The organism is Candidatus Omnitrophota bacterium, assembly GCA_018830005.1.
Lineage (GTDB): Bacteria > Omnitrophota > Gorgyraeia > JAHJTE01 > JAHJTE01 > JAHJTE01.
In genome coordinates, this window is record JAHJTE010000002.1 from 285,815 (window position 1) to 343,485 (window position 57,671).

52 protein-coding genes (2 of these 52 running past the window's edge) are annotated in these 57,671 nt (G+C 34.6%); all 52 read right to left on the minus strand.

Annotated features, from left to right (window positions below; translation table 11 throughout):
- Window positions 1-498 carry the beginning of a glycosyltransferase family 39 protein gene (locus KJ593_06040; GenBank protein MBU2541441.1) on the minus strand. The gene continues 753 nt to the left of window position 1, outside the view, so the window shows 498 of its 1,251 coding nt (coding positions 1-498); the start codon lies at window positions 496-498; its stop codon lies beyond the left edge, outside the window.
- A 3-nt stretch (window positions 499-501) separates the two neighbouring features.
- On the minus strand, window positions 502-1,731 hold the full coding sequence (locus KJ593_06045) for a DegT/DnrJ/EryC1/StrS family aminotransferase (GenBank protein ID MBU2541442.1): 1,230 nt from the start codon (window positions 1,729-1,731) through the stop codon (window positions 502-504).
- Between the two features lie 10 nt (window positions 1,732-1,741).
- Window positions 1,742-2,740 carry a GDP-mannose 4,6-dehydratase gene (locus KJ593_06050; GenBank protein MBU2541443.1) on the minus strand — a complete coding sequence of 333 codons (999 nt, stop codon included), beginning with the start codon at window positions 2,738-2,740 and terminating at the stop codon, window positions 1,742-1,744.
- A gap of 27 nt (window positions 2,741-2,767) precedes the next feature.
- The gene (locus KJ593_06055) at window positions 2,768-3,514 is read right to left on the minus strand and encodes a glycosyltransferase (protein MBU2541444.1); all 747 of its coding nucleotides are present in this window, start codon (window positions 3,512-3,514) and stop codon (window positions 2,768-2,770) included.
- A complete protein-coding gene (locus KJ593_06060) occupies window positions 3,501-3,815 on the minus strand; it encodes a hypothetical protein (GenBank protein MBU2541445.1) in 315 nt (104 codons plus the stop codon). Before KJ593_06060 ends, KJ593_06055 begins: the two co-directional genes overlap by 14 nt.
- Before the next feature lie 50 nt (window positions 3,816-3,865).
- Entirely contained in the window at window positions 3,866-5,287 is a 1,422-nt protein-coding gene (locus KJ593_06065) for a B12-binding domain-containing radical SAM protein (protein ID MBU2541446.1), read from the minus strand.
- Between the two features lie 15 nt (window positions 5,288-5,302).
- Window positions 5,303-7,171, minus strand: a complete 1,869-nt coding sequence (locus KJ593_06070; GenBank protein ID MBU2541447.1) for a YdcF family protein — start codon at window positions 7,169-7,171, stop codon at window positions 5,303-5,305.
- A gap of 14 nt (window positions 7,172-7,185) precedes the next feature.
- Complete coding sequence (locus KJ593_06075) at window positions 7,186-8,241, minus strand: SGNH/GDSL hydrolase family protein (GenBank protein ID MBU2541448.1); 1,056 nt, start codon at window positions 8,239-8,241, stop codon at window positions 7,186-7,188.
- Window positions 8,242-8,348: 107 nt separating this feature from the next.
- On the minus strand, window positions 8,349-9,272 hold the full coding sequence (locus KJ593_06080; GenBank protein MBU2541449.1) for a glycosyltransferase: 924 nt from the start codon (window positions 9,270-9,272) through the stop codon (window positions 8,349-8,351).
- 32 nt (window positions 9,273-9,304) lie between these two features.
- The gene (locus KJ593_06085) at window positions 9,305-10,204 is read right to left on the minus strand and encodes an NAD(P)-dependent oxidoreductase (GenBank protein ID MBU2541450.1); all 900 of its coding nucleotides are present in this window, start codon (window positions 10,202-10,204) and stop codon (window positions 9,305-9,307) included.
- Window positions 10,183-11,181: a GDP-mannose 4,6-dehydratase gene (locus KJ593_06090; protein MBU2541451.1), complete on the minus strand. Its 999-nt coding sequence runs from the start codon at window positions 11,179-11,181 to the stop codon at window positions 10,183-10,185. The genes KJ593_06085 and KJ593_06090 overlap by 22 nt, the downstream gene beginning before the upstream one ends.
- Before the next feature lie 2 nt (window positions 11,182-11,183).
- A complete protein-coding gene (locus KJ593_06095) occupies window positions 11,184-11,912 on the minus strand; it encodes a nucleotidyltransferase family protein (protein MBU2541452.1) in 729 nt (242 codons plus the stop codon).
- A gap of 23 nt (window positions 11,913-11,935) precedes the next feature.
- Window positions 11,936-13,429 carry a B12-binding domain-containing radical SAM protein gene (locus KJ593_06100; protein ID MBU2541453.1) on the minus strand — a complete coding sequence of 498 codons (1,494 nt, stop codon included), beginning with the start codon at window positions 13,427-13,429 and terminating at the stop codon, window positions 11,936-11,938.
- Window positions 13,426-14,718 carry an oligosaccharide flippase family protein gene (locus KJ593_06105; GenBank protein ID MBU2541454.1) on the minus strand — a complete coding sequence of 431 codons (1,293 nt, stop codon included), beginning with the start codon at window positions 14,716-14,718 and terminating at the stop codon, window positions 13,426-13,428. Before KJ593_06105 ends, KJ593_06100 begins: the two co-directional genes overlap by 4 nt.
- Window positions 14,719-14,773: 55 nt before the next feature.
- The gene (locus KJ593_06110) at window positions 14,774-15,805 is read right to left on the minus strand and encodes an SPASM domain-containing protein (GenBank protein ID MBU2541455.1); all 1,032 of its coding nucleotides are present in this window, start codon (window positions 15,803-15,805) and stop codon (window positions 14,774-14,776) included.
- Window positions 15,806-15,915: 110 nt separating this feature from the next.
- Window positions 15,916-16,623 (minus strand): hypothetical protein, encoded by a 708-nt coding sequence (locus tag KJ593_06115; protein MBU2541456.1) that lies wholly within the window; start codon window positions 16,621-16,623, stop codon window positions 15,916-15,918.
- Window positions 16,624-18,522 carry an asparagine synthase (glutamine-hydrolyzing) gene (gene asnB / locus KJ593_06120; GenBank protein MBU2541457.1) on the minus strand — a complete coding sequence of 633 codons (1,899 nt, stop codon included), beginning with the start codon at window positions 18,520-18,522 and terminating at the stop codon, window positions 16,624-16,626.
- A 12-nt stretch (window positions 18,523-18,534) separates the two neighbouring features.
- Window positions 18,535-19,995, minus strand: coding sequence for a B12-binding domain-containing radical SAM protein (locus tag KJ593_06125; protein ID MBU2541458.1), 1,461 nt, complete (start codon window positions 19,993-19,995; stop codon window positions 18,535-18,537).
- Window positions 19,996-21,258, minus strand: coding sequence for a glycosyltransferase family 4 protein (locus tag KJ593_06130; GenBank protein ID MBU2541459.1), 1,263 nt, complete (start codon window positions 21,256-21,258; stop codon window positions 19,996-19,998).
- Between the two features lie 2 nt (window positions 21,259-21,260).
- Complete coding sequence (locus KJ593_06135) at window positions 21,261-22,121, minus strand: class I SAM-dependent methyltransferase (protein MBU2541460.1); 861 nt, start codon at window positions 22,119-22,121, stop codon at window positions 21,261-21,263.
- Window positions 22,122-22,149: 28 nt separating this feature from the next.
- Window positions 22,150-23,238 (minus strand): glycosyltransferase family 4 protein, encoded by a 1,089-nt coding sequence (locus KJ593_06140; protein ID MBU2541461.1) that lies wholly within the window; start codon window positions 23,236-23,238, stop codon window positions 22,150-22,152.
- Between the two features lie 63 nt (window positions 23,239-23,301).
- On the minus strand, window positions 23,302-24,645 hold the full coding sequence (locus KJ593_06145) for a glycosyltransferase family 39 protein (protein ID MBU2541462.1): 1,344 nt from the start codon (window positions 24,643-24,645) through the stop codon (window positions 23,302-23,304).
- Between the two features lie 35 nt (window positions 24,646-24,680).
- Window positions 24,681-26,351, minus strand: coding sequence for a glycosyltransferase family 39 protein (locus KJ593_06150; GenBank protein ID MBU2541463.1), 1,671 nt, complete (start codon window positions 26,349-26,351; stop codon window positions 24,681-24,683).
- 6 nt (window positions 26,352-26,357) lie between these two features.
- The gene (locus KJ593_06155; GenBank protein MBU2541464.1) at window positions 26,358-27,671 is read right to left on the minus strand and encodes a glycosyltransferase family 39 protein; all 1,314 of its coding nucleotides are present in this window, start codon (window positions 27,669-27,671) and stop codon (window positions 26,358-26,360) included.
- 37 nt (window positions 27,672-27,708) lie between these two features.
- Window positions 27,709-29,112, minus strand: coding sequence for a B12-binding domain-containing radical SAM protein (locus KJ593_06160; GenBank protein MBU2541465.1), 1,404 nt, complete (start codon window positions 29,110-29,112; stop codon window positions 27,709-27,711).
- 24 nt (window positions 29,113-29,136) lie between these two features.
- Window positions 29,137-29,865: a glycosyltransferase family 2 protein gene (locus tag KJ593_06165; protein MBU2541466.1), complete on the minus strand. Its 729-nt coding sequence runs from the start codon at window positions 29,863-29,865 to the stop codon at window positions 29,137-29,139.
- Window positions 29,855-30,463, minus strand: a complete 609-nt coding sequence (locus KJ593_06170) for an acetyltransferase (protein MBU2541467.1) — start codon at window positions 30,461-30,463, stop codon at window positions 29,855-29,857. The genes KJ593_06165 and KJ593_06170 overlap by 11 nt, the downstream gene beginning before the upstream one ends.
- Window positions 30,463-31,470 (minus strand): Gfo/Idh/MocA family oxidoreductase, encoded by a 1,008-nt coding sequence (locus tag KJ593_06175; GenBank protein ID MBU2541468.1) that lies wholly within the window; start codon window positions 31,468-31,470, stop codon window positions 30,463-30,465. Before KJ593_06175 ends, KJ593_06170 begins: the two co-directional genes overlap by 1 nt.
- Before the next feature lie 45 nt (window positions 31,471-31,515).
- Window positions 31,516-32,469 (minus strand): class I SAM-dependent methyltransferase, encoded by a 954-nt coding sequence (locus tag KJ593_06180; protein ID MBU2541469.1) that lies wholly within the window; start codon window positions 32,467-32,469, stop codon window positions 31,516-31,518.
- Window positions 32,462-33,598 (minus strand): glycosyltransferase, encoded by a 1,137-nt coding sequence (locus KJ593_06185; GenBank protein ID MBU2541470.1) that lies wholly within the window; start codon window positions 33,596-33,598, stop codon window positions 32,462-32,464. Before KJ593_06185 ends, KJ593_06180 begins: the two co-directional genes overlap by 8 nt.
- Window positions 33,599-33,618: 20 nt before the next feature.
- Window positions 33,619-35,094, minus strand: coding sequence for a flippase (locus tag KJ593_06190; GenBank protein ID MBU2541471.1), 1,476 nt, complete (start codon window positions 35,092-35,094; stop codon window positions 33,619-33,621).
- Window positions 35,084-35,878, minus strand: a complete 795-nt coding sequence (locus tag KJ593_06195) for a glycosyltransferase family 2 protein (protein ID MBU2541472.1) — start codon at window positions 35,876-35,878, stop codon at window positions 35,084-35,086. Before KJ593_06195 ends, KJ593_06190 begins: the two co-directional genes overlap by 11 nt.
- A gap of 1 nt (window position 35,879) precedes the next feature.
- Window positions 35,880-36,779 carry an NAD-dependent epimerase/dehydratase family protein gene (locus tag KJ593_06200; GenBank protein ID MBU2541473.1) on the minus strand — a complete coding sequence of 300 codons (900 nt, stop codon included), beginning with the start codon at window positions 36,777-36,779 and terminating at the stop codon, window positions 35,880-35,882.
- Between the two features lie 27 nt (window positions 36,780-36,806).
- A complete protein-coding gene (locus KJ593_06205) occupies window positions 36,807-38,648 on the minus strand; it encodes a CDP-glycerol glycerophosphotransferase family protein (GenBank protein ID MBU2541474.1) in 1,842 nt (613 codons plus the stop codon).
- Window positions 38,649-38,665: 17 nt separating this feature from the next.
- Window positions 38,666-39,721 (minus strand): pseudaminic acid synthase, encoded by a 1,056-nt coding sequence (gene pseI, locus KJ593_06210; GenBank protein ID MBU2541475.1) that lies wholly within the window; start codon window positions 39,719-39,721, stop codon window positions 38,666-38,668.
- Window position 39,722: 1 nt separating this feature from the next.
- On the minus strand, window positions 39,723-40,679 hold the full coding sequence (locus KJ593_06215) for an ATP-grasp domain-containing protein (GenBank protein ID MBU2541476.1): 957 nt from the start codon (window positions 40,677-40,679) through the stop codon (window positions 39,723-39,725).
- 2 nt (window positions 40,680-40,681) lie between these two features.
- On the minus strand, window positions 40,682-41,374 hold the full coding sequence (locus KJ593_06220; protein ID MBU2541477.1) for a metallophosphatase family protein: 693 nt from the start codon (window positions 41,372-41,374) through the stop codon (window positions 40,682-40,684).
- Between the two features lie 9 nt (window positions 41,375-41,383).
- Window positions 41,384-42,103 (minus strand): SDR family NAD(P)-dependent oxidoreductase, encoded by a 720-nt coding sequence (locus KJ593_06225; GenBank protein ID MBU2541478.1) that lies wholly within the window; start codon window positions 42,101-42,103, stop codon window positions 41,384-41,386.
- 7 nt (window positions 42,104-42,110) lie between these two features.
- Window positions 42,111-43,058 (minus strand): UDP-2,4-diacetamido-2,4,6-trideoxy-beta-L-altropyranose hydrolase, encoded by a 948-nt coding sequence (locus tag KJ593_06230; GenBank protein MBU2541479.1) that lies wholly within the window; start codon window positions 43,056-43,058, stop codon window positions 42,111-42,113.
- Window positions 43,055-43,783, minus strand: coding sequence for an acylneuraminate cytidylyltransferase family protein (locus tag KJ593_06235; GenBank protein MBU2541480.1), 729 nt, complete (start codon window positions 43,781-43,783; stop codon window positions 43,055-43,057). Before KJ593_06235 ends, KJ593_06230 begins: the two co-directional genes overlap by 4 nt.
- Before the next feature lies 1 nt (window position 43,784).
- Window positions 43,785-45,164, minus strand: coding sequence for a B12-binding domain-containing radical SAM protein (locus tag KJ593_06240; protein ID MBU2541481.1), 1,380 nt, complete (start codon window positions 45,162-45,164; stop codon window positions 43,785-43,787).
- The gene (locus KJ593_06245) at window positions 45,115-47,196 is read right to left on the minus strand and encodes a radical SAM protein (protein ID MBU2541482.1); all 2,082 of its coding nucleotides are present in this window, start codon (window positions 47,194-47,196) and stop codon (window positions 45,115-45,117) included. The genes KJ593_06240 and KJ593_06245 overlap by 50 nt, the downstream gene beginning before the upstream one ends.
- Window positions 47,197-47,205: 9 nt before the next feature.
- On the minus strand, window positions 47,206-47,862 hold the full coding sequence (locus KJ593_06250) for a methyltransferase domain-containing protein (protein MBU2541483.1): 657 nt from the start codon (window positions 47,860-47,862) through the stop codon (window positions 47,206-47,208).
- Window positions 47,855-49,000, minus strand: coding sequence for an N-acetyl sugar amidotransferase (locus tag KJ593_06255; protein MBU2541484.1), 1,146 nt, complete (start codon window positions 48,998-49,000; stop codon window positions 47,855-47,857). The genes KJ593_06250 and KJ593_06255 overlap by 8 nt, the downstream gene beginning before the upstream one ends.
- A gap of 28 nt (window positions 49,001-49,028) precedes the next feature.
- Window positions 49,029-50,207, minus strand: coding sequence for a UDP-4-amino-4,6-dideoxy-N-acetyl-beta-L-altrosamine transaminase (gene pseC, locus KJ593_06260; GenBank protein MBU2541485.1), 1,179 nt, complete (start codon window positions 50,205-50,207; stop codon window positions 49,029-49,031).
- Window positions 50,200-51,180: a UDP-N-acetylglucosamine 4,6-dehydratase (inverting) gene (pseB, locus tag KJ593_06265; protein ID MBU2541486.1), complete on the minus strand. Its 981-nt coding sequence runs from the start codon at window positions 51,178-51,180 to the stop codon at window positions 50,200-50,202. The genes pseC and pseB overlap by 8 nt, the downstream gene beginning before the upstream one ends.
- A gap of 21 nt (window positions 51,181-51,201) precedes the next feature.
- Window positions 51,202-53,529, minus strand: a complete 2,328-nt coding sequence (locus KJ593_06270) for a hypothetical protein (GenBank protein ID MBU2541487.1) — start codon at window positions 53,527-53,529, stop codon at window positions 51,202-51,204.
- A gap of 4 nt (window positions 53,530-53,533) precedes the next feature.
- Window positions 53,534-54,487 (minus strand): GDP-L-fucose synthase, encoded by a 954-nt coding sequence (locus tag KJ593_06275; GenBank protein ID MBU2541488.1) that lies wholly within the window; start codon window positions 54,485-54,487, stop codon window positions 53,534-53,536.
- 32 nt (window positions 54,488-54,519) lie between these two features.
- Window positions 54,520-55,722, minus strand: a complete 1,203-nt coding sequence (locus KJ593_06280; GenBank protein ID MBU2541489.1) for a DegT/DnrJ/EryC1/StrS family aminotransferase — start codon at window positions 55,720-55,722, stop codon at window positions 54,520-54,522.
- Window positions 55,723-55,782: 60 nt separating this feature from the next.
- A complete protein-coding gene (locus KJ593_06285) occupies window positions 55,783-56,493 on the minus strand; it encodes an NTP transferase domain-containing protein (protein ID MBU2541490.1) in 711 nt (236 codons plus the stop codon).
- Window positions 56,490-57,494, minus strand: a complete 1,005-nt coding sequence (locus KJ593_06290; GenBank protein MBU2541491.1) for a kinase — start codon at window positions 57,492-57,494, stop codon at window positions 56,490-56,492. Before KJ593_06290 ends, KJ593_06285 begins: the two co-directional genes overlap by 4 nt.
- A gap of 3 nt (window positions 57,495-57,497) precedes the next feature.
- Window positions 57,498-57,671: the final stretch of a glycosyltransferase family 39 protein gene (locus KJ593_06295; protein MBU2541492.1), read on the minus strand. 1,551 nt of this gene lie beyond the right edge of the window; only the last 174 of its 1,725 coding nucleotides appear in the window; the start codon falls outside the window, past its right edge — the gene reads right to left on this strand; its stop codon occupies window positions 57,498-57,500.

Below are 57,671 nucleotides of genomic sequence, written 5' to 3' on the forward strand. Positions count from 1 at the left end.
AGAGAATCTATCTATACTTTTTCTTTCTAAGATTTTTAAAAATAAAAAGAATTGTAGTGTAAAAAGAAAAGTATCCAATGTTAATGAGTGCAATCTTACAGAATAAAAAATCAAACCGGGATGAAAACCAGCCAAGAACAATGACAATAAAGCTACTCTCTGATCAAAAAGTCTAAAAGATATTCTATATACCAAAAATAGAGTAATTAAAGAAATAATGATTTGCAAAATCTTTAAAGCTAGGTAGCTATGATTAGTAAGCGCATACACAAAACTACATAAAAGCGGATACAAGACCATATATGTTGATCTGTAGGGTGTATTATAAAATGTCCAAAATAATCCTTTGCCTTCTAATATATTATTGGCTATCTCTTCATACTCCCAAGTCATAGGAGCAGAGACTGGCTCAACTACGACTAAAGCAAACAGACGCACAATAAGTGCTATGAAAAAAATACTAATCAAAACTTTTCTATTATTATAATCAAATCTCATTGATCAAATCTTTATTTTATGCTGGCGCTTCTTCTGACAATCCTTGATAGCCCCAACAATATAGTCAATTTCTTTCTTTTTCAGATTCGAAGAAGATGGCAGATACATCCCCTTGCGAGATAGCTCTTCGCTAACTGGAAATCTTTCCCTCCTATATAGTTTAAAATATATTGGCTGTAGATGGATTGGGATAAAAAATGTCCTAGTCTCAATGCCTTTTTTAGCCAGACAATATCTTAGATCATCTCGGGTTAGACCAAAATCATCTTCTATCAAAATAGAATACATCCAAAATACGTTTTTTACCTCTTTCTTTTCTATGGGAAGAGTAATTCCCTTAACATTCTTAAGCAATGAACTATAATACTTAGCGTTTCTAATTCGGGCTTTTAGAAGTTTATCGAAGTTTTCAAGTTGAGCCAAACCAATACTAGCCGCAAGACCAGTTAACCTATAATTATAGCCTAAGTATTTATGCCAAAAATGTCTCTCTTTCGAAAAGGCATGATTTTTCAATATTTGAGCCATCTTAACAATTCTAGCATTGTTCGTTGTCAACATGCCCCCTTCTCCAGTGGTTATTATCTTGTTTGCATAGAAACTAAAGCAACCCACATCCCCGATACCGCCTATTCTTCTGCCTTTATATTTAGCGCCGTGTGCCTCAGCAGCATCCTCAATCAAATAGAGTTTATATCTTTTGGCGATTCTTTTAATCTCATCCATTTGTGCAGGATGACCATAGGTATGAACAATTATAATTGCTTTTGTCCTCTTTGTAATCTTTTCCTCGATTTTAGTCGGGTCGATATTGTAAGTTAGCGGTTCAATATCGACTAATATTGGTTTTGCCTCTAAATAGACAACCGCACTCGCCACCGCTATCATAGCAAAAGTAGGGATAATAACCTCATCACCCTTTTTAATACCCAAAGAAGCTAAGGCTAAATGCAATGCCGCTGTACCACTAGTGCAAGAGGTAGCATACTTAACTCCGCAAAGCTTAGCAAATCTATCTTCGAATTCGCGGATATATTTCTTGCCCGCAGAGGAAATCCAATTTGCCTTAATGCATTCTTTTGCATATTTTAATTCCTTATCACTTAAACAAGGCTCGCAGACCGGGATTATTCCAGACATCTTTTTTGAAGCTAATAACTTAGGATCCTTGCGAGGAATTATATCCTTTATTCTTTTTAAATAATATTGGCTAAGCCTTGCTTCTTTCAGCATTTTTCTCTTATTACTTGCGCCAAATCTTTTCCTCAGCGGCAATCTTAGTTTCCCATATCCACTTATTACCCATCTCCTTAAAGTGTTCTATAGTGCTTGCCAAGCCCTCTTTAAGAGATACCTTCGGCCTCCATCCTGTCAGTTTTTGGATCTTAGAATAATTACATTGTAATCTGCTAACATCTAAAGGCCTTAAGCGAGTCTTCTCGATAACAATCTTTGCTTTCTCATATCCCATTAAACGAGTACAAGTTTTTGCCATCGCTTCAACGCTCCAATCCTTTCCTGTCCCGAGATTTACAACTTCACCCTCAGCTTCTCGACATTTCATCAATGCTATGGCACCCTGTGCAGCATCAAGGACATAGGTCAAATCTCTCCTTGCTGTTATATTACCTAATTTTAATTCAGGGCCCTTAGCTAACTGAGTTATTATTTCAGGGATAATGTAAGGCTGAGTCTCTCTTGGTCCGTAGACATTAAATTGCCTTAAAATAATTACAGGAATACCTTGTTCATGATGTAAGGTATAACATAGTCTGTCGGCAGCTAATTTACTTACAGCATATGTAGAAAGAGGCCTTGTAGGATGATCCTCATCCATGGGGATATATTGAGCTGTTCCGTAAACTTCAGAGGTCGAATACTGTAATATCCTTTTTACTTTAGCATCCCTACAAGCCAACAAGACATTTAATGCACCATTAGCGTTAACCTCAAAGAATTTCTGAGGTCGATAATAACAATGTGGGATATAAGGTTCAGCAGCTAAATTAAAGACATATTCTATTCTTTTCGCTTTCAAAATTCTAGTTAATCCTTTATCTAAAATATCTCCTTTAATAATATCTATGGGACTTCCCAGATCTTGAAGATTGGATATATCTCCACTTAAGAAGTTATCATAAACTATTACCTTGGCCTTCTCTTTCAAAAGCTCTCTGACTATACTTGAGCCAATGAATCCTGCTCCACCAGTTACTAATACATTTCTATTCTTAAAATTCATGACTTAATTATAAAAAATAGTTAAAAATTAATTTTTGCGAAATTTCAATCGTAACGTCAGCAATATATATTTCCAACCTTTACTAATATAGTCCATCATGTTACTGCCTGTTTTTGAAATCCCGCTTCTTCTTGGTGCGCAATAATATGGAATCTCGATAATCTTATAGCCATATTGACGTGCCTTAAAGATAAAATCGATAAAATATTCGCCATAATATCCTTGGAATTTTATTTTTTCAAAAATCTCCCTCCTTGCTACAACAAATCCACTTGTATAGTCTTTAAAAGAACTTCCTAAAAGAAAGGATATAGAAGAATTCATTGCTCGGCTTAAAATCACTGCTATCCAGGAATCAACTGGCCCCCTTATATCCTTACCACCTTTAATGAACCGAGAGCCTACACAGATATCATAACCCTCATGTACCTTATTAATTAATTCAACAAGCTTAAACGGAGGCATTGAAAAATCACAATCCATCCACGCCACAAGATTGCCTTTTGCAGCTTGAATCCCTGTCCATATTGCAGATGCCAATCCTTTCTGATTTACCCTGCGAATTACCTTAACATTATCATTAGCATCAAAATAATTCTGCGCTATCTCCCAAGTCCTATCTGGAGAATCATCATCAACTACAATAAATTCAGGACTAACGCCAATATTATTTTTAATATAAAGTTCTATCTCGCAAATAAGATCAGTTATATTTTCTGCTTCGTTGTAAGTAGGTAAAATTATGGAGATACTTTCATTGTTATTCTTTCCCATCTTCACTCCAATAATAACCGCAATCTTCTCGAGCAACTCCTGACATACTTTTATCTTTAGGGTCTATAGGATAGACCTTGCAGAAAAAAGGCTGCCTCTCATAGACTTGGCATCTTCCACCTTTAAAATGTCTACACCATGACTTATTTAGAAGGCAACAGCGGCCGCATTTTTTGCATTCTCCTTTGCGCATCGATAAAGAATTATTCACATAGCGTGGCCGGAAAAGAACAAGAAAACGGCGTCGAAATCCAGAACGCAAAACAACTAAAAAATTAACTTTTTTATTTGAGTCTACCATAATTAAACAAATGCAACTAAATTTCCAGAATGTATTATTTATAATTGTTTCTATAAATTATATATAGCAAAAAATCCCCTTATCTGCCCTTTTAACTCCGTAAAGGATCTTATGGATACTAACCTTTTCAAAATGTAAGATGATCGAAGGTAGAATGCCCTATTGGCAAAATCTAAAAATTCTTTAAATTCTTCCTTAGTCATGGATTCTGGAGTAAACATTATTGCAGAATGATCTAGGATACTGCAACCTTTGCTAAAATCAAATTCATAGCCTCTCTTTAGGAGTGTCAGGTAAAGCTCTGTTCCAGGCAGAGGAACAAACTTATTAAAATGTGCATAATCGAGCCTTAACTTAATAGCGAAATCTAAAGTGCGCCTTAAGCTCTCCATAGTTTCTCCTGGGGTGCCAACAATAAAATCGGCGCGGACACTCAATCCAGCTCTATGGGCCAACTTAACTGCTCTCTCATTTTGCTCAACAGTATTTCCTTTATTAAGTGCTTTCAACATCCTCGCATCGCCAGATTCCAAACCATATAGAACTTGCCAACAACCAGCCTGCTTCATTGCTTTTAGTAAACCTTCGGAAATCGCAGTTACTTTAGTCAGACAAGTCCAGGGTATCTTAATTTTCTTCTCTTTGAACTTTGCACATATTTCTAAGACCCTTTTCTCATTTAAGGTAAAGGTGTCATCAAAAAATCTTAATTCTCTGGCACCAAATTTAAATATTAACTCTTCTATCTCTGCGATTATATTATCTGGGGTACGCTCTCTATAGCTACTGCCAAATACACCGCGGTCGCAGAAAGTGCATCTTGAAGGACATCCTCTTGTAGTTATTAGTACGCCTAAAGGTAATCTTCTATATGAGGCTGGCGTGGGTTTATAAGCTTCAAGCGGCGGCAATAAGTGCCTAGCTGGAAAAGATAAAGAATCTAAATCTGTTACGAATTCTCTAGGCCTGGTTTCTATTACCTTACCATTTTCTTTATATACAATCCCATTTATGTCTCTAAGATCAGTGAGTCCCTTATTTTGAATTCTCTTTATTAGCTCTAAAAAAGTAACCTCGCCCTCTCTCATAACTCCAACATCAAAATAAGGGCATTCCATCGTCTCTTTTGACATAGCAGTAAGATGAGGCCCGCCTACAACAATTATTGCGTCTGGCAATGACACTTTAATATTCTCAGCCACTTTCTTTACGCTCTCAAAAACCGGAGTTGTACCAGTAATGCCAATTACATCTGGCCTCTCTCGCATCAATAGTCCAATCAATTCTGAATGCGAAATTCTAATACTGCAATCAATTATCTTAACATCATAGCCCTCCTCCTCCAGAGTAGCTGCCAAATAAGCAAGACCCAATGAAGGGATAACATTAACCACTGACTTCATGCTCCTTGTTTTGCCAACCAAATCGTCTGTGGTAATCGGCGGCTCTATAAGGGTAATCTTCATTCCCATTTATCTTGCCTTAAGCTAAATATAGCCTTGAAAATAATAGTAAATTATTCCTAGATACTCATGCAAAATGCCTTTTAGCTGCTGAAGGCTTATCTGTTTTAGAACTTTTTTGCCTTCCTGATTAATGCCATGACTATAGAACAGACTCTTGGTTATTGGTGTATATAGTACTTCTGTGTCTGGTGCATTTTTTCTAAATACCAGTGAAACGCGGCGCATATGATAGGGAGAACTGATTAAAAGAATTTCCTTCCAGTCATTTCTTTCTAGAATCTCTCCTGTAAACAATACATTCTCATATGTATTTTTTGCTTTATCTTCTAAGATTATGCGTCCTTCTGGCATACCCAAGGATACAGCTAAGGCCTTCATGACCTGTGGTTCATGAAATATATAGGTATAACCTGAAGAAAATATCAAATGATTAGCATATCCTTTTCTGTATAATCTGACTGCATGCTGAACCCGCTCTTGATATCCCTGTCCAGCCATTCCTGATTCTCCCACGCCACCAGCAAAAACAACTATAGCGTCAGCCTTCTGGAAGGCATCAGAAATCATCAATGGCCTTGCGCAAAACCAAACTAAAGGAGTGTAAAATATAAATAGATAAGTAAACAAGATAGCAAGGCCTAAACTTAGAGCCCTTTTTCGTGCTGTCTTATAAAATGTAAGCAGGCTCCTCTGCCAATCAACTGAAGTCTTGAGTCCTTTCTTTAAAATATCTTCTAGTAAATTACTCATCTGGGCTATCCTTTGAGTCCAACTATTCTTGCTGGCAGAGGTTATTCGTTTATTTATCTGGCCGCTGTCTTTATTGTTAACTGCTTTGGAAATGCAATTAGCAAATTCCTCACTTGTTTTTCCTACTAAGACTAGCTTATCGAATTCAGCATTGAATTCCTCAATCTCCGGCAAATCTGTTGAAACAACGAACTTACCCATTGCATGATATTCATTCAATTTAGTCGGGTAAACATTTTTAGTATAATCGGCGATTAGGTAAGGAATAATACATACATCAAAATTCTTTATAAGAAAAGGTAGTTTATTGTGATCTTTTTTTCCCAAAAAATAAATATTCTTTAAATGTGTCAATGTCGATATCTTTGTTTGTATGGGTCCGACAAAAACAAACGAATAGTCTGGAAACTCCCAAGCTAAGTCTCTGACCAATTTTTGATCAATCCACTTATGAATCCCTCCTACATAACCTATAATCGGCCTTTTAATACCTTTTAGTTCATCTAAGGAGTAGACATTATCAGAGCGTGCCTTTTCAAACTTTTCAAAATTTACGGCAAAAGGAAATTTATAGACCTTATCGCTATATCTGGAACAATAATTAAAAAGATGAGTTGAGGTTACAAATACTAAATCAGCTTTTCTTAAAAGGGCCTTCTCAGATTTTCTAATTTTTTTAGCCGAAACTGAGCTAACTGTAAAACTGTCAATACAATAATAAATAAGAATTTTCTTATTAAGGTTATCAATTATGTCTAGACTTAAGGGCGTAGGCAAAAATGTCCACACGATGGGACTATTGAAATTCATTATCTTCATCCATTTATCTAAAACAGGCAAAATCAGATGACGGTTAATAAATCTTGCAATTCGAGAATAAGGAAACGGCAAAACTAAAGGTGAATATATATAAAGATTTTCTCTTTCTTGTCTAATTCCCTTTATACCTTTGAACCAGTTTTTAATTCTTTGTCTGATTCTGGAAATATCCTTTATCCCAGGCGGACGTACTCCGGTATTCTCAATAAAAAGAACTTTATTGCCGTTGGCGGCTAAAGTTGACATAATCTCCTGGTGCCCCTGCCAAATGAAATCCCAATCAATGCTTGATATACAAATTATATTCTCACCTTTGAGCATAGGTCTCTATCCTTTTATTTACCTTCCATTATTACTTTTGCAATAAGCTTTGCTAATAACTCATTGCCTTCAGCACTAAGGTGAACAATATCTAAGAATAAATGTGGCTTCTCCTCGATAAGCTTCGCAGCATCAATAAAATCTATATTATTCTCTTTCGCAATTATCTCCATTTGTTTATTGTAATAACGCTGTTTTATCAAAGGGCTGATAGAACTATCGAAAGTATCTCGATACATAATTTCTAATTTATCCAAATCGTTAGGGAAATTAACATCAGATAACATTGGTTCATTAAACAAAATCACCTTTATACCTTTCTCTTTAGCCAACTTAATTATGCGTTCAAGATAATACTTATAATAATGTGGTATACTTTTATTATAAAAAATAAAGAATGGTCTAGAGTCATTGCGTTTTAATGCCGAATATTTTTCGAGTAAAAGTGTATAGAGCATTGACCTATAATATAAGGAACTATGCAGCTTATACCAAAAGTTTTTTATCTGGGGAGTAACAAAAAGTGCGTCATTTATTGATTCAGATATTATAATTATATCGGGTTCATAATTAATAATTTCATTGCTAAATAATTCATAAATATGATACGTTAAAGCGGTGGGCAGGCCGCAATTTATTACCTCATATTTTCTTCCTGAGTTTTTCAACAGTTCATTCAAATAATAAGGGTAGGTTTGGTTATCAACTACGCCCAAACCAAAGGTTGTTGAGCAACCGAGAGCAAAAATTCTCTTAATGTCCTTTGATTTTGTTGTAGAAAATTCATAACCCCTAAATCCTAGGGAATTAATAGTATAAGAAAATGGCAAACTTAGCATTTCATATTTGCCTGGTGTGAACTTATAATAACTACCATAATTTACTTTCCTACTTGTGATTTTGTGTTCCTTTGCCATATAATCTTTTTTAGGCATTTTTGTTATTTCTATAGCATACCTCAAATACTCGCTATTACCAGTTTTGCGCCATACATAAACGCGCAATAAAATCTCTATCATTATAAAGAAAATAAAACAGGCTAAAATTACAAAAACTAATTTCTTAAACACCTCTATCACCCCTTTTCCTTAATTGATCAAGCTATCTTCATTTATGCTTTTTTTAAAAACATGGTAGACCTGCCAGATAAAATCCCAATCAATACTGGACAGGCAAATTATATTTTCGCTCTTTGACATCTTTCTCGCTGATGAAAAAGCTCTGTTAAATTGCTAATAAATCCAGCTATATTGCCTTTAGCCCTGTTAATATATCTACTATCTCTGCCCACTATACCTTTTAGGATATTATTAAGGAAAAGTCCCGAAAGCGCCCAATAGCAAAGCGGAATAGATAACTCTGGATTCTTCTTAACAAAATAAAGCCTGTTCTCGAATTGCATTTTGCCAAACTTAAAGCTTTCATCAATCTTTTCAGATTCAGAATTATGTCTAACCTTCGCATCAGCTACAACAAATAATCTATATTCCTTTCCCGCTCGATAACTGAAATCAACATCCTCAAACAAACCATAGTCAGAAAATCTCTCATCAAACTGCAACTTTTCAAAAAGCCACTTCCTCCATACTGTAGCTCCGCCAAAAAGCCAATTTACTTCTCTAGTCTTATCCAAGGAATAAAATTTTGTCTGAAATCCAGAACGCAAAATCTTGCCTGGTATATCTGTGTTAACTACAAAAACTTTTTCTAACAGTGATGGCTTTCTGCAAATTTGGCTTATAATGTTAAATGATGCCCCAGCTGTATTCTCAGATGTACCCAGCCAAAAATCTAACATTTTCCTAAAACTATCCTTCTCTAATATAATGTCGTCATCAAAAAATATCACTAGCGTAATTTCATCTTTTAACTTCTTTATGCCAATATTTCTTTTAGTTGTTAAAGAGCCTATTGCTTTTATGTAATCAATCTCTAAATCGGGGAATTCTTTTAAAACACCTGTGATTGAGAGAATACTGCCATCAATTATAATAACCTGAGAAGGCTTAATATCCTGTTGAGATATACTCTTTAAAAGTTGATTTAATTTATCCGGCCTATCTTTAGTGGGAATAATAATGGCTAATTTCTCATTATGCATTTTTAACAAAAATTTTTGGCTTACTGAAAGAATTATCGAATACCAAAGTTGTATTTATTGAGCTGCCCAGAAGCTATGATTGAATCCAGGCCTTTTTCAATTGTAATTTGTGGCTTCCAGCCTAAAACCTCTTTTGCCTTTTTAATATCAGCGACAACATAATCTTTTTTTGGACTTTCATGGTTAACTTTATTAATTTGATACTTTTTAACTTTTAATCGCGAAGCAAATAACTTTACAAAATTATTAATGCTTAAGCCAACGCCAGTGCCAATATTTAAAGGTAAAAAGTTATTAAAATCGATCTTACAAGAAAGAATAAAAGCCCTAACTACATCTGATATATAGACAAAATCTCTCACTGCCTGAGGCGATTTTAATAAAATAGAGTTAGTACTTTTAAGTTTCTGAAAAATATATGGTGTGATAAATGACAAGCGCTGCCCCGGTCCATACATATTAAAGATTCTAATGGAAATAACGGGTACCTTAAAACTTTGTGAATAATGTCTGCAAACTTTTTCTGCCAATATTTTACTTATCCCATATAATGTTACTGGATTAGTATCAGAGCTTTCACTAAGCCTAATCTTTCCTAGAGTTGGCTTATAAACTGCTGAGGACGAAGCAAAGATACAGCTTGCGCCAACTCGATAACAATAGTGCATTACTGCCATAGTGCCATTAACATTTACGTCAAAAAGCGAATTTGTTTTATGCTTAGAGTCAATCTTATTAAAACCAGCTAGGTGGAAAACTATATCGCTTTTCTTTTTGAAATTGCTGATATCTCTTATATCATCGTTGTAAAGATAGACTTTTTTACACAACTTTCTTAATTGGGGAATAAGACTTTGCCCCAAGAATCCTTTTCCACCAGTGATTAAGACCCTTTTCTTTCTAAGCTTATTTAAATTATTTTCTTTTGGCATAGTTGAAAAAGTGGTGAATTTTTGTCTTCGAATAAATACTTAAACTTTTGATACCAATTGATAGTCCTTAACAAACCTTCTTCAAATGAAATTTTTTGCCTCCACCCCAATAATTTACTGGCTTTTTTATTGGAAGCTGCCATACGCCAAATCTCCGTAGGTCGATAAGGCATTTTACCTATACATAACTTAGATTTAGAGTCTGCCAACTTATGAATTTTTTTAACAAGTTCCTTTATTGATATTTCCTTACCTGAACCAATATTGATAATTTCTCCTACTGCTTTTTTCACAGAACTAGCCAAAAGAAAACCGTCAATTAAATTTTCAACATAATTAAAGTCTCTCGTCTGAATGCCTTCAGTAGTTACTATATCCTCTCCTTTTAAGCACTTTATTATAATCTCGGCAATTATAGCGCGTGGACTCTGAAAAGGACCAAAGGCATTGAATGGCCTAAGTATTACAATGGGCCTTTTGTATACTAGATATTTCATTCTTGCATATAATTCGCCTGAATACTTACCTACTGCATAAGGAGATATAGGGCTGGGTTTAAGTTCTTCATGAAAAGGTACTGAGCTTTGATGTCCATAAATTTCAGAAGACGAAATGTAGATAAACCTCTTGTAATCTTCGTACGCATCTAAAAGATTGACTGTTCCCTTAGAATTAACATCAATTGCCTCTGAAACGTTATCGAAGCTATCGCCAACATGGTTATAGGCAGCAAAATGATAAATAATATCTGGCTTAATTAACTTTACTTTTTTAAGCGAATCAGGATTTCGTAAATCAGATTCGATAATCTTAACTTTGTCCCAGATATTTACCAAGCGTATATTATCAATTACACAGCCATACTTTGTAAGAACAAATATTTTTGCCCCTTCTTCTAATAATCTTTTAGTTAAATGTGATGCGATGAAGCCTCCTCCACCTGTAATCAAGACCTTCGTGTTTTTTAAAATTTTCATAATCACCTTTCCTGTTGGGTAAAGAATTTTATAAGTTCCCTATGTACCTTTTCTTTCTCATAGAAAGTATTAAAAGTAAGTTGTAGCCCTTTATGTTTGAAGGCATTTAATTTTTTCTTCTGTATTAATTTCTGAAATAAAGCAATTAGACCTTCACCGTCAGGCATAGTCAAAAGCTTTTTTTCTAACTTATTTAATATCTTTTTTTCAATTATCATATGACCAATATAGTAAGAAAAAGTTGGTTTTTCTTCGAAAGAGTCTACGCAATTACTGCTAGCTAACTCAACCAAACCAAATGGACTACGTATATCAGCAACGGTTATAGTAATGCCTGCCTTGCTTTTCCTATGTTGAAACATCATCTTATAAGGATCAATATTAATAAACGTATCACCATAAGTTACTATTGCTCTTTTTTCTATTAGATCTTTGGCTAGATAAATACGTCTTAACATGCTCGTAGATTCTCCAGCATCGGAAATCTCTATCTCAGCATCAAAACGGTGATTTTTGACAAATTCTTCAATTTTCCTGCCTTTATATCCAGTACATAGAATAAAATTACGGAAATCTTTACTGATATAAAATTCTATTATATGCTGCAATATAGATTTATTCCGAAAACGTACTAGAGGTTTCGGTAAATTTGAAGTAGAGTGCTTAAGACGCCTGCCAAAACCACCACATAATATAATAATCTTTGTTTTTCTTGTATCTAATTTCAACATATGCTCTTTAACATAAACAAAACCTATTCTATATAGTCTGACTTTAAACTCTTTAAAATTGAACTAGCGATTGGAATCTTAAGAAGAAAATCTCTTACTTGGCTTATTTGCAAATTAAATAGCTTAACAAACCTATATCCCAAAATCAAGATGCCTAACTTTATTACCATAGACACCTTTTTCTCAAATAGGCAATGGTAAAAAATAATTCTAAATCTGAAGTATCTCAGCTCATCTAAGCTATGCTCTGCTGTATAATATGGCAATTTGCTATTATTTAACCAATACTCTTCATCGAGTATGCCTTGTTTTATTGCTAGATAATATAATTCACTATTAGGAAAAATTAATGTAGGCGAAACAACCACACGTTTAGGCCTAGTCTTTTTTATTAAACTAATGGTCTCATCTATAGTCTCTTTTGTTTCACCGGGATTACCTACCATGAATAAGGCAGCTACCTTAATGCCTATTTTTTTTGCCATCTCAATTGCATATATAAAATCGTCCAGATTTATATTTTTACCTATGGTCTCTAAAATCTTTTTAGAACCGGATTCAACTCCAAATGCCAACATAAGGCAGCCTGAGTCCTTGGCCAATTGAAAAAAATTCTCACTAATCGGCTTTACCCTAACCATGGCTGTCCAAGTTATGGGAAACTTACGTTCTATTATCAATTGGCAAATTTTTTCAGCTCGGGCTAAAGAAGTATTAAAACAGTCATCTACGAAAGTAAAATGAACCACTTTTTTCATTCTGTATAACTGCTCTATTTCATCAACTACATTTTCCGGAGATCTAAAGCGTACTTGCCTTCCCATAAAAATTGCACAAAACTGGCATTTGTTCGGACAACCTCTGGAGCTAATGATGGGCAAAAAACGTGCTTGCTTATTATCATCCGTTATACTAACCATATCGTCGCATTTGCTTTCTACTTTACTAAAATCAAAATTGGAATAGTCTGGCAAAGGTAATAAATCCAAATTCTTAATAACTGCTCTATCTGATGTTCTTACAATTCTCTTGTTTAGTCTAAAAGTTATTCCCTTTACGGTCATCAAATCTACGCCTTGATTAATCCCATCAAATAATTCTATAAGCGTTTCTTCTCCCTCACCTCTTACAATATAATCTATCTGAGGATAATGAGAAAGTATCTGTTCATCTATGCCTTTTGCGCTGGGATGCGGCCCTCCTAACACCACCAATGGACTAGGATCTATATTTTCCTTTGCTAGCTTAGCTAATTTTAAGCTATTTAAATGTTGACCAGTAAAACAAGTTATGCCCACGACATCAAATTGCTTGTCCTGAAAGAATCTTTGTATATCAAACCAACTATTCTCATACATATCCTGCACTGTTACATTATAGTCACAGCGTTTTAACACTGACGCCAACAAAAACAGACCATTCGGAGGAAAAAAAACACTTACATCGCTGATCGCATTGTTGTCTAACTTATTTAATGGCGGCCTGATTAAAATTATATTGGATATCCTTTTCATCATGTTAACCTAAGCCCGAATTTTTGAGTTAAATCAATTAAATCCTGCTTCTTTAAAAACAAAATTTGACTTAATTTTAGCTTTGCCTTTAAATTAAAATAATAGATATTCATAATAGTCTTAATTACAATAGCAACTGAAGCAGAAATAGCAGCACCGTTAATTCCTAATATTGGAATTAAGACAAGGTTTAACCAAATATTAATAATTAAAGATATACCTATGGATAGAATATTAAATACAGGAAACCCTTCACTACCGCAAATATACATAGATATTACAAAAAATAAATTCTGAAAAATTAACGCTGGTAAATAATAAATAAGACAAATATATGATTTAATAAATTCCTCACCCAACAAAAATATAATTAGATGTTTTCCCAATAATAACAAAACTAAAGAGACACAAAGTGAATATGCTATACAAATCCGGCTCAACTTTGCCGTATCTTTTATACTCTTTCCTGAACCATCTGTAGCTCTATTAAAAAGCAAAAAACCACTAATCATAGGGCTAATACTAACCATATTGGCAATTAAGGCTACCACTGAGTAATATCCGACTTCTGAAGTAGTCGAAAGAAACTTAATTATATAAACATCTATTCTAATCGAAAGAATGAATAAAATACTAATTACAAATGTACGCCACCCAGTCTTTATTAATTTTAAAAATAAATCTTTTTCAAGCACAAAATTAAAATAACCAAGTTCTTTAAATACAAAAAGAATTGATATAATAGCGCCAACAACTACAGTAACTAACATACCTAAAATTGCCACCTCTATTGTTTTTTGTAAAAACACAAGTACTATAACATTTGAGATTAAAAGGGATACATATCTAAATATATTAATGAGATTATGCTTATTAATTTTTCCTAATCCCCAAAGCATCCCTTTGCTTGCTTCTTGTATAATGAAAAATGGAATAGTCAGTAGAGTAAAACAAGCTAAATTTTTATTCATAAAAAAATCAAAAGGAAAAGTCCTAAAAAATATCCACCATAACAGCAAAAATACTATTATGCCAAAAATGAAAGTTAGTGTAGTAGAAAATAAAATGTGCAGTTTTTGTTTATACTTATTGGCCAAATATCTATTTGTCTCAAGTAGCGCCCCTCCCCCCAAAAGTACCATCGCCATAGTTAAACTAGTAATAACTAAAGTAAACAACCCCTGACCTTGGGCGCCTGTTGTTCTTACAATCACTATATAATTCAACACCCCAGCCACTATCATAATTAAATTAGCCAAAAATGTTAGAGAAAACTTCTTAGCAAAACTCATAAAATATTACCTTTAATCATGCAGAAATTTATCTTATTTGTTAGTGATTTAATTGTTATTCTGCCTTTCTATTTTCATAAAGTCCGGGTATTTCAAAACTAGAGCATAATTTACAAATAGATATTCCATTTTTATCAGAAGCGACTCTTTTTCTAAAATTACGATACTTTTTACCATTCCATATCGCCCCTAAGTCATCTTTAAGTATATTCCCCATTACGAAATAACCATATACATCTCTACAGCAAGGAACAACATCACCATTGTTTAAAATAGCCGTAGAAATATAAATCCAATTGCATCTATTACCTGAATTCTTCTTTAGTTTTAATTCACCCTTAACAAATGCCTCTTTATCATAATCCCAATATTTCTCATCATTAGGCAGGAATTGCCTTGCCTGTTCCCAAGTACGCACGCAAGCTCTCTGAAGTCGTGCCTCATCTACACCAAGTGATCTAGCCAATTCATGAAATTTTTCTATCTCCAGCTCATTCTGTTTCATAATAATAAGCCCAAGAATTATCTTTGGATAAGTCTTATTTAGAATTTTCTTTTGCTGAACAAGCATCCTGACGTTTTCAAGTATAACTTGAAGATTACTTCCGACTCGATACGTTTCATGGGTCCGCTGAGTTACCCCGCCAATTTGAAAGATAATCTCATCAATACCAGAATCTAACAATTGCACAGTATCTGTACAATTACCGTTCGTACAGCTTGTTATATATAACCCTTTACACTTAGCATACTTAATCATTCTATAAGAATCTTTATTTAAAAAAGGCTCACCCATAAAATAAAAAAATATACTATTAGCGTGGTCTTTAATTTTGTCGATAACAATCTTAAAATTATCGAAGGTCATCCTTCCCTTTGGTCTATTTAAAATTCCGGATCCAGTTTCGCAAACTGGACATCTAAGATTACATAGATTAGTAGGCTCAATGGTTATATGTACTGGCAGACCTAGCGGCATCTTACTTCTAATAAGTGCTGAAAATAAACCTAGGCAGTAATTCTTAAAACCTCTCGGCCTCCTATAGAGGAGACGTCCAGCTTTTATGAGCCTTCTAAAAAAAATCATAATTGAAAAGATAAACCTACTTCTCTCTTTACTCCTAAATTCCCAATACCTTTTCTGCTGTCAGCTAGGCTAAATATTTATTGCCTTCTCTAGTTAAATGAAGGCCGTCTTTATAGTAAATTTAGGATTTTTTTTATTTCGTAAACTAATCGACCTAGGGGAGACTGAATATTTGCCCTATTTAAACCGATATCCTTAACTTCCGGCAAATGCTCTAAATACTGCCGATAATCAAAACCTAAATCACAGTTTGATATATTTTTTATTATCCAATTATCTGTTTTTAGATCTTCCATATTCGCTAAATTGCCTGTCTTATTCGTAAAATAAATACCACGATGTGGATCAAAGGCTGCCCAATTTTGACCCACTTTTGCAAAAGATAGCATTATCTCACCTTTTCCATCTTTAGTCTGCACCTTAGAGCAGAATGCCTTTATCCTAGCGTAATTACAAAGGGTAACAAAAACATATGGCGACTGATCAGCTGCTCCGTAACCACGCACAATAATATTCCAGACATGATCATCTATAACCGGAAGACCTTCGGGAACAGATCTTATATTGCTATGTGTCCACTTAAAAATTTCTAATGCCCTTTCTTCTTCGCCTTGGGTATCCTTAATAATTCTTTTAACTAGTTGCTTGTAGTTAAAATGTCTATCGAAAAAATTCAGGACCTTCAAATAAAGCGGTATTTTTATCTCCTGCCATTGATAATTTATTCCCTCTCGAGTAGTTAGCTGAATATTTGCAAGGATAAGCATGCCGGCAAAAATTAGGATAATGCTAACAACCCTTACTAAAATTTTATTCATTTAATCTATGAACTTCTGATGCCAAAGCTCTAACATCAAAAGTGTCCAGATCTGAAACGTATAGTCTCTATTTCTATCAAGATGGGCCTTTATAAGCATTTTTATCGCATCAGGTTTAAAATAGCCTCTGTCAAAAAATGACTTTGAAAGAAGAGTCTGATTTATGAGTTCTTTTAACTCACTCCGAAACCATTCTCCAATCGGCAGGCCAAAACCCATCTTCCTCCTATGGATATTCTGCTTTGGGACCAAATCCTTAACTGCCTTTTTTAGAATATATTTTTTAACTAATTTTTTCATTTTATATTCGGGAGGTAAGCTAGCTACGAATTCCATAAGCTTATGATCTAGAAACGGTGATCGTGCCTCCAAGGAATTAGCCATACTAGCAATATCAACCTTTACCAAGAGATCATTCGGTAAATATGTATTAGTATCAGTCATTAGAAGCCTATCTAGAAGATTCAAAGTTTTAGAGTTATTAAGATGAGGGTTTAACCAGCATATAGGATTTTTGTTAGAAAATTTATACAGAAACCTCTCTGAATATAAATCTCTCTTCAAGCGCTCATCGAACATACCTATCCAACGTAAATAACGCTCCTGTTGCGGCAGTGGCGCAGCTTCAAAAAACCTTTTAATTCTTCTAAGGCTATTTTTTGGATTAATAGAATCCGGCAATAAGGCTATAGACCTATTAATTATTTTGCTAAGGAATCTTGGCATATCTTGATAGATTTGTGCAATTAGCATTGCTTGATAACGCTCGTAACCTGAAAAAGACTCATCCCCTCCATCTCCATTTAAGGCCACAGTAACATATTGCCTTGTCTGTTGTGAAACATAATAAGTAGGAATACAAGAAGAATCTGCATAGGGTTCTCCGTAGCGCTGGACTAATAATGGTAATATCTCCAAGGCCTTAGGTTTAACTATAAACTCGTGATGTTCTGTCTGGAATCTCTTTGCTATATTTCTGGCAAACTTTAGTTCACTGTAATTATGTTCTTGGAATCCAATGGAGAAAGTCTTAACTTTCTCACTTGTTAACTGACTCATTAAAGCAACTACTGTACTAGAATCTAGACCACCGCTTAAAAAAGCACCCAATGGAACATCGCTATATAGCCTAATCTTAACCGCCTCTTTGAGCAGTCTTAACAACTCTTCTTGGGCTTCAACCTCTGAAATCTTAATTTTCTTTGAATAATCCAATTGCCAATATCGCTTTAAGCTAATTTCTTTGTTTTTTAATACAAGTATATGTGCTGGCGGCAATTTATACACATTCTCATATATTGTCAATGGAGCTGGGATATATCCAAAACTAAGATAATAATGTATTGCTTCCTCATTTATTCTCTTAGGAACTAATCCGCTCTCTAAAAGCGAACTAAATTCAGAAGCAAAGCAGAATAAGCCTTCAGAATGATAATATAGAAGTGGCTTCTGGCCTGTTCTATCTCTAGCTAAAATTAGCTTAGCCTGCTTCTCATCCCACAACGCAAAAGCAAACATACCACGTAAATATTCTATGGCCTCTTCTGCCTTCTCTTCAAACAGATGTACTATTACTTCAATATCAGTATCAGAGCTAAACCTGTGGCCCTTTTTTAATAAGTCTGCTTTTAATTGTTTATAATTATAAATCTCGCCATTACATATAAGCATAAGTGTCTTATCTTCATTGCATATGGGTTGATGCCCGGCAGAACTTAAGTCAATAATTTTCAGTCTCCTGTGACCTAGGCCGACATTAAACTTTGACTGCTTATGAGATAAATAAATCCCTTCATCATCAGGACCTCTATGGCTCATAGAAATACACATCTTATGGAGAGTGTCCCTATCTACTCTTTTCCTGGAATCAGAATCCACTATCCCGCATATACCACACATTGAATATTTCCTCTAACGTTTTTTACGCCTTCCTTTTGAATCCATATAATATCTATTAAATCTATGCAGCAAAAAGATCTCGAAAGGCAAAAAGAAAAATCTATTATGTAGCCTGAATCTAGACAAGTAATAGCATATTTTCTTACCGAGTGTTCTTAATAATGTTGTACTGGGAGCATGATTTAGGAGTTTTCCGTATTTATCTATGCGGTAAAATATACGCGCCGTTTCTTTATTGGCCCAAGGAAGCCATTCCAGTTTCATATCACCATAAAATGTATTATAGCCTCCCCATTCACAAGAATGTTTAGGCGGCTTATGCCCTTGCTTTATTGCCAATTGATACATATCAGTCCCCGGATAAGGAAGAAAGGTCTGAAAAGTTATGATGTTAAAAGGGATTGACTTTGCTATTTCTAATCCTAAATCAATGGTTTGACAGATCTCTTGCCATGTCTCAGTCGGGAAGCCAATTATTGAAGAAGCGCTTACTCCTATTTTTGGATAACGTGAAAACAATCTAAATTTGTCTATAATTTCCTCGCGTGTTATTCGCTTATCAATCAATTTCAACATGCGGTTACTTCCCGACTCCCAGCCCACAAATACCATCCTCACCCCTAACTCATATATGGTATTTAAAATCTCTTCGTTTAAAATATCTAATCTCATCTCAAGACGCACGCATTTTATCCCGTTTTCTTTCAAAAATCTTAATATCTTAATTGCGCGTGGCACATCCACCATAAAATTATCATCAAAAAAAACTATACCATTTATGCCGCTTCTCTGCTTCAAATCCATTATCTCCCCTGCCACATGCTCAAATGAATGAGATCGCCATTTTCTTTTATTGAAGGCGCGATTATAGCAGAAGCCGCAGTTAAAAGGACATCCTCGAGAGCTCATATATCCCATATAGCGCGTATCAGTATAAACTGTATCAATGCATTGCCTTAAGTCAATCAAAGACCAATCTATTCTAAAATCATCAAGATTCTTTATTAACGGCCGGGGCTGATTTATTACAATCTCGTCCTTACTTTTAAAGCCGATACCTTTAACATCGCCTAAATCTGACCCATTTTTTAAATGCTGTGCTAAATCTACAACTGTCTCCTCGCCTTCCCCCATAACTACTATATCAACAAAGGCATCCAGTAGACATTGGCCTGGTATAAGTGATGGATGTATACCACCCCACACAATAGTAAGCGAAGGATTCTCCTGTTTTAATCTTTCTGATGTCTTTACAGCTACTGCAGTGTGTATACCAGTAAAGACCGACAATCCAACAAACAAAGGATTTAACTCTATTATCTTATCGATATTTTCATCTATTTTTTCAGGCAGAATATTGTATATCTTGACATCAAAACCAGCCCTTTTAAGAGCGCTACCAACGTAAAGAAGTCCTAAAGGATAAACAACCTGATCACTCTTAACATTTAATAAAACTATATTATTAGTCATCTAAACTGCCACTTCTGGATACGATCTACTATTTTTTAAAAGTTTATAATAAATCTTCTGGTATTCTTCTAGTCCCAAATCTAGAGCAAAATATTTTTCTGCTACTTTGCGACATCTAGCCTTTATGTCGCTATCCTTTATTAGCTGTCTTAATTGTTGCTGCACTCTTTCATATTCTCTGTTAGAAAAATCCTTAATAATAATCCCTACTCGCCCTGGCTCTAAAATGCCATCGGAGTCTCCAATCCCTGTATTAATAATAACCGGCAATCCACAGGCAAGATACTCGCCAACTTTAGTAGGAGAACAGCCTTTTCTTGAATAACCCGACTTATAAAAGGCTAATCCGACCTGGCCTAAAGATAAATAATCGGGGACTGATTCATAGCTTAGACTTAATACTGAAAATGAGCTATCTTTAAGCCCTTTATTCCTAGCAATCTTACTAAATAATTCCTTTTCTTTTGTCAAGACCAAAAGATATGCCTCTGATATATATTTCTTTACAACGCTAAAGAAATCTATCATCTCATTAGGCATATACCAGGTGCTTATTGACCCACTATAGACCAGGATGAATCTCCCTTTTATCTTCTTAATTATTTCTAAATCTGATGTCTGTTTCTGTCTGAATCTCCTAAGATCTACACAAGTAGGTATGTAACTTACATCTATCTCATTATTTTTCAAATAGCTAAAACTCTTAATCTCATCTTTAGCCGCATGAGTAAGTGATACGATTACATCTGCATTTTTTAAGAAGGCTTTTTCAAAATACTTTGCTGCCTTATAAAGGAGGCCGCCTTTCTTCCAAATACCGGCCTCAACCCTTTCATCTGCCCAGAATCCCCTCATATCAAAAATAAATTTTACTCTGCATATCTTTTTTAAAATTATAGCTATAAAACTTGCTACGTAACTTCTTGCATGGATTATTTTAATTCTATATCTTTTGACAAACCAAAGTGAACTTAATATACCTTTGGAAATATCGAAAAATGTTGCAAGCACTGGAGGACTTTTATGGTAACGCAATCCCTTCCACATCAGCCTAGCGGAATCTAATTCATTTTTGAGCCTAGCTACATTCGGCTTATCTAGTAAATTACTGTGCTTCTCAAAACTAAGCACTAAGAATTTAATGTCCTTCTTTACCAGGGCCTTTAAGTAAGGAATAATCTGTGATTTACCAAGTGGGTCCAAAAGTCCATCGTAGGAAATATACAAAGCCTCTTTACTCTTAATTTGCCCTGGCATTTTCATTATTAAATTTTCTGGCAAATACACTCAATAGACTCTCCTAACTTTGTCAAACTTAAAAACTTATTAATGGTCTTTTTTGAAAAAGACAAAAATTTATTATTCTCAATCGCTTTTCTGATTTTCTGATTCTGTCGATAGATATTGTCCGTATTACCCCTAGATAATCCAAATAATTCAGGCAGCGTAATATGCTTAGCCTCAAATCCTAATAGTCTAAAATTACAATTACCAAGAGTGGATTTTAGTGTATTAGGTGTAAAATAAAGCAAATGTTCTTCGTTTATTAACCTCCATCTTTGATTTAATAAGCGCCTGGTAATTGAATTAAAATTAGGGGTTGTTATTACTAAAACGCCGCCTTTTCTTAATATAGCATTAATTTTGCGTAGGTATTCTTGAGGCTGTGTTAAATGCTCTAGGACCTCAAACATCACTACCGCATCATAGTAGTCATTCTTAATATCCGTATCTAATAAATCAGAACAAATAACGTTTATTTTAAATTTTTTACAGATTTCAGCAGCATAGGGGGCCTTTTCAAGGCCCATAACCTGCCAATCCATATTTTTTGCCACAGATAAAAAATGGCCTTCGCCGCAGCCAATTTCCAAAATCTCATTATTTTTCCTATAGCCTTGAATTCTATTCAATAAGCCAATATAGCGTCTTTCTGTAAGAGGATTATAAAGTTGCAGCTTAGAAAGGTTAATTCTCTCTTTATAATAACTATACTTGTCTAAATTAAATTTATCTAATAAGTTATCTATATAGACTAAACCGCATTTTCTGCATCTGAGCAACTTCAGCTCTCTTTTTTTAAATAATGGTCTTGAGTCTATGCAATTGCAAATAGGACAAGTCATATTTGGGCTTACTAATAAATCCTTATTTTTAGTTATTTCTTTTCCCGTAGACTCCTTCAAGAATCTTTAAAAATTTAGGGGCATTATTTTTCACTGAATACCTTTCTTCGACGACTCTTCTAGCCGCTAATCCCATATTAAGGCGAAGCTTGGAATCTTCAATTAGTAGAGAAATTCTTTCTATCCATTCATGTTCATCGTTACAAAGAAATCCATTAACGCCATCTTCAATAATCTCAGAATTGACGCCAACGGGAGAACAGACTGGCGGAATTCCTAGAGCCATATATTGTAAGGCCTTCAGGCCGCATTTACCTCTACCCCATTCATCATCAGGCAAAGGCATGAGACCAATATCTATCTGGCTTAAATCCTCTATTTCAGAATCTAGTCTCCAATCTTGAGCCTGAATGTTTATGCCCTCAATCTTGAAATCCTTTGAACCAATTACCTTTATAATAATTCCAAATTTTGCATACAGTTTTTTTAAAACTTCTTTCATTAAGCTTAAATGTACAATCGTAGTAAGGCTCCCGCTCCAACCCACACAAATTTTTTCCTTTTTTTGCTTTTTTATGAGCTTATATGCCTCAGTATCAATTACGGTGGGCAATATTGCTACCTCTCTATTGAATTGTAAAGAGTAACTTTGCAAATTTCTATTCCCGACCAAAACTAAACTACTTAATTTGATTATAGTTCTAGTCTTTCGAGGAAATTTCAAAAATTTAATAAGTCTGTTGACATTGCTGCTTGAAGGTAAATATATTGCATCATCGAAATCATAAATAATTCGTCTTCTAAAATAATAAAGAATTTTTTCAAAGATGGGAGGCCCTAAAGGCGTTACCTCGCGATAAATAAATATTAGATCATAGCCTAGCGATTGAATTATATTAAAAATTCTAAAAAAGAACCCGCTAAGTGAATATAAACATTTCTTTAAAAAATTTCCCTCTTTATAGAGAATCTTATGGAAATTCAAAGAAACAAAATTACAGATTCTATAATCTATTCCCTTTTGAGAAAGATAGGCCAAATATTGCTCGAATCTAAATCGTTGACCAGGAATAGTACCAATTGGATTCGGAACCAAAAAAAGAATTTTAAACTTCATTTTTTTCTATCGACTTCTCTTTAATTTTAAAAGCAGAGACGACTGCCACGACAATAAATTAAATCACTCGTGTTCGGAATTTTGTCTTGGGCAAAATGTATTACAAATTCCTATTATTGCGAATAAAATAACTATTGGCGTCAATATATCTCTGAACCTAAAATCCGTCCCTATATTGCCTCCGGCCATCACTAGTAGGCTCCCAGTAATTAAAAAATAGGCTATTAAAACCAGGCTCTTCTCCCGATTGTATCTCAATTGTAAAATCATCCCGATAACAGAAAAAGGTAAGAGAAAATACCAAATCATCATCTGAGGCAAAGCAAAGATACTTAAGCGTAACGATACCCTCCAAGGAAAGGGCTCTAGGAAAAAATGAAATCCGTTTTTTAAAAACGCCTTAGCAATATTGAAATTGCTAATCGAAGTATAATTTGAAAATTTCCGATCATACACATAATCATCAAAGACTCGATAGGTAACCCCTCTAGTGCTAATAACGCCCCTATTATGGGAAACAAAATGAATCTTAAATTTATCTTGGATATTAAACATAGGGGAGATCAACATTATAATTAATATAGCAAAAAAGATATATTTGTATCTTTTTTTAATAAACAGATAGGAAAACATAGCAGCTAAAAATGTTGGAATCAGGAAAATTTTGCGGATAGAAAACTGCAAAAAAATAGAAAATAAAAATAAGATTAAATATCTAATCTTTTTAAATTGTATTAGCCTTAAAAATGACCAAAGAATTACAGCTGTAAGAAATATAAACATTGAGTCTTTTAAATTAGATACAGACCAAATAATCAGACTAGGAAAAAAAGTTATTAATAAGCAGACAATCTTTGCTTCTTTTATGCCAGAAACTTCTTTAGTTAGAAAATAGAAAATAATCCCGGTTGATACACTAAAGATACAATTAGTTAAAGTAAAACTTACCGGGCTAAATCCAAATAAATAGTAGAATAATGCAATTATATGAAGGTGACCACTAAATCCATACTCATTGAATGCTGCATGAGCTATTAAGCGAGAAAGAGGCTGGCCAGAATAAAATTGAGTTAACCACCAGCCACGAACAGTATAAAATGCGCTGTCCCCAATGAAAGCAATTGCCTTCATATTTCCGGAAAAATAAATCCATTTTCCAATAAATGAATAAAGAAAAGTTATTGATAATAATAGAAAAACTCGTATAAGGATCCCTAAAACAAAAATATTTATCAAAAAAGGTCTCTCTTCTTTTGAGGCAAACAAATATAATGCTAATATTATTAATAAAACTACTAATAAACAAAACAGAGAACCCGGAGAAAAGGTCAGCAATAAACCTAGGATTAGGCCTCCGGTTATCATCAATAATATATAATTTCTATTCAATGCCATTGATTGATTCATAATTGACAAAATTTAAATCTTTCTTCTTGCAAATCCTAATCTAATGGGTTAACTTTATATAAATAAAAGTTGTTGTCTTCGTAGACTCTAGTATTGTTAGGACTATATTCTCTTACCAAGGTTACGATTTTTAAATCCTTCAACTTTTTGCTGCCCACAGAGACCTCACCATTTGCCATAATGTATTTAATATTATGTTTGCGCAAAAAAAGGACTGCCTCCTCCTCACTGCTAATCTTCTTGTCCCATCTAATAAGGTTATATTGGGGTTTTTTCATAAGGCTTTGTATTCGAAGCTCTCTAAAAATACTGTCATAATTCTCATCACTGTCCATAGGCCTAAAGGAGATATCAATATCCTTATCCTTGCTTACTACGCCTGGAAAGGTCTGGATCAAATGATTATAACTTGCTCTAGTCATGTTTAGCTGAGGCAGATTGTTATCAGAGGCAATGCAGATATTGCTAAACTCGGAGATGTTTTTTTCAATAAAAGCTCTTGCTTCCTGCAAATACGTAGGCCTCGCAGAAAGATCTCTCAAATGAACATAGTAATTAAAGAACGAAATAACAAAAAACATGATTAAAATTAATACAAATTGCCTCCTTTTATTAAGTAGAAAATCTACACCTGAGGCAAAAATCAATGCTGCCATCGCGATTAATGGATTTAGGTAATATGTCGGAGAGCAAGATTTATGAAGTAGACTAAAATAGATTTCAAATAGCAAAAAAATTGCCAGAAAAGAAAAAGCCATTCTTTTATCCTTCCTGACTAAATTCCAAAACCCGAGAATTAATACAATAAAGCCAAAAAGATTCAGATATAAAGTAGAAATTAAATCCTTTATGCGTGTAATGATAAATAAACTTGGAGAATATCCCTTATAGACATAATTAATCCACACAGTATCAAATATATACAAATTATAAAAATATGTAGTAAATTTTATAATGAAAAATGGATTACAAATGAAAAAACCCAAGAATGTAAAAAGACCTATTTTAAAGGTCTTAGTTATTAAGCCTCTAATATCAGGCCTTTGTTTACGCCATTGCTCAATTAGCAAAGGTACAAAAACGAATCCTAAAAATAAAGCATTGTATTTAGTGGCTGTGGATACCCCCAAGAACAAGGCCGAAAGATAAAGGAATTTCTCATTCCTATCATCCAGATAGTACCTTAATAAAAGATATAAAAAGATACTTGAGTTTAAGAAAAGGAGCGTCTCCGGTCTTGTTGTGGAAAAATCAGCAATGAATCTTGGTATTAATAAAAAGGCAAATGTTGTTATATGGGAGATATTCTTTTCGTAGAATAACCTGCAGATTTTAAAAATAAACAAAGCGCTAAGCCAATAAAAAATATAACTCATCGCCCTTCCTATAAGGAAAAAATAATGAGTATTATTAAAATAAAAACGAATAAAATCTATCCTATCCGAAAAAAGGCCTAGTAATTTACCGATAACAAAAAATATTCCTATTGGAATAAAGGTTAGATAATGATATAAAGGCGGGTGCACAATTTGAGTAGGTGCAAAATTTAAAGTACCGAATTTCATAATATAGGTGAGCGTCATCCTTTCGTCTGCCCATTCTCCAAAAAATCTCTCTATATCCGGAAATCCATGAAGCAATGCTCTTGTGCCCACTAAAAACAATGCTATGTATATGCAACTAATTATCAAATTAGTTTTCTTCATTTATAATTACCAGATTTTAAGCCCTTCCAAAATCGACTTCAGGAACAGCTTTACTTGATATGAGTTAAAATAAATGAGCAAATTCACTAGAAAAAAACTCAGCATTAACAAATATGGAAATATTTTTTTAGAAAAACGGCGCAAGAATTTATCAATTCCGATTGATGCAATTATTATAATAAAAGGCTCTATTGGCAGACGAAATCTAGGTATACCAAAAGTTATTAGAACAAAAAATTGAATATAAATAATGGGTAAATAAATAAGTGCTAGCTCCTCGAATCTCTTAAAACTAGCAAATATACCCAGAATAAAGAAAGGCAAGATAAAGCCATAGGCGAAATTATATACCCCACCAGCAAGGATGGACCAATCAAAAGGAGCCCAAAAAAATAGTATTTTTAATATTTCTAATTTAAATAGTTGACTTGGATTATCTTTAATATGTTTTAAAGCCTGCTTAGCCAAAAAATTACTCCGCTCGACCTCCGTACTAAGAGATTCTGCTTTTTTGGTAATTTCATCATCAGCATTAAAGCCAAAAGTCTTACCATCGCGAGGAACAAACGAACTATATAAACCTAATCCAGTTCTGCTGACAACAGGTACGAATTTATGATGAACCCTCCAGTTTCTTACAGTCCAAGGTGCTATAGTGAGAAAAAATGAAAAAATAAAAATAAGGACGCTTAATGAATATTTTTTGAAATCATCCTCTCTTAAAGCTATCCTCTTGCCTAAAAACAATAAAACAAATAATGGAAATAACAATGTAACTGAACGCGTAAGGGTCGTTAATCCTAATAAAACGCCAGCACAAATTAAATTCTTATGATCCCTTTTCTGGCTTATCTGCCTTAATAAAAACAATGCGCTCAAGGCAAACAGAAAAGTAAAAAGATTTTCTGTTAACAGATGTTCAGTTAATTTAATAAATGTGGGGTTAAAACAGCCAATCAATGCACTTACAATTGCTATTCTTAACCCAAGACTTCTATGGGCGATTAAAAAAATAATAATACAGGTAAACGCCCCTAGGACTGCATGAATAAGTCTTACAGCCAAATAACTATGCCCAAAAAAATAATAAATACAAGATAAAAAATAAGGATATAGAGGCTCTCGCCAAGAAGTCAATTCACCCTCTGGATTAACAAATCCCTTGCCGGCAAGTAAATTCAGCGCGTAGGTATCATAACCAGAGGCATCATTAACTGGAATCTGCCTAGAGTAAAACGCTATTATAAGCCTCGGCAATAAGGCAATGAGAAAAATGCCTATGAGTATTAGAATTATTTTGGTTTTGCCTTTTTGATTCATATACCTATTTAAGTTTCCTTATAAGCGTTTTGTAGAATTAACGGCTTTTGAGAATATCCAACATAGTTAATCCTGCATTCCAAAAATTCTTCATCCGCTCTAAAGAATTGATCTTCCTTAATGTCTTCCATAAGGTGTACGGCCGTAAATAAAAGCTTCTTATTGCCCTATTGTATAATGAATATAGCGTCTCGCTTGAAAGCATATCCGACTCCACAATTGGTTTTTTATATCTGGCAAAATCATCCCAATCTCTAGCAGTACAGCGCAAACCATTTCCTCCTTTTGTCAAATTCCATGCCGCAGAACCAGGCAAAGGAACAAACATCGAAAATTGGGCATAATCTACTTTTAGTCTCTTTGAAAAATCTATTGTCCTCTCTATTGACTCAGGTGTTTCAAAAGGTAAACCTAAGATAAAAAAAGCATTAATTTCTAATTTCATTTTATTTGCCAAATTGACGGTCTGTATTACCTGCTGGAGCTCTATTTTTTTATTACTCTTTTCCAAAACAAGATCATCAGCAGACTCAATCCCAATCTCTATCATTTGACAACCTGCTTCTTTCATTATTTTTAACAGCTCAGGGCTTGCATTATCAACGCGCATCATACATGACCAACGGATATTTAGATTTTTATTAATGATCTCTTCACAAATTTCAATAGTCCGCTTCTTATCAAAAGTAAAGGATTCGTCACAAAATACAAATCTGTTTATTTTATAGCGCGCAATTAAACATTCTAATTCTTCTACAAACTTTGATGAATTCCTAAGCCGACACCGCCTCTGATTTATAACATTCGAGGCACAAAAAGAACAATTATAAGGACAGCCGCGTCCGCTTAATACAGGAAGTGCATTACCTAATGAAAGATATCCGTATTTATATACCAAAAGATGTTCAAAAAGAGGAAATGGCAAGGAATCCAAATCCTCCATTAATGGTCTAGGTTCATTTATCTTAATCTCATCGCTCTCATTCCTATAGCATATGCCCTTTATGCCTGTTAAATCATCAAATTCACATAAATCCAGCATCGTGAATTCACCTTCGCCAATCACAGCTATATCTATAGCCTTATAATTATTAACAGTTTCTGCTGGCAATGCTGAAGGATGAAATCCACCCACTACTATCAAGGTCTGCGGGCTGATCTTCTTTATCTCCTCTGCCATCCTGGCCACAACTGACATGTTTGCAGTCACAACAGTAAAGCCAACTATCCTGGGGGCCTCCTCTTTGATCTTTTTAAATAAACCCTCAAGCCCACCTTCGATAAAAGTAGCATCTATGAGCTCAACGTCCTTATCATGAGACTTCAAGAAACTCCCGATGTAAGCAAGCCCCAGAGATGGTAAGGAAAATCCCATCCGCTTTACATTGATCTTGCCATAAATATCTGAATAAGGTGGATTTATTAATAATACGTCTGCCAACTTAACCTCAGCAATTTAATTCTCTCATTTCTTTATGCCAAATTTTAATAAAATAAGTGGTCTTAATATACTCCACCAACCAAGAATGGGAATCATCTTGGTATAACCGATATTATTATCGTGATAAGTCTTGGTTACGGGTGCTTCGGTTACTTTACAATTGGACTCGATTGCTTTATAGAAAAGATAGGGCTCTAACTCATAATGGTCGAGCCAATCCTGCCAGATATTTATTTGTTTATCATCAAATATAGTTAATCTAAATGCACGAAAACCATTAGTGCCATCAGAAATCGGGAATCCTGCAATAATTTGGAATAAAAGTGCATATATATGCGTTGTGATCCTACGGAACAAGGGGATGTTGACTCTTTTGCCGCCCGCCATATAACGCGAACCCTGAACGAAATCAAAATGGTCATAGACTATAGGAGAAAGTAAACGATTAATCTGGCCAGGATCATCCTGATTGTCTCCGCCTAGCACTATAGCAATATCATACTTATGATTTAATGCATAGTCGATGCCGGTTCTAATAGCACTGCCTACACCTTTTTTAAAATCATGGGATATAACAACTGCTCCATTATCTTTAGCCTCTTTACTGGTATTATCCTTAGAGCCATCATCAATTACTAATATCTCGTCAATCCTTACCGGGCTTTCTTTTCTTATCCGAGAGACAACTAAGCCAATTTTATTTTCTTCGTTTAAAGCCGGTATTATAGCTATAAGCTTTTTATCAATATTCATAAGGTCTGTCTACTATTGCCATCTTACATTTTATTTCACTTATCTTTTTTACTACCCTTGCCGGAGATCCATAAGCTAAAGAACGAGACGGAATATCTTTGGTGACTACGCTACCTGCGCCAATTAAAGAATATTCACCGATTTTAATATGCGGCAATAAAGTAACATTCGCCCCAATCTTAGCTCCTTTTTTAATAGTAGGGCCTTTCATACATTTAGTGCAAACCGGACATAGATCATTAGTAATGGTGACACCCGGTCCAATAAAGCAATCATCTTCAATAGTCGTAAATTGCGCAACATAAACATTACTATGAATCTTTACATTAGAGCCGATAACACATCCATAATCTATGACTGAATTGCTCCATATACATACATTGTTACCTATCTTATTTTGCTCACGCACTATTGTATTATGACCCGTTTCAAAGTTATCCCCAATTCTAGAACCCGAATAAATTACTGTGCCGGAACGAAATTTTGGATTATCTCCTACAATTAAGGCTTTATCCTTCACCTTGCGCCCAGAAAAATAGCCTAAAATTACTCCTTCATCGATCTTTTTGTTTTTTCCAACTTTGATTTCTTTTTTCATTATATTTTTTGAACTCGACTTTTGTTTTTAATTGATAGTTGAATAGCCTCTAAAATTTTTGTTATTTTATCTCCAAATACAGCATCAGCGAATGGTCTCCTATTCTTAATCATACAATCTAGGAAGTTAAAATTCTGATTTTTTAATGGCTCAGACAATTTAATTAAAGGGCTCACAACTTCTCCCTCTATGGGCAATAACTGAAATTCACCATAATCTGAATAAAATGGTTCTTTGATAACCCCTTTATTAAATATTCTAATTGGCTCAGAAGTATTCAAATCATCCCATATTGCCATTTTCTTATCGCCAACACAAGTAATCCTCCTTACCTTTCTTGGATCTAACCAGCTAACGTGGATATTAACCAGAATATTACCAGGATAATGAAGAGTAATAAAAGCTGTGTCTGCGATCTTTTTTCTTAAGAAGAACCCGGCACTTGCAGAAACACTTCTTGGCCAGGCTTCCAACAAAAATGAGGCAATTGAAATATCATGCGAGGCCAAATCATATATTACGTCTACATCATCCCTAATCGGCCCTAAATTTGTTCTGGTAAAATGTAAATATAGAATTTTCCCTAGTTCTCTCTTTTTTATATACTCCTTTAAACCGATAATTCCGTTATTGTATAAAAAAACATAGCCAACCATTAAGACTCTTTTCTTTTTTCTTGCCAAGGAAAGTAATTCCTTGCTTTGTTTGCTTTTAACTGCAAGGGGTTTCTCGCATAAAACATGTTTGCCGCTAAGCAGGGCCAATTTAACTAAGTGGTAATGCGATGCTGTAGGAGTGGCTATAATTATTCCTTCTATCTGCTTATCATTCAATAGGTCACGATAATCTGAGGTAGTAACCAAATCTGGATCTATTCGCTCCAACGCCTTTAATCTTTTCTGATCCTTATCGCAACAAATCCCTATCCTTGCCTTATCAGACATATTAAAGACTCTGATATGATTATTCCCCCAATGCCCACAACCAATAATTCCTATTCTAATCATTTTAATCCTTTCAATACTCCATTAGATAAGAGTATCCTTATTAGCTCATTTTTTACAAACTATAATTGCCCTATCTCCAAACTCAAACATCTTGAACAGGAGGCTATTGGAGATAATGCTGGAAAAATTTTTGATATAGTATCCAATTCTATTTTTTAGAGTGTGGTTTTTATCTACAGACAATGGTTTTGCCTGAACTTCTGACACTTTATAATAGATAATCTCAAATCCCAAATTTTTTAGAAATTTTTTTATAGCTGTTGAATTGAATTCCCACAAATGTGCGGGAGGATTATTGCTATATCTATTTTTCTTAAATAACATATTAAACTTTAAAAAAAGATCAAAAAGCGATTTATTGTAAAGCAATGGTTGATTTATTATTAATATCCCGTCCTCTTTTAGCAATGTTTTTAAAACCTCCAAACTTTTCCTAATATTAAGCATATGCTCTAACACATCACCTGCATGAATTATGTCAAAATAATCAGGCTCATAATCTACATCTTCCAAGGTCCCGCAGACAACATCTAAACCTAGGACAACTCTAGCATGCTCAGCCATTTTCTTATTCGGCTCGACTCCAAAGGTTTTAAAGCCTGATTTTCTAGCGTTCATTAGAAAATGACCTCCAGCACATCCAACGTCCAAAAGTCTTCCGTCCTGCTTATATTTTTTAATAATTTTGATTATTTTTTCGTCAGCCTCAGTATAATCTGCCATGGCTTCCAAGTAAGGCTTCTTTCCAGAAACTGTTACATAATAGCTATCAAAATAATCATCTGTATTGTAGATATTATCTAAAGTCAGTTTTTCCGGAAGTGGATTTAAAAACATGAATCCACACTTACGGCATCTGACTATATCGTATTTTTTATTGCCATAAAAATGGCCGCCATATATTGTTTTATTAAAATTCCTGCTACCACAAACAATACAAAGAGCAGTCTCTTGGCTAAGGCTGCTTTGCAATTTCAATCTAGTGTCGGCATTAGGCATTAGTGAGTCTTTCCTCGTAAAAAGTCTGCAATTTCCTAACAAGTCCTTTGGCATTAAATAATTCAAATGCCTTCTTTCTGGCATTTTCTCCTAAATGTCTTCTTAATTTTTCATCTCTTACAAGTTCAGAAATCGCATCGGCCAAAATTTTAGGATTCTGCTTTTGCACTAAAATTGCTTCCTTCCTATCAGATACAATTTCTTTTAAGGAGTCGATATCTGAGGCAATGATCGGCAGGCCTACGGCCATGGCCTCAACAAGCGCAATACCAAAGCCTTCATAGAGAGAAGGAAAAACAAAGATATCAGACGCAGCCATTATCTCTGCTATATCTCTTCTGTCTTCTAAAAACATCACTCTCTCTTTAAGGGATGAATCAGTTACTTTATTTTTAAGCTCCTCTTCTAAATTTCCCTTGCCAATTATGATTAGTTTAAGACGAGGATTATCTTTACTTGCTAAATTAAACGCCTCAAGAAGATAAAGTTGACCTTTCTGAGGATGAAGCCTGCCAACATTTAAAATAAGCACATCCTCTGATCTAAAGCCTAATTCATCTCTTTTCTCTTTAATTTTTAAACTATCTCGGCTTTTGAAAGATTCTACATCAATGTAGTTATAGATAACTTCTGTGTTATTAAATTTAAGCTGTTTTAAAAAATCATTTTTAACGAATTCAGACACAGCAATAAAAGACGTCTTAGAAAACCTGGCAGACCCTTTATCTATTGCCTTGCGTATCTTGAACCTCATCTTCCCATTATCTTCAAAGCTATAGTCTGGATTATGTAGTGTAGTGATTACTGTTTTTACCCTCGCAAGTTTTGCAGCTAGACGCCCAAATACATTAGGAAAGAAAAGATTAGTATGGATAGCATCCGGCTTCTCATGCTTAAAGATTCTTATCAAATCATAAATAATCGAGACATTAAACAAATGTATATCTTTTTTTAAGGCCCTGACCTTGACGCCGATTTTTTCTATTTCGCTGCCGATTTGGCCTTTCTCGCTAAGACAATATACAACTGGATAAAATTTATTGCGATCCAGGAACTTTAAGGTAGTCAAAAGTAGTTGCTCTGCTCCACCAATCCTTAAATGCTCATAGAGATATAAAATCTTTATCATTCGTAAAGTTACTTTTTAACTTATGTTTGCAAAAGGCCCTTGAGCATCTTTATTGCATTTATTGAGCGGCCTCTATAAAGAATGAAGAATGAGCCCAGGGTAAAAATTATTAAAATTATGAAATTAAAACAAAATTTAATTAGGTGGCCCATTCCTAATATATTATGAAAAATCTTTGCTCCTGTGAATGTAACTAAAAACAAGCAAATAATTTTCAGCATATTTCGCCACGGATATACATGAGGAAAATACTTTTTAGAAAAATAATATGCTAAGAGAAACGTTATGATGTAAGCGACAACAGTAGTCCAGGCTGCAGCAAATATACCAAATTTTGGTATAAATATAAGATTCAGGACTATATTAGCTATAGCTGCGCTAATAGTTATAACCGGAATATATTTTGTCTTTTCCATAAAGAATATTCCATTTGCACCAAAACAATATAATCCCCTAAAAATATATGCAATTGCAAGAATAGGTATAAGTGGGATTGAAGCATAAAATGCGGGTTTGGTCATAAGTCTTACCAGGAAGCCTGAAAGAAGAAGATAGCCCATAAACATAACCATGATTACAAACCACCAGATTTCTATAAATCTTCTGGTTTCCTGCTGAGCCTTAATTCTATCTTCTTGGGCAACTTTTAAAAAATGCGGACTATAAGCCGTAGTCGTTGCATTAACTATAATCAATAATATAAAGGCAAAGGTATCGGCAATAGAATAGATACCGATATCTGAAAGTGGTACAAATCGCTGTAAAATCAATCTATCCGAATACATATAAATATATATACTTAATATATGGGGTATTAGCGGCAAACTGTAACGCAGGGAGTCTCTTATATCCTGCGAAAATCGCAGCATTTTAATCCTAAACCAATCGCGAACAAGAAAGACAACAAAAATCAATCCGCAGATAGCGCTTATCAACTGAGCCATGAGGATCCCGATCGGACCCGAATTTAGAAAGACGACAAGGTACAAACCCAAGCCAACATTGATACTTACCTGAATTACTGTTAATAACAAAAACTTTGAACCTCTCTCCAAAGTCTGGAGTAAAGCCATGCATGAGCTAATTAATAAATTCGGCAACAAAGTCCAAGTTGCAATTAAAAAAAATGGCGAATAAGTTAGACCATTTTTATCTGAGAACATAATACTTATAATTCTTTCGCCAAATATGTTGATAATAACGCATCCTGAAAACAAAACTGCGAAACCTAAGAAAAAAATGCTACTAAAATAAACTTTTGCCCTTTCTTTTTCCTTTAAGAATTTAACTACAAAACGAGGAATCCCGCTGTGTATCTGCAAACTAATTAGTGCTGAAACTATACCAACGAACGACGTTACTAAAGCAAGGATTGCATAATCATCGGGAGATAGAAATCTAGTATAGATGGGCAATAGAAAAAAACTAATCATACCCTGCAAAGAAGTTGCTAGAGTATAGAAGAAAGAGTTCTTTAAAACCTTATTAAATTCCATGGTCCTTATCTTGGTCTATCTGTTCCTTAGCAACAATAGATTCTCTAGTGACAAACCTATCTCTTATAATTGTCTTCAATGCTAAAAATCCATCCTGGAATGGCCTGATCTTCTTTCCTTCCTCTACAGTGCGTGAATAATAATTTATAGCAACTTCGCTGATTTTTCCTCCTAGCCTGGCTACTCTAGTAACCAATTCGAAATCAAGATCAAAGCCGCTATTCTCCAATATGATTTGACGTAAAAAATTTCCATCAAATAACTTTGTCGCAGAGGCAGTATCTGTTAACTTACAACCATAAAGTAGATTTGTTAAAAATGTTAAAAACATAACCCCCAAATAATTAAGGTAATAATGATACTTAACATCCCCATTCAAAGCTCTACTACCGAGCACGAATGCTGCTTCTGTTTCTTTTGCATGGTCGTAGCACTTCCATACGTCTTCTGCCCGATATTCGCAGTCCGGATCATAAATCACAATATAATTACCCCTTGAAAACCCGATGCCTCTCTTTACCGATCCGCCTTTTCCAAGATTAGTTTCATTAAAGAATACTTGAACGTCGGGATGATTTATAGCCTTTAGCCACTCGCGAGTTCCGTCAGTAGAGCCGTTATCAAAAAATAATATCTCAACCTGTTCAGTGCGATTCTTTAAGGAGACTAATAAATCCTCATATGCCTTTTCAATACGTCCAATCTCATTATAGGCACACATTATAAATGTTAAATCTGCCAACTTTGTCTGAACCATATCTTTTTTTTCTATTTTCGAATCCATATCAGCCTTTAAGAGAGCTTTTATCCGTGTTTAGTTTGTACCAATTTATGACATTTCGAAGCCCATCCTTCCATGACACCGAAGGCTGCCAATCTAACAATCTTTTTGAAGTCCTAATATCAGCCTTAGAATCAAAAATTTCATTCTTTTTATAAGGGATTACTCCCCAGTTTATATTCGCTCCTCTGTCTGCTGCCTTTTCTATCAAACTTATGAACTCTCTTAAAGAGATACTTTGACCTGTGCCTATACTAAATTCTATAAATTTTTCTTTAAAATTTCTCATGTTTCCTAAAACTTTTAAATATGCTTTAACTATATCTTTCACATAGATAAAATCTCTTTTTTGTTCACCACCTGTTGCATTGATTTCGCTACCATTTAAAATACTTTCAATCACAAAAGGGATGAATTTGGTATCGTCGTCTCTTTCACCATACATATATTCCAATACGATATTGATAAATTTAATCTCATAATTTGCGGAAAAAGACTTTGCTATCTCAAGGAATGATTTCTTGCTGGCAGAATATAGACTATATAAACTATTTATTGATGTGTCTGCGTTTATAAACGCCTTGACCTTATGCCTTGTGCCTAATTCTAATAATCTTGAAGGCAAGACGACATTCGCATTCATAATCTCGATAATGTTGTTATTATTCTTTTTTCCATAATCAGTTGCTAAATGGATAATTACATCAATGCTATTATCTTGAAAAACCCTTTCAAGATCAATTTTGTCAATTTCGTATTCTTTCAAACTCGAAAGAATATCTTTTATGCGCCAAGTGTCAGAAAAAGAGCGCTTGAGGACAATGATATTATTTTCTTTTTCCAATAACTCGGGCAGAAGATGACTGCCCAAAAAACCTGTAGCTCCTGTAACTAAAATATTCATAAATAATTTTCTTGGCTTTTAGAAAAATTAAACAAACTGATTAATAACCAGCTTAACCCTTTCTATCGACTTGCCATCCATTTTATAGGCATGTTCGGGAATGTACTTCTCTCTATTTATCCTAAGTGCAGATTCTATCTTAGAATCAAATAAAACATTGCGAATTTGATTTTCTAATTTTTCAAGATTATCAACAGCTATAACTGCATTATATTTTCTAAAATTCCAGACATCCTCAGAAAAAAAGCCAGAGCTGTAACACAATAATATGACATTTTTATTCAACAAAACTGCCTCATAGCTGGCTCCGGAAAAGTGAGTTATAAGCAAATCACAAATATTTAAAAGCTCTAGCATCTCTATATCATTCTTAATAATGGTGTAATTTTGCAAGCCTGACTCTTTAGCTAATCTCTCATAAAGCTTTGCATCTATATCAAAAGGATGCAATTTGACTATAAGATGCGCCTCTTTTATATTTTTCATGACACCACAAATAAGATTCATTTGTTCTATCATTTCATACTTGAGCGTGCCCATAGTTAATGAGGCATAGGTCGTTGCAAAAACAACTATCTTCTTTGAATCAACCAGTTCTAAATTTAACTTACCTGGTTTTTGATAAAAGGTATCAAGCTTAGGAGCTCCAACAATCCAAATTTTATCTTTATTAACCGAGTTTGCGGATAAATACTCCTTCCAGAAATTGCCTTCAACTGTAACTGCATCCGCCGTAACCGGACGAAAAAAGATAAATTCATCAGCATGGCCAGTCTGCATAGCCACAACCGGTATAGATAGACTTTCTGCAATTAGGGCAATATCAAAATGATAATCCGCCACAACAATAACTTTCGGCCTATAGAGCGAAACAATCTTTCTGATTGTTTCTATATCCCTTATTTTTTCCGGAAATTCTACATAAACTAATCTTCTGAATTTATGCATCAATATTGGCCAGAGAGATATCCCCTTATAAATTAACCTATCACTTATATAATTTGAGGAGAAGAATAGATCGTGGATTCTTTTCAAAAATTGGCGTATTTCTTGCCTAGGCAACAAGTTATATAGCTTATATCCATAAAAATTAGTATAAGATATTTTATTTTTCTTCAAAATTTTAGAAGAACTTGATTGAAATGTATCAATTACTAATCGGTCATTATCATTGTAATCAAAGACAACTGGCAACATTGACTTAAAAAATCTCTCAATGGGAGTAAAAAATATAATTTTATATTGTTTATTTAGCTTTAGAGACGTTTTAAAATTAACAAGGTAAAAATATAAACTTATTAATGTTTTCTTGCCTTTTTTTAAAAACAATAGGCTTTTATTAAAAGCGTTTCTTAACAATAAACTCCGCTTAGAAGTTTTTACATGTTTAAAAATAGTAATCTGCTTTTTCTGGCAAATTAAGCTAACTAACTTCTCAAGATTGCTTATTTTGCCAAGGATATGGACTTGTGATGGGTTTTCAAAGTCCAAGATTCCTTGCATTAAATTAATATCATATATGATCGGTGTGAGCTCAAAGAAAATATACCTGGCGCTTAATTCCCAGAGTGACACTCCTTTATACATTGTTAAAGTTTTAAGCGATGTTTGATCTTCCATCCTTTCTTCAGACAGCGAACTGAAGAAATCATATACATCTTGTTTAATATTTAAAAAATTTATATTTATTTTTTTCTGATAATATTCTAGGCTTCTTGAAATATATTTCTTAGGTATAATTCCGTTATTAAATGCTGATAAAATAAAAATTCTCCTATTGCTAACACTCAAGCTGCTGTATAGCTTATAAGCTGCGCCTAGCTGGGATCTCTCATTAACAAAAATTATGCTTTTAAGTTTATTACTCATAATTTAGTATGATTTTCTCATTTTGAAATCAACTTCCTGACCAACGGCGTACCTTTAGCAATATCTTTTTTTGCTTTCCTGTTTAAGATTGTCTTAAAAAATTTTGGGGCAAGCCCAAAACCTGGTCTGATAGAACGAATATTCTCCTCGCTGAATCTTTCTCCCTTTTTTATATCTTTAACAGCAAACAAAGAACGCCTGATAATAAGACTATTCTTTTCTCCCTTTGTTAATCCATAATAAACCCTTCCTAGCGCCTTTTCGGCAACCCGTACATTATTTACTAATTCCTTCAACTCATTAGGCTCTATTGAAAAAAAGCTCTCTGGAGTTTTATTAATTCTGGATAAGGTAAAGTGTTTTTCAATCATAACTACACCTAAAGAGGCTGCAGCTATTGATGCACCTATCCCTAAACTATGATCAGAAAGTCCAATGGGACAATCAAATGTTTTCTTCATATCTGTAATTGTTCTTAAATTCATCTCTTCTGGTTTTGCCGGATAGCTACTTACACACCTTAAAAGAATTACCTCTTTGGCTCCAGCATGTCTTGCCACATCAATAGCTTCTTTTATTTCTAGTTTCGTCGCCATTCCTGTTGATAATATAAGTGGCTTTTTGGTTTTTGCCATATATTCAATTAAGCCCAAATCGACTAATTCGAAAGAGGCCACCTTATGCATAGGAACGCTTAAGGACTCTAGCAAATCCACAGCGGTTTTATCAAAGGCAGTAGCAAAAAAGATAATCCCTAAATCATCCGCTATGCTTTTCAATTTCGGGAACCACTCCCAAGGAATATATGTCTTCTTATATAGCTGATATAATGACTGGCCGCCCCATTTTGGATGTTTTACCTTGAAATATTTATTATCGATATTTAAAGTTATGGTATCAGGGGTATAGACCTGAAATTTAACAGCATCTGCGCCGCATCTTTTAGCCTCTTTAATCAATCTAACTGCGCGGTGAAATTCTTGGCCGTGGTTAGCAGAGATCTCAGCTACTATAAAACAGTGATTGCTTTTTTGAAATACTTTCCTCGAAACTATTCTTATTCCCATAGCCATCTTATTTAAGGGCATAAAACACTTCATCTAGACTCCTGACACCAACGCCTTTTTTATATTTTAGTTTAAATTTGATTGCTCTTTGCCCGTCAGCTAGTTGTAACCACCATTTCACATCCTGAAAACCAAAATAATGCCTAAAATATACAGTGCTGGAAAGTCTGGGGTTAACTTCAATCACAACAAATCCTGATCTAGTTTTTCTGGTTTGTATATTTATTGAACCGACTAAATCAACGCATCTGGCTAATTTTTCCGCTAAGGCCGATACCTCATGATTTCTAACCAGCTCTACTACTCTGGATAGACTACCAAATCCTAATTTTCTTCTAAAAGTAATAGTATATATCTGGACACCATTAGAGAATACCCCGGTAGTATATTCTTCATTCTCGTTACCGACTTCTTCTTGAACAATAGCATTACAGACCATATTTTTATAAAGACTGAACTCATTCGGCTTATTGATCCTTATTAGCTGCTTGCTACCGTATCCTTTTCTAGGTTTAATAATTAATGGGTATTTTAATTGTTTATTAAAATTTTCTATTAAAAAGGTCTTTGGATGCGGTAAATTATTCTTTTTTAGAAAATTAATAGTTTTGTATTTGTCGAAGAAGGTATTCAAAATAAATGGCCGGTTAATAAAAATCTTAACTTCTTTTTTTAAAAAATAAGTTCTATTTTTATCAAAAAATTTAATTTCCGGTTCAGTGCTGGGAAAGATATATTTAATCTTGTATTTATTGACAATATCTCTTATCGACTTATAATACCTATCTCTTTGCGCTGGCTCTGGCACGACAAAAAATCTTGATACTTGAGCTTTCCCGGCAGAATATGGATCAATATCACAACCTGTTAAATCCATCTGGTAACCTGTGTCTTTTAGGCATTTGATAATGCTCACGCCTATATCACCGCCGACACCAGTTATGAGTATATTCTTCTTGCGCATTCCTATTCCTCTAGCCTCTCTAACACATCAAAGAGATATTTATTGCTCTCTGAATATCTCAATAAATCCTTAATCAAAGGCCGCCTATCATATTCAGCGCGCCTGAATTCAACCTTACCGGATTTAGAGTCTAAAATTGCAAAGCTTGGCTGATTAAAATCTCTTGGCTGGCCACAGGAACCTGGATTTAGAACCCTTAAATCTCCAACACACCTATCCATAGGACGATGGGTATGACCCAGTAAGATATATTTATATCCTAAAGTTAAAAAGTCCTGCAATGAATCAGTTGGATAAACGTATCCGTTTAAATGGTCTCTGGGACTACCATGGAAAATTGCAATTTTCTCCTCATTAATCATATATTCCTCAGGCAAGGCCTTTAAGAAGTCCAGATTATTAATTTTTATTTTCTTTTTTAGTAACGTTAGGGACTTGCCAAATTTTTCAGTATATTTTTTTTCAAGCTTTTCATCATCTAATATATTCAAGAAAATATCATCATGGTTGCCTTTTATGCATATTAAATCTTTACAATCTTTAAGAATTTCTATAATTTCATTTTGATAATAATAGTAGCCACAGATATCTCCAAGAAAAAAAATCATATCAGGAGATTCTTTCTTAAGCATCTTCCAAATCTTTTCAAAGGCATATATGTTGCCGTGGACATCAGAGAATATTCCGATTCTCATCAGGTATCCTTATTTAAGCTTGTCATTAATGAAAGCATGAATCTCACCTGCTACAGCCTCCGGTGTCTTTAGAGCTTTGGTTTTCTTTAAATCGATAAATTTTTTGACACAAGGAAAATCCTTTCTTGACTTATTTCTAATCTGAAATTGCATATTCGTATCTATTGCGCCTGGATCAACGCTAAAAATACGAACTCCATTTTTATATCTTGCCTGCTCATTAGTAACTACTTTAGTAAACATCTCAACTGCTGATTTAGCACTGCAATACAGACTCCAACCTTCGAAGGGTTTTCTGGCCGCACCCGAGGATATATTTACGATTATTTTTTTTGCCTTAAATTTTCTCATCTTTTTAATAAAAAGATGAGACAGGATAAGCGGTGCGATGCAATTTACATTTAAATTCATAATTGCACTCTTAGTAAGGAAACTTCCTGCAAAGGCTATGGGATTAATTATTCCGGCATTATTAATCAAGGTTATCGATGAAATTTTCTTAAATTTTATTTTAAGAAACACTCTATCCATTAATCTCTCAAGCTGCTTAAGTCTAGCTAAGTCGCAAATAAGGCCTCTAGCATCTCCTCCAGAGCCTTTAATTTTCTTAATTAAACTTTTGACATCTCTTCTAGCAATCAAAAACAAAAATGAATCCTTACCAGAAAGTTCCCTTGCTAATGCATTCCCTAATCCCTTTGATACGCCTGTAATAATAAAAATCTTCATTGTTTTCTTATAAATTTTTGCTTTCTGCCTGTTTCAGAATCTCTTTAACGAGTCTTCTTGCACCTTGCCCATCTACAGCTTTTTGTCCAATCTGACTCATTCTAATTCGCTTCTTATAGCTTAATCCTTTTAATTCTTGAGAGATTTTTTTAGACAAGCCTGCCTCGTTATATCGGCCGGCAAACTCTAAAAATCCCAACTTTGCCCAGGCTTTTAAATTCGATAATTGATTATCTGCAAGAGAAATGCCAATCGTTGGTATTCCACAGCGTGCCAGCTCATAAGTAGTCTGACCTCCGCCAGAAATACAAAAATCTGCTCTAGACATTAGAGATGCTATTTCTTTAACATTGACCTTTCTTGCTCCTCCTACCATAATAGGACTACAATAAAATCTACGCTTAACAATAGAGGCAATAGAATTCATTAAATTAAGATGGCCTTTTCCCCCAAAAGTAACTAAGACCTGCTTTATATCTTTATTTATTCCCTTTCTGGAAAAATTCCAGAATTGTTTTCTCAAGGGTATATATTTGGCTCCCAAATAATATAGGACATCTTTACTACGGGGATAGTTTAATCCTCCAGCATAAACCTGGCCGTTAACAACTATACCCCTGGGATAGCTTAGTCTCTTGTTATCATCTAAATAAACCGGGGTTTTGACTATACTCGAAATCTTCTTATAAAGGCTCAAATTTGCTAAGTATGAATCAACAATCACAATATCTGCGCCTTTTAAAAGGTCAAAGAGATAATCCCTTTCTCTTAGCCAATTCAAAATTTTATATCTTTTACTATTTAATAAGTATCTAGTTGTCTTATCAGTGTTTATAATAAATTCTGGCCTGCGGCCTTTTTCCTGGAAAGCCTGATACAGACCAATACAGCGGGTAATGTGGCCAAATCCTATTTTAGCACCACCTTCAGTAATTATTACAATTCGGCTATTCATAAACTTACTTTATAGCCTTTTTCTTTTAATAAAAAATATTCTGCTAATTCGATATCCTCTAATTCATCAATCTCAATAGAATATTTTCGGTCATGTATAACAGGATATACTCTCTCACCAAGAAAAGCATGTATCTTCCTAAAGCCCTCCGTATCCATTAAAACCTTTCTCTTCACAGCAGTGATTGCTCCATCCAACAAATATAATTCTGGCAAATCCTGCTTACGATATAAATTCGTTGGCTTCATAAATGGAATGATCCTATCTGTCTTAGGGTCAATCTTTTTCATCCATTCTGGACGTTGATCAGCAGCATAAACAGTAACAACAGAAGTAGCGTCCTTAATAGATTTAAGCTTAGCTATAACCTTATCAATTTCACCCTTCTTTCTGATGGGTACATTTGCCTGTAAGAATACAACAATATCAGTAAAAAATCCTTGCTTCTTTTCAAGATGTTTTACAGCATGGCGGAGGGCATCATCCACAGCAGAAGTATCCAGGGCCAAATTAGCCGGCCGCTTGATGGCATCTATCTCATAGTATCCTGCAATCTCAGCTATTTTCTGATCATCGGTGGAAACAACAACTTTATCGCATAACTTACTCTCTAAGGCATTCTCTATAGTGTGGGAAATTAATGGCTTGCCTTGCAATGTCCATATATTCTTATTTGTTACTCTTTTACTCTTTCCTCTAGCTGGTATAACACATAATATATTCATATTATCTAGCCTCGGCATGCCTAGCCTCGGCATGCTTAGTTTTATTCCAGGCATCTAGCTCTTTAATCATCCACTCCTGGGTATACATAAGTTCTTCATCGGATAATTCAGTAAAGTTTATCCTTACCTTTTCTCCTTGTTCACCCAGATTCAGCAAGTATTCTTCCTCATCTTTAATCTTACCTTGGGATAAAGCCATATCGTACAATTCAGTTCCAGGATAAGGCGTTATAAAGAATATAACCTCTGGAGTCAGGTTTAATTCTTTACAAAAATTAACTGTTTCCTTAATCGTCTCTAGATTTTCACCTGGTGAACCTATCATAAAAGAACAATCTGCCCAGCCAAGATGTTTCACGGTTAATCTTACAGCTTCCTTTGCCTGCGCTACGGTTACGCCTTTCTTCAATCTGTCAAGAATCTTCTGGCTTCCGGATTCAATTCCATAACCGATTAAGACACAACCTGCATCTGCCATTTTAATGACTAAATCCTCAGTCATCAGATTCACCCTGCCGGCGCAACCCCAAGTGATTTTGCTATTGAATGCTGACTTCAGCGCTTTGCAAAATTCACTTACAAACTTCCTATCCAGACAAAACTCATCATCAACAAAATGGAAATATTCAACTTTGTAATTATCATTCAAATATTTCATCTCCTTGATTATGCTCTGGACAGATCTATGTCTGTACCTCTGGCCCATAAAATCATGATAGCAATAAATACATTTATAGGGGCAACCTCTGGTGCCGCTTAGATTCATTGATAATACAGAATCCTTATCTGAACCGCCATCAATCCATTTATTTCTATTTGGTGCCCCTACGGGATTCTTAAGATAAATGTCCATAGGGAACAAATCCCATGCAGGAAATGGAATTGTATCTAAATTATCCATTACCGCTCTATTATTATTTCGGTGAATCTTGCCATCTCTTTGTTTAAACCAAATACCATTGATATTTGAGAGATCATTACCTTTCTCTAAGGCATCAATAAGCTCAACTATCGTAATCTCCCCCTCACCTATACAAACAACATCAGCCTCTGTCTTATTGAGAATAATATGGGGAATAGAAGTTCCTACACTACCACCAATGACAATTTTTTTAGAAGGATGACATCTCTTTAATATTGCAATTAACCACTTGATATATTTATAAACAGTCACTATCCCGCCAATGCCTACTACATCAAACTCTGCATGCCTAATTTTACCTTCTACCTCTCTAGGGGAAAATCTATAGGCATTTATATCCAACATCTCTACTTCATGGCCTGCATTTCTCAATACAGATGCAATATATCCCAAACCCAAAGGCAGAACGTTAGGCCTTGCCCACTCCCTGATAGGTGGATTTATTAAAAGTATTTTCATCTTTTTCCTGTGAAACTAAAAAACGTCTAACATTATTGCTGCGAAACGTACGAAAGAAAAATTCAGATTGCTTATAAAATGGCTCATTAGAGAACTCGTTAATAAAATCATTATACTGACTCAAAGAATGAACCTTATATCGATATTTAACCGGCTTAGATAAAAGAAACTCAGAAAGCATCCCGCGATAATCCTGCTTACGCCAAGCTCCTAAATCATAAGGACTTAACAGTTCAACGCTCTCCTGAGGCATCTCCCAAAATGGTATAATGATATTTCCTACTAAAATTTTTCCAAACTGCATTTCTTTCAAAAATTCAGATAGGTCACCTCGTCCTTTTTTGCGAAATATAACAGTGGCTGCCTCTATAACCTCATCTAGCAATTTTTGCTGTTTTAAGGCATGAATCATATCACCCTTTATAATCTTTGATAGAATGAAATGATTCCTGAATCCAATATACTGACTAGAGTCACTTTTCTCTGAGAACTGTTGACTAAAAACCTTACGCACATCTTCCTTTTCTTCAAATAAATTATCCTGCAAGCAATCTTTAAGTCTCTCTACTTGTCCGGAAATAAATGGATATCTCCCTGGATTATCAAACAATTCTAAAATAACATCTGAAATCTTAACTCCCCTATTCTCCCAGATATAAACCATCTCTTTAAAATAGCCCCAAAACATAAAGAGTTTATAGATAAGTGTCAATAAATTTATTTTTATGAACTCTTGGAAGCTAAAGTCATTGCTTGCCACTGCCCAAGAATCTATTTCCACATTCTCAAACTGACCAAATTTTGTATAGCCACGTTCAGCAATGCTATATAAAACTTTATAGCCATATCTATTTATAGTTTCAGACCGGCTAATTTCAGTTTCCTTAAGCATCTTAAGCGTCCCTATTGCTACGCTATCCAAGCGCAAATCAACAAGTTCATCTATTACATGCATAAATGAATTATAAGTTTCTCCTGGTAAGCCGAATATTATCTCTGTCGTAACATTAATGTTATTCTCGTGTGCCCATTTTACCGCCTCACGAAATTTTTCTAGCCTTATATTTTGCCTCCCGATATTTTTTAATACCGAGCCGGTCAACGTTTGGGAACTAATATTGAGCGGAATCAAATCCCTTAATAACAAAATTATCTCTTTTATATTATTATTTACTTCCTTGTTGGTATATACGCGCAAGGCACTAGGATAGCTGCTCTTTGTTCGATTTTGAGCAATGAATTTAGCTATCTCTAAATCTCTAGCAATAATACCGAAGTTTTCATCCGCAAAGCGAATTGTTCTATTTTTGGCATTGGCCTCTAAGTAACTAATCTCTTTCTTTACTCTTTCTGTGTCAAATGAGCGTAGTCTATTCCAGGAATCCCTTGCAGAAACACAAAAAGAACATTTGAATGGACAACCTCTGCTAGTCTGTAGAATCGGCATCAATTCGCTATTCAGAAATTGATCAAGGTATCCAGCCAGATAAGGCGACGGAAAAATATTGATATCTTCTATTAATGCCAATTGTTTACCGCTGATTACTTGCTTCCTAGATCTAGATAAATAAAAGACACCATCAATAGAGGCTTGAAAAATAGCATCTCTGCCACCTTTAATGAAAACATTTAGTAAATTAACAAAGGGAATCTCTCCCTCATTTGGAATCATAACATCTATACAAGGAAATTCCTCAAAATCCCTAAGACAATCTTGGGCTGTTTCAGGTACATTTGGTCCGCCTACAACTGTTATTATCTTTGGATACTTAGATTTCAAATAAGTTAATGCATTCGTAGTAAGCCAGCGACTCCAACCATACCAGGAGCATCCAACAATATCAGGTTCTTTATTCTGAATCGCATTATGAAGCGACTCAAACGTCCTGAATAGCTTAATATCAACTGCCTCGCCTAATTTTGATACGGCATAGGCCTTAATATAGCCTATTTCTAAAGGCACGGTAGCTGGACTAATCCCAAATTTGGTATTCGCAAGACTCGCTAAATATATCTGAACTTTTCTCTTCAACTCAAACCTCTAAAAAATTAACCTAGATACCTTTTTCAACAGAAACATTACGTCAACATTGTCATCCTTGCGGTATTTGAGAAATTTTATCTTCTTAACCCTTAAATCTTCAAATGTATCCGTGTAGATCTTCGGAAAATTTGTCTTCCAAAGCAAACTTTTCTTGCCTCTATAGTTGATTTCATTATAATCTTCGGCAAAATACTCAAACCCCCAAATATATTTACGACTGCATCTATGTATCTCGCTAATAGCTTTTTTTATATCTTTGGGATTAATATGTATGAGGACCCCTGAGGTAAAAACAATATCAAAATATTTATCCTTAAAAGGCAAATCAAAGATATTCCCTTTCAGGATATTAATATTTTTAGTTCTTTTTCTTGATAGTCTAAGTGCATAATCCTGTGGTTCAATGCCATACAAATTTTTAAAACCCATCTTTTGCAGACATAGTAATTGATTAGCGATGTTGCATCCTACTTCCAGAATCCTAGCATTGCGGTCAATTTTATTTAGAAAAAGCCTATTTAGAGAAGTTCTTGTTATGCCGAAAAGGCTTTTGTATAATTTATCTAAGTCAGCAAGGGAATTATAATTCCTATCAGTATAGGCCTTACCAAATTTGCCTGTCCATTCTTTTAACTGTTTGCTTCTCTTAACCATTATTTTTGCCTTCAAGTAGATCTTTATACACCGGTTCTTTCAAGAGCCATTCCTCATTAATCTTTTCAAAGATTTCCTGATTCCAAAATTTATCTGCTATATGCCAAAATTGCTTTGGTGTATAGCCGGCAAATTTTATAAAATCTTCCATTATCCATGGATCTAATTTATGGTCATTTTCCATAATAAGCCTTTTACCTTCTTCCTTAGTCAAGCTTCCTTCTCTGATACGTCGGCTTACAATATCAGTTGTTCTCTGGAAGCCAAATTTAGGATACTTTAACCAGAAATTAAGCAGATAAGCAACGGAGTCTATTTGTTCGAAGTCTTCAATATAGCCTTCTCTCTTCCATTCATGAGTTAGGTCTTTAAAGCCATACCTTTTGGCAATCTCAAGATGCTCTGTACTACTCCAGGGAATAAAATAGCTCATAAAGATTACCTGTGGGTCTACGCGTTCAAGCTCTTCTTTTGTGGGTGGGATAAAGGGATTTAATTCTTTTTGAGAAAAGCCTTTTTTTAGCCAAAAATCAATATCTATTGTATTAAAACCTTGGGTGGTTTCATCTAATATATAGCTGTTAGCTGAATGAGTTTCGCTATCTTCCTTGCCACAATACTCGTATTCTGAATTCTCCCCAAATACGACCAAAGAAATTCCAAGCTTTACAGCCATCTTCAAGCTAACAGTATAGGCAGCTACCTCTACAAAGCGTAAAGGATCACCAAATTCCTCAAAACCTATCCTTGCTGCGCGCCTTAAGACATCAGTACTTAAATTAAATAGGATATGATCACAATTAAAGGCATCACCAATATTGGTAAAATTACTCAATCCGGCCTTGGTCTTTGTGTATGGATCACCAACTGTTAGAAGAATCGGGTTCATCTTCATTTCAGTCTTGATCACATGAAGCAAGAAATGGCTATCCTTTCCACCACTTACCGGAACCATACAATCATAAGGACCATCGTCTCTTCTATATTTATCACAGAGCTTCTTTAACTCAGCTTTCCTTTTTGCCCAATTAACACTCTTACGCCTTTCATAACTACGACAGGCCCCGCATACACCCTGTTTATCAAAGATAATTCTAGGCCTAGTATCAGGTAATAGACATCTTTTACAATACTTCATTTTATTCCCCTCTCTTTTTCTAAATTATCTAACATGATTTTATTTTATTAAATACATCGAAGATTATCCTTACAGTATACTTTATATCTTTATCACTCATGCCTTGGTGCAAGGGAATGCTTATTTCTCTCTGATAGAATTCCTCAGCCTTAGGACATAATCCCTTTTTATATCCTAACTTTCTATAATAGGGATGCCAATAAACAGGAATATAGTGAACCTGAACACCTATTCTGTTTTTTCTTAATTCATCGAAAATTAAACTCTTTTTAGAAATATACTTATTTTTCAGCCTTATTGGATACAAATGCCAAGAAGACTTTACGCCTTTGCCTTCAATCGGTAAATCAAAATAATCATTGTCCAAAAAGAGCTTTCTGTATTTTTCTACAATTTCTCTTCTTCTTTTTATAAATCTATCTAATTTCTTCAGTTGAGATATTCCTAAGGCACATTGAAAATCAGTTATTCGATAATTAAAACCTAACTCCTGCATCTCATAGAACCAAACGCCAATGGACTTAGTATTCTTAACGCTGAATTTTCTTCTCTCCTTAGTGATGCCGTGGCTACGAAGCAATAAAAGTCTTTCATATAGATCTTTCCTATTAGTTAAAACCGCCCCTCCTTCACCGGTTGTAATTGGCTTAACCGGATGAAAGCTAAAAACCGACATATCGGAATATTTACATGAGCCGATCTTAGCCCCAACGTAGTCTGCGCCTAATGCATGAGTTGCGTCTTCAATAACAATCAGATTATGCTTCTTTCTAATCTTATTGATTTCTCCTAAATCACAAGGATGTCCGGCAAAATGAACGGGTATTAGGGCCTTTGTTTTCCTATTTATATTTTTTTTAATATTAACTGGCTCGATATTCGCTGAATCTTGCTGAATATCGGCAAAAACAGGCCTAGCCCCACAATAGAGAACACAATTTGCTGAAGCAACAAAGGTCAAAGGAGAAGTTATCACTTCATTGCAAGGTTCTATTCCAGCTGCAAGGCAGGCAATATGCAACGCTGCGGTCCCGCTTGATACTGCAACTGCATATTGCGCATTGCAATAAGAAGAAAGCCTATTTTCAAATTCACTTACCTTTGGTCCTTGAGTAAGCCAATCAGAATGCAAGACGCTGTTAACAGCTTTTAAGTCGTCACTATCTACAGATTGCCTCGAATAAGGTATAAATTTTCTATTAGGCATTGTCTCTTTTTAATAACTTTTTCATCTGGCTCTTGGTAAGCCATCTCGGATTTTGATCACTACTATATCTAAAGCCATGATTTAATTTCTTCCCGCCTTTAAAATTTTTATCACTCCACCAATGAAAATCAGGCTCAATTATATAATAACCTTCGAATTCCCTCGTATGCCTAGCCTCATCTTCTGTCACCAATGCCTCGTGCATCTTCTCACCTGGTCTAATTCCTATTTGCTTAATCTTACAATCGGGAAGAATCAAATTTGCCAGATCTAAAATCTTCATACTGGGGATTTTTGGAACAAATACCTCGCCACCATTCATCATTTCAATACACTTAATAACAAAATTGACTCCTTGCTCTAAGGTAATCCAGAATCTTGTCATCCGCTTATCAGTAATTGTGAGCTCGCCAGATTTTTTCTGTTCTTTGAATTTTGGAATAACGCTTCCGCGACTTCCTATTACATTGCCATAGCGAACACAGCTAAACTTCGTTTTAGACTTTCCTGAATAAGAATTACCTTGAACAAAAATCTTTTCTGCACAAAGCTTTGTGGCCCCATATAGATTTATCGGGTTTACTGCCTTATCAGTGCTTAAAGCCATTACCTTATGTACTTTGTTATCTATAGCTGCATCTATTATATTCTGGGCACCGATGATGTTTGTCTTTACTGCCTCAAAAGGATTATATTCGCATGATGGCACCTGTTTTAAGGCCGCAGCGTGCACAACAATGTCAACGCTATCCATCGCCCTTTCTAATCTTTCTCTATCCCTTATATCGCCAATAAAAAATCTTAAATGTTCATTATTATTAAACTTTTTCTCCATCTCCCATTGCTTTAATTCATCCCGGCTAAAGATTCGTATAGCCTCTGGCTTAAATTTTTTCAGGACTATTTCTGTAAATTTTTGACCAAAAGATCCGGTTCCACCGGTGAGTAGTATTATTTTTCCATTCAAAGACATAACGCCTCCTCCAAATATTATTTAAATCTTATTAAAAACCAGATTGAAAAGGAACTTTCTAAATCTAAATCTATTTGCATAGTCATCAATCCTGCTTGATAATGAAAGACTATTGCGCTGACTCAAAAATGAACGCATGTTTTTATCAGTCTTTATTAGATTAACTTTGCTAAGCCGGCAGACTAAGCTATCATAGTCTTGCTCGAGGAATCTAATCTTAGAAAACCAATAGCGACTTGCCTGGAAATCCTTGGACTCATATTCTAAATATGATAGAAAAAAAAGACATTGGATATATTCATCTATCTCTTCATCTAATATCTGCCAAATATAGCTAACCCTTTCCAACACTGTCTTTTCATGGATTAGGCCATATTCTGGCTTACTATATTGCAGTTTATAGAAAGATGTTACTTTATTAACCCAACTATGCATATCCCCCATGGTAATCCATCTTAAGTCTTCTATCTTTAAGTCAGATAACAAATAATTGAACAAAAACGGCCTTTTCTCTACCGCTTGCCTAAACAAATTATTGGCCTGTCTATAACGTTTAAGTTTTAATTGCTCAATCCCAGAGTTGAAAAGTTGCGAAAAAGGACTGCTGTTTTTACCCTCTGAATTATTTATTCTATATCCTTCTAAAGAATAATTTAAAGAAACCTCATTAACATTCGGAACTTGATTGAATTTAATTCTTACTGGAACCTTATCAAAGACCTGGGCAAAAACATACCTTGCATTATCATTATATTTGTCAGTAGCAGAGAATCCTTTATAATGGGCAAATTCTACGGGTTTAATTTTATTCACATAAATATCTTCAACACCAAGTTTATCTAGGCCGTAAGTATCTTCTAAATTGCTTCTGATCACGTTTGCGGCTCGTATAAAATCATAAGTCATGAAACTATTCACCAGCTTACCCCTGAATAAAGCTAATTTTATTGCCATTAGATTAGGTAAACAAAGGAGAACGAGCAAAAAAACTAAGATTGTCTCCTTTGTCATTATTTTTAATCTTGTCGAATCCAATAAATGCATAATAAAATAGAATAGAACAGAACAAAACGCAATACAAAATATTGGAGACAAAAAGATAAAATATCGAGAAGGAATAGGATTACGTAAATATAGATACCCTAAAGCAAAAAGATACCAAACCCCTAATGTTATAAGCGACTTGTTTTCGAGAACAAACTTTTTAATAAAGATAATTATTATCAAAATCCCCAGTATAAGACTATAGGAGTCAAGCTGAAACGGTATAAAATGATAAGTCCGCACAGAGTCGATTAAGAAAACATTCGTCAAAGGATGTATAAATGAAGCCAAAATACCTAAAAATGGCACTAAAAAATTATATGGTATTAGGAGTCTCTTCGCACCGCCCATTGCAATCAATAACAAAGCTAAAACAAACAATGCTATTATTGATAGCCACTTTAATTTTTTTATAAAATGATTGAATTGGGGTAATCGTAATATTACCCTTAACGTAAATAAACAAAATGCTCCCGAAAAAAACATTATTAGATACTTTGTAAATATAGGGATGTTAACATTGTGGAAAAACATAAATAGGCGTGTCTCGCCAAATGCAAATGTAACTAAAGGATATATTAGATAAGTAGCAAATAGGGGTAACCAGATATCATACTTTCTAATTCTCTCATCATGATTTTTTGAGCAGAATAATATATGAGTCATTATCATTGCAGGCAGAATAAAAATACTTGCCCGGCTAAAAGAAGCAACTAGATTAAATATCAAGGTTAAAATATAATAGCTTCTGTATTTTTTATTGCTGCTAATGAGTTCGTCTGTTCTCAGATAAAAATTTAAAACAAATAAAATAAAAAAGACTACTATCAAGTGCTGAAAGGCCATTGGCCACATGTAGGCATGAAAATGGGCAAAAAGCGTCAGATATACTAAAGCGGAAAAAAAGCTGATTTTTGAATTTAGGCCCAATTTCTTACAGACAAAAAATAACAAAATAGAACAAGCAAAATGAAATAAAACAGAGACAAATATGAAATACCTCGCTAATGGTCCAAACAAAGACATAATAATAAAGCTATAAATCTTTAATGATGCGCTTGCCTGTTCTATTGGCAGCTGACTAAAGAAAAATCTAATTAATTGAAATACCGATAGATTCTTTGCCTCTTGTGCAACCGTGGGTAAAAGCCAGAGCAGATCTTCTTCAAAAAAAGTATTTATAGCATGTGAATAAATAACTTTTATAAATAACGCAGATAAAAATATGCCAACACAGATATAGATCAATCTTATCGTGTTTATTTGCGAAAGTTTACTTACTCTATTGTGAAAAAAATTCTTCATGTGATTATTGCCTGTCAACAAATTGCCTATTCTTTACTCTTTTTAAATACCATTGATAGGTAATCTCCAAGCCTGCTTTAAGCTCAACCTTTGGTTTCCAGCCTAAAGAAGTTAAACTACTTGTATCAAGCAGTTTCCTGAAAACCCCGTCTGGTTTCTTGGTATCAAATTTAATAGTCCCTTTAAAACCCACGATTTTCTTTAGCAATAGACTTAGGCTTTTTATAGAAATATCCCTGCCAGTTCCGACATTGATAGGCTCTAGGAAATTGCTTTTATTCATAAGAAATATACCTGCATCCACCAAATCATCTACATATATAAACTCTCTTCGAGGTCTTCCGGAACCCCAAATAGTAACGCTCCTTTTTTTTCTAATCTTTGCTTCATGAAATCTTCGCATAAGTGCAGGAATTACATGAGAGTTATTTGGATTAAAATTATCATCTGGACCAAACGTAGTAGCTGGTATTACTGAAATAAAATTAGTTCTGTATTCTCGATTATAGGCTTGGCACATCTTGATGCCGGATAATTTTGCTACTGCATATGGCTCATTAGTCTGCTCCAGGGGACCACTCAATAAATACCCTTCCTTCATTGGTTGCGGACATTTCCTAGGATAAACACAGGAAGAAGCAAAAAACAAAAGCCTCTTTACTTTCACCTGCCAAGCTGAGTGGATTACGTTAGCCTGAATTAATAAATTCTCATAAATTAATTCTGCCGGTTGTGAAATATTAGCTGCGATACCCCCTTCTTTAACTGAAGGTAAAAAACAATATTCTACTCTTTCTTTTTTAAAAAACGAAAACACCTGCTTCTGATCAGTAAGATTAAGCTTGTATGCATCACTTAAAAACAAGTCAACAAACCCAAGCTGCTTCAACTTAAGAGATAAAGTTCGACCTACTAATCCACTGCCTCCGGCAATAAAAATTCTTGATTTCTTATTCATAGGCGCAAATTTGAGCAAAAATCCTATTGACCTTATTCCTTTAGAAAATTCCTGATTACGTTAAGAACGTAATCGAGTTCAGTTCTGCCCATATCCTGATGGATGCCGATATGTAAACCCTTTTCTCCCATATATTCTGCATTAGGAAATTCTCCTATTCTTTTTCCTAAAAATTTAAATCCGGGACATTGTGTGGGCATTGACAAAAAGAGATTACGCGTATCGATTCCATTTTTTTCTAAGAAGAAGACAAGCTTATCCCTGCTGAATTTAACGTCTTCAGCAATGATTATAGGAAAGGCATGTGGTCCGATCTCCTCATGAGGCTCTTCTTTAATCGTATAAAGAAAAGGCTCGAACTCTTTAAATTTCTCTATCATGTATAATAAATTTTGGCGTCTTTTTTTCAAAATCTGAGGGTAGATATCGATGTTGCCTAAGCCGATTGCTGCTTCTAATTCGTTCATCTTGGCCGAGAATCCTATGCGTTCAAAAATGAATCTAATGTCTCTATTTTGACCGTACTTGAATCTCTTGTCGCAATATCCGGAAGAGGTATTTAGTATGCAGCTTTCACATTTACAAGCTCTTCCGTGAGCCCTAAGGGAACGTAAAATTTCAGCAAAATCTCCTCTATCTGTAACAACCATGCCACCTTCTACTGTAGTTATCATATGTGCCACATAGAGACTAAAGGCCGCCATATCAGCCAATGTTCCTACCTGTCTTCCTTTGTATACTGTTCCATAGGCCTCAGCCGCATCCTCAATAACGAAAAGTTTATGTTTTTTGGCAATAGCGTTAATTGTATCCATTTCAGCAGGTTTACCCATAAGATGAACAGACATTATAGCCCTTGTCTTTTTAGTTATAGCTTCCTCTATTTTTAAAGGATCAATATTCAATGTCTTTCTATCAATATCGACAAATACAGGTGTAAAACCAGCCTGGAGAACAGAATTACCTGTACTAACAAAAGAAAGTGCTGGTACAATAATTTCATCGCCTCGCTTTGCACCAAAGTCATAGCAGACCGCCATGGCAAGACAATCAGCATCTGTTCCAGAACTTACGGCGATCGCCTCTTTTGTGCCGATAACATCAGCAAAGTTTTTCTCCAATTCTCTCACGTACTTGCCACCCGAAACTCTATTTGAAGAGAGAATCTTCTCAATAAGTTCTCTTGACTTATGGGTGATGGAAATAGTTCCAAAAGCAATTCTCATTTTTTTCATTTTTTATTTTTCCTAAAATATACTTAGGGTTCTCATCAAGGACTGCTGTGATCAATTCTTTCATTTTAAAATTTTCTGGGCTTGCCGATATCTTTCTGGTGTTCCAATGTCAATAAAATCTGCGTCTGTCTTATACCCGTAAAAATCACTTTTAGTAATTTTGGGGAAAAGTTGTCGCTCTAGAGAAAAATTCTTATCAGATGGAATCATAGAAAATATCCTATTGTCAAAAAGATAAATCCCAGCACTTATAAAACAGCCTTCTCCTGTGTCCACTTTCTCATCAAATTTCAAAATCCTATCTGAATCCCCTATGCTAACAATGCCATAATCAGCTGCTTGTTCACTTTTAAGTAATACAGCTGAAAACAATGCCTTTCTTTCGATATGAAACTTTATAAATTCCACAAGATCTAATTTACACAATGAATCCCCGTTTAAAACTAAAAAGGTAGGGCTTTTTATTAAGCTTTTAGCATTCTTTATTGCCCCTGCGGTACCCAATGGCTTTAACTCTTGGCTAAAACTTATCCTTAGATTCCTCAATTTATCCTTATAGTAGCTCTTAATTAAATCTGATTTATATCCTGTGCAAAGAATAAAGTGTTTAAATCCGAAGTTCGCAATATAATCAATCAGAATATCTAAAAAGGCGCGTCCATTAATTTCAGCCAGGACTTTTGGCCGATCATTCACAGCCGACTTAAGACGTTCGCCTTTTCCTCCACAAAGCAAAACTACATCTATAGATTCTGTCTCGATGCTATTCATGATCTCAATAAAGAATCACCTGGACTATAAAATATAATTTGACTTCCTAAACTTTCAAAACTAAAAGGCACATAAAGTAATTTGCTTAGTTTTTCTCTAATGCGTGGCTGTACATTCGGCTCTGCAAAGATTAATATAAAACCACCTCCGCCAGCGCCCAATAACTTCCCCCCTAACGCACCTGCGTTAATGGCGCTATCGTATATCTCATCGATTTTAGGAGTGGTTATTTTTTTGGATAAATTGCGTTTAATTTTCCAGCTTTCGTGCAAAAGTTTCCCAAAATCCGTCAATCTGCTTTTACTATTCAAAATTTTTAATGCCTCCTTAACCAATTCCGACAGGGTTGTCAGTTCTGTTTTCTTATTAGGCGTTTCTTTAATTTGTTCTGCAGCAATCTTAGAGGCGGTGCGTGAAAATCCTGTAAAGAAAAGCATCAAATGTTCATGTAGACAATTAAGTCTGCTTACATCAACTGTTAGGGGGCTAACCTTAATATGCTCTTTGCCTCCGAATTCTATCAAATTAAATCCACCAAATGCAGCTTGCGCTTGATCTTGGCTTCCTACATTTTCGTTAATAAGTTCTTGCTCAACATGTATAGCATCAAGTGCTAACTGCCTCTTCGTAGGCATAATACCTTTAAGGGCATAAAGGGCATGAAGCAATCCTACCGTAAAAGTCGAGCTCGATCCCATTCCCGTACGAGCAGGCAAGTCTCCATCATGATGGATTTCGATTCCATTTTTGACTTTCATAAATCTTAAACATTCACGAACAGAAGGATGGTGGATCTCAGAAATTTCATTTATAAGCTCTACCTCAGAATAACTAATACGGGATTTATGTTCAAAAAAAGGCGGTAAATAACGACAATTAATATAGCAATATTTATTTATAGTAGTAGCTAAAACAGCTCCGCCATTTTCCTTATACCAAACAGGATAGTCTGTGCCACCTCCGAAAAAAGAAATACGAAAAGGCGTTCTGCTTATAACCATAATTTATATCTCCTTAAGTTTGTATGAATTGACCCAATATAACTTTTTTCCAAAACCCAAAATATCCGCGGGACCAAATATTTCATCTAAAGAATATTTCTTTTCAATAAAATCTTCTATGCGGGGGGATATTGATTGGAAATCACTTAAATAATTATTACTGATTTTTAAAATTAT

What these genes read in the sequence shown, in the direction of transcription:
- KJ593_06185 (MBU2541470.1), bottom strand. Translation starts at nt 33,598, where the DNA reads ATGATAAAGATTTTATATCTCTATGAGCATTTAAGGATTGGTGGAGCA.
- KJ593_06090 (MBU2541451.1), bottom strand. Translation starts at nt 11,181, where the DNA reads ATGAAAATTTTAAAAAACACGAAGGTCTTGATTACAGGTGGAGGAGGC.
- KJ593_06205 (MBU2541474.1), bottom strand. Translation starts at nt 38,648, where the DNA reads ATGAGTAATAAACTTAAAAGCATAATTTTTGTTAATGAGAGATCCCAG.
- KJ593_06235 (MBU2541480.1), bottom strand. Translation starts at nt 43,783, where the DNA reads ATGAATATATTATGTGTTATACCAGCTAGAGGAAAGAGTAAAAGAGTA.
- pseI (MBU2541475.1), bottom strand. Translation starts at nt 39,721, where the DNA reads ATGGCTATGGGAATAAGAATAGTTTCGAGGAAAGTATTTCAAAAAAGC.
- KJ593_06130 (MBU2541459.1), bottom strand. Translation starts at nt 21,258, where the DNA reads ATGAAAATGCCAGGGCAAATTAAGAGTAAAGAGGCTTTGTATATTTCC.
- KJ593_06145 (MBU2541462.1), bottom strand. Translation starts at nt 24,645, where the DNA reads ATGAATCAATCAATGGCATTGAATAGAAATTATATATTATTGATGATA.
- KJ593_06250 (MBU2541483.1), bottom strand. Translation starts at nt 47,862, where the DNA reads ATGGTTAAGAGAAGCAAACAGTTAAAAGAATGGACAGGCAAATTTGGT.
- KJ593_06230 (MBU2541479.1), bottom strand. Translation starts at nt 43,058, where the DNA reads ATGAATAGCCGAATTGTAATAATTACTGAAGGTGGTGCTAAAATAGGA.
- KJ593_06225 (MBU2541478.1), bottom strand. Translation starts at nt 42,103, where the DNA reads ATGAAGATTTTTATTATTACAGGCGTATCAAAGGGATTAGGGAATGCA.
- KJ593_06255 (MBU2541484.1), bottom strand. Translation starts at nt 49,000, where the DNA reads ATGAAGTATTGTAAAAGATGTCTATTACCTGATACTAGGCCTAGAATT.
- KJ593_06135 (MBU2541460.1), bottom strand. Translation starts at nt 22,121, where the DNA reads ATGACTTGTCCTATTTGCAATTGCATAGACTCAAGACCATTATTTAAA.
- KJ593_06270 (MBU2541487.1), bottom strand. Translation starts at nt 53,529, where the DNA reads ATGAAGAATTTTTTTCACAATAGAGTAAGTAAACTTTCGCAAATAAAC.
- KJ593_06290 (MBU2541491.1), bottom strand. Translation starts at nt 57,494, where the DNA reads ATGGTTATAAGCAGAACGCCTTTTCGTATTTCTTTTTTCGGAGGTGGC.
- KJ593_06125 (MBU2541458.1), bottom strand. Translation starts at nt 19,995, where the DNA reads ATGACTAATAATATAGTTTTATTAAATGTTAAGAGTGATCAGGTTGTT.
- KJ593_06240 (MBU2541481.1), bottom strand. Translation starts at nt 45,164, where the DNA reads ATGAAAATACTTTTAATAAATCCACCTATCAGGGAGTGGGCAAGGCCT.
- KJ593_06060 (MBU2541445.1), bottom strand. Translation starts at nt 3,815, where the DNA reads ATGGTAGACTCAAATAAAAAAGTTAATTTTTTAGTTGTTTTGCGTTCT.
- KJ593_06065 (MBU2541446.1), bottom strand. Translation starts at nt 5,287, where the DNA reads ATGGGAATGAAGATTACCCTTATAGAGCCGCCGATTACCACAGACGAT.
- KJ593_06045 (MBU2541442.1), bottom strand. Translation starts at nt 1,731, where the DNA reads ATGCTGAAAGAAGCAAGGCTTAGCCAATATTATTTAAAAAGAATAAAG.
- KJ593_06050 (MBU2541443.1), bottom strand. Translation starts at nt 2,740, where the DNA reads ATGAATTTTAAGAATAGAAATGTATTAGTAACTGGTGGAGCAGGATTC.
- pseC (MBU2541485.1), bottom strand. Translation starts at nt 50,207, where the DNA reads ATGCCTAATAGAAAATTTATACCTTATTCGAGGCAATCTGTAGATAGT.
- KJ593_06220 (MBU2541477.1), bottom strand. Translation starts at nt 41,374, where the DNA reads ATGAGAATCGGAATATTCTCTGATGTCCACGGCAACATATATGCCTTT.
- KJ593_06105 (MBU2541454.1), bottom strand. Translation starts at nt 14,718, where the DNA reads ATGAGTTTTGCTAAGAAGTTTTCTCTAACATTTTTGGCTAATTTAATT.
- KJ593_06055 (MBU2541444.1), bottom strand. Translation starts at nt 3,514, where the DNA reads ATGGGAAAGAATAACAATGAAAGTATCTCCATAATTTTACCTACTTAC.
- KJ593_06275 (MBU2541488.1), bottom strand. Translation starts at nt 54,487, where the DNA reads ATGAATAAGAAATCAAGAATTTTTATTGCCGGAGGCAGTGGATTAGTA.
- KJ593_06150 (MBU2541463.1), bottom strand. Translation starts at nt 26,351, where the DNA reads ATGAAGAAAACTAATTTGATAATTAGTTGCATATACATAGCATTGTTT.
- KJ593_06175 (MBU2541468.1), bottom strand. Translation starts at nt 31,470, where the DNA reads ATGATTAGAATAGGAATTATTGGTTGTGGGCATTGGGGGAATAATCAT.
- KJ593_06140 (MBU2541461.1), bottom strand. Translation starts at nt 23,238, where the DNA reads ATGAAGTTTAAAATTCTTTTTTTGGTTCCGAATCCAATTGGTACTATT.
- KJ593_06095 (MBU2541452.1), bottom strand. Translation starts at nt 11,912, where the DNA reads ATGTTGAAATTAGATACAAGAAAAACAAAGATTATTATATTATGTGGT.
- asnB (MBU2541457.1), bottom strand. Translation starts at nt 18,522, where the DNA reads ATGTGTGGTATATGCGGGATAGTGGATTCTGATTCCAGGAAAAGAGTA.
- KJ593_06155 (MBU2541464.1), bottom strand. Translation starts at nt 27,671, where the DNA reads ATGAATCAAAAAGGCAAAACCAAAATAATTCTAATACTCATAGGCATT.
- KJ593_06200 (MBU2541473.1), bottom strand. Translation starts at nt 36,779, where the DNA reads ATGAATATTTTAGTTACAGGAGCTACAGGTTTTTTGGGCAGTCATCTT.
- KJ593_06280 (MBU2541489.1), bottom strand. Translation starts at nt 55,722, where the DNA reads ATGAAAAAAATGAGAATTGCTTTTGGAACTATTTCCATCACCCATAAG.
- KJ593_06170 (MBU2541467.1), bottom strand. Translation starts at nt 30,463, where the DNA reads ATGAAAAAAGAAATCAAAGTTGGAAAAAACAAAAAGATCGATGAAGGA.
- KJ593_06190 (MBU2541471.1), bottom strand. Translation starts at nt 35,094, where the DNA reads ATGGAATTTAATAAGGTTTTAAAGAACTCTTTCTTCTATACTCTAGCA.
- KJ593_06080 (MBU2541449.1), bottom strand. Translation starts at nt 9,272, where the DNA reads ATGCATAATGAGAAATTAGCCATTATTATTCCCACTAAAGATAGGCCG.
- KJ593_06115 (MBU2541456.1), bottom strand. Translation starts at nt 16,623, where the DNA reads ATGAATAAAATTTTAGTAAGGGTTGTTAGCATTATCCTAATTTTTGCC.
- KJ593_06110 (MBU2541455.1), bottom strand. Translation starts at nt 15,805, where the DNA reads ATGATTTTTTTTAGAAGGCTCATAAAAGCTGGACGTCTCCTCTATAGG.
- KJ593_06195 (MBU2541472.1), bottom strand. Translation starts at nt 35,878, where the DNA reads ATGGATTCGAAAATAGAAAAAAAAGATATGGTTCAGACAAAGTTGGCA.
- KJ593_06215 (MBU2541476.1), bottom strand. Translation starts at nt 40,679, where the DNA reads ATGCGCAAGAAGAATATACTCATAACTGGTGTCGGCGGTGATATAGGC.
- KJ593_06070 (MBU2541447.1), bottom strand. Translation starts at nt 7,171, where the DNA reads ATGCTCAAAGGTGAGAATATAATTTGTATATCAAGCATTGATTGGGAT.
- pseB (MBU2541486.1), bottom strand. Translation starts at nt 51,180, where the DNA reads ATGTCTTTGAATGGAAAAATAATACTACTCACCGGTGGAACCGGATCT.
- KJ593_06085 (MBU2541450.1), bottom strand. Translation starts at nt 10,204, where the DNA reads ATGCCAAAAGAAAATAATTTAAATAAGCTTAGAAAGAAAAGGGTCTTA.
- KJ593_06100 (MBU2541453.1), bottom strand. Translation starts at nt 13,429, where the DNA reads ATGATGAAAAGGATATCCAATATAATTTTAATCAGGCCGCCATTAAAT.
- KJ593_06165 (MBU2541466.1), bottom strand. Translation starts at nt 29,865, where the DNA reads ATGAATATTGATAAAAAGCTTATAGCTATAATACCGGCTTTAAACGAA.
- KJ593_06285 (MBU2541490.1), bottom strand. Translation starts at nt 56,493, where the DNA reads ATGAATAGCATCGAGACAGAATCTATAGATGTAGTTTTGCTTTGTGGA.
- KJ593_06180 (MBU2541469.1), bottom strand. Translation starts at nt 32,469, where the DNA reads ATGCCTAATGCCGACACTAGATTGAAATTGCAAAGCAGCCTTAGCCAA.